Origin of the sequence: Cohnella sp. GbtcB17 (assembly GCF_019091135.1) — a bacterium.
In the GTDB taxonomy this organism is placed as follows: domain Bacteria; phylum Bacillota; class Bacilli; order Paenibacillales; family Paenibacillaceae; genus Cohnella.
Genome location: NZ_JAGXJW010000048.1, coordinates 1 through 57,671, shown reverse-complemented (window position 1 = coordinate 57,671; position 57,671 = coordinate 1). Strand labels below are relative to the sequence as shown.

General features: G+C 51.4%; 51 protein-coding genes and 3 pseudogenes (1 of these 54 running past the window's edge). 52 read left to right on the top strand and 2 right to left on the bottom strand.

The features are described 5' to 3' along the window. The 33 genes and pseudogenes from KVT38_RS35605 to KVT38_RS23755 form a co-directional block, all read left to right on the top strand. A protein-coding gene (locus KVT38_RS35605; protein WP_217596262.1) for a lipopolysaccharide biosynthesis protein crosses the window boundary here: on the top strand, nucleotides 1-187 show its 3' end. Its footprint begins 1,253 nt before the window's first position; the window shows 187 of its 1,440 coding nt (coding positions 1,254-1,440); its start codon lies off the left edge, out of view; it ends in the stop codon at nucleotides 185-187. Nucleotides 188-340: 153 nt separating this feature from the next. Next, nucleotides 341-499, top strand: a complete 159-nt coding sequence (locus tag KVT38_RS35600; RefSeq protein ID WP_217596261.1) for a hypothetical protein — start codon at nucleotides 341-343, stop codon at nucleotides 497-499. A 25-nt stretch (nucleotides 500-524) separates the two neighbouring features. Beyond that, nucleotides 525-686 (top strand): annotated as a pseudogene (locus KVT38_RS23900) (DapH/DapD/GlmU-related protein); the annotation flags it as partial. 174 nt (nucleotides 687-860) lie between these two features. After that, nucleotides 861-2,183, top strand: coding sequence for a nucleotide sugar dehydrogenase (locus tag KVT38_RS23895; RefSeq protein WP_217596259.1), 1,323 nt, complete (start codon nucleotides 861-863; stop codon nucleotides 2,181-2,183). A 671-nt stretch (nucleotides 2,184-2,854) separates the two neighbouring features. Continuing rightward, a pseudogene (locus KVT38_RS34950) lies at nucleotides 2,855-3,034 on the top strand (hypothetical protein); the annotation flags it as partial. Between the two features lie 32 nt (nucleotides 3,035-3,066). Beyond that, nucleotides 3,067-3,744: a hypothetical protein gene (locus KVT38_RS23890; protein ID WP_217596258.1), complete on the top strand. Its 678-nt coding sequence runs from the start codon at nucleotides 3,067-3,069 to the stop codon at nucleotides 3,742-3,744. 482 nt (nucleotides 3,745-4,226) lie between these two features. Then, entirely contained in the window at nucleotides 4,227-4,454 is a 228-nt protein-coding gene (locus KVT38_RS23885; RefSeq protein WP_217596257.1) for a hypothetical protein, read from the top strand. 21 nt (nucleotides 4,455-4,475) lie between these two features. Then, entirely contained in the window at nucleotides 4,476-5,444 is a 969-nt protein-coding gene (locus KVT38_RS23880; RefSeq protein WP_217596256.1) for a copper amine oxidase N-terminal domain-containing protein, read from the top strand. Nucleotides 5,445-5,556: 112 nt separating this feature from the next. Further along, on the top strand, nucleotides 5,557-6,045 hold the full coding sequence (locus KVT38_RS23875; RefSeq protein ID WP_217596255.1) for a VanZ family protein: 489 nt from the start codon (nucleotides 5,557-5,559) through the stop codon (nucleotides 6,043-6,045). 222 nt (nucleotides 6,046-6,267) lie between these two features. Further along, the gene (locus tag KVT38_RS23870) at nucleotides 6,268-8,973 is read left to right on the top strand and encodes a stalk domain-containing protein (RefSeq protein WP_217596254.1); all 2,706 of its coding nucleotides are present in this window, start codon (nucleotides 6,268-6,270) and stop codon (nucleotides 8,971-8,973) included. Nucleotides 8,974-9,121: 148 nt separating this feature from the next. Continuing rightward, nucleotides 9,122-10,300: a sensor histidine kinase gene (locus KVT38_RS23865; RefSeq protein WP_217596253.1), complete on the top strand. Its 1,179-nt coding sequence runs from the start codon at nucleotides 9,122-9,124 to the stop codon at nucleotides 10,298-10,300. After that, a complete protein-coding gene (locus KVT38_RS23860; RefSeq protein ID WP_217596252.1) occupies nucleotides 10,290-11,024 on the top strand; it encodes a response regulator in 735 nt (244 codons plus the stop codon). Before KVT38_RS23865 ends, KVT38_RS23860 begins: the two co-directional genes overlap by 11 nt. A gap of 319 nt (nucleotides 11,025-11,343) precedes the next feature. Further along, nucleotides 11,344-12,147 (top strand): hypothetical protein, encoded by an 804-nt coding sequence (locus tag KVT38_RS23855; RefSeq protein WP_217596251.1) that lies wholly within the window; start codon nucleotides 11,344-11,346, stop codon nucleotides 12,145-12,147. A gap of 54 nt (nucleotides 12,148-12,201) precedes the next feature. Next, on the top strand, nucleotides 12,202-15,804 hold the full coding sequence (locus KVT38_RS23850; RefSeq protein ID WP_217596250.1) for an S-layer homology domain-containing protein: 3,603 nt from the start codon (nucleotides 12,202-12,204) through the stop codon (nucleotides 15,802-15,804). A gap of 95 nt (nucleotides 15,805-15,899) precedes the next feature. Then, complete coding sequence (locus KVT38_RS23845) at nucleotides 15,900-16,628, top strand: TlpA family protein disulfide reductase (RefSeq protein ID WP_217596249.1); 729 nt, start codon at nucleotides 15,900-15,902, stop codon at nucleotides 16,626-16,628. 28 nt (nucleotides 16,629-16,656) lie between these two features. Then, nucleotides 16,657-18,021 carry a dicarboxylate/amino acid:cation symporter gene (locus tag KVT38_RS23840; protein ID WP_217596248.1) on the top strand — a complete coding sequence of 455 codons (1,365 nt, stop codon included), beginning with the start codon at nucleotides 16,657-16,659 and terminating at the stop codon, nucleotides 18,019-18,021. 321 nt (nucleotides 18,022-18,342) lie between these two features. Continuing rightward, a complete protein-coding gene (locus KVT38_RS23835) occupies nucleotides 18,343-18,858 on the top strand; it encodes a hypothetical protein (protein ID WP_217596247.1) in 516 nt (171 codons plus the stop codon). A 167-nt stretch (nucleotides 18,859-19,025) separates the two neighbouring features. Beyond that, on the top strand, nucleotides 19,026-21,296 hold the full coding sequence (locus tag KVT38_RS23830; protein ID WP_217596246.1) for a helicase-related protein: 2,271 nt from the start codon (nucleotides 19,026-19,028) through the stop codon (nucleotides 21,294-21,296). Next, entirely contained in the window at nucleotides 21,293-22,063 is a 771-nt protein-coding gene (locus KVT38_RS23825) for a ComFC family protein (RefSeq protein WP_217596245.1), read from the top strand. The genes KVT38_RS23830 and KVT38_RS23825 overlap by 4 nt, the downstream gene beginning before the upstream one ends. Before the next feature lie 113 nt (nucleotides 22,064-22,176). Continuing rightward, the gene (locus KVT38_RS23820) at nucleotides 22,177-22,593 is read left to right on the top strand and encodes a TIGR03826 family flagellar region protein (RefSeq protein ID WP_217596244.1); all 417 of its coding nucleotides are present in this window, start codon (nucleotides 22,177-22,179) and stop codon (nucleotides 22,591-22,593) included. Between the two features lie 111 nt (nucleotides 22,594-22,704). After that, on the top strand, nucleotides 22,705-22,986 hold the full coding sequence (gene flgM, locus KVT38_RS23815) for a flagellar biosynthesis anti-sigma factor FlgM (RefSeq protein WP_217596243.1): 282 nt from the start codon (nucleotides 22,705-22,707) through the stop codon (nucleotides 22,984-22,986). 11 nt (nucleotides 22,987-22,997) lie between these two features. Then, a complete protein-coding gene (locus KVT38_RS23810; protein ID WP_217596242.1) occupies nucleotides 22,998-23,504 on the top strand; it encodes a flagellar protein FlgN in 507 nt (168 codons plus the stop codon). A 27-nt stretch (nucleotides 23,505-23,531) separates the two neighbouring features. Next, a complete protein-coding gene (gene flgK, locus KVT38_RS23805; protein ID WP_217596241.1) occupies nucleotides 23,532-25,100 on the top strand; it encodes a flagellar hook-associated protein FlgK in 1,569 nt (522 codons plus the stop codon). A 47-nt stretch (nucleotides 25,101-25,147) separates the two neighbouring features. After that, a complete protein-coding gene (gene flgL / locus KVT38_RS23800) occupies nucleotides 25,148-26,044 on the top strand; it encodes a flagellar hook-associated protein FlgL (protein ID WP_217596240.1) in 897 nt (298 codons plus the stop codon). A gap of 30 nt (nucleotides 26,045-26,074) precedes the next feature. Continuing rightward, on the top strand, nucleotides 26,075-26,641 hold the full coding sequence (locus KVT38_RS23795; protein WP_217596239.1) for a DUF6470 family protein: 567 nt from the start codon (nucleotides 26,075-26,077) through the stop codon (nucleotides 26,639-26,641). A gap of 113 nt (nucleotides 26,642-26,754) precedes the next feature. Continuing rightward, nucleotides 26,755-27,183 (top strand): flagellar assembly protein FliW, encoded by a 429-nt coding sequence (gene fliW / locus KVT38_RS23790; protein ID WP_217596238.1) that lies wholly within the window; start codon nucleotides 26,755-26,757, stop codon nucleotides 27,181-27,183. After that, complete coding sequence (gene csrA / locus KVT38_RS23785; protein ID WP_217596237.1) at nucleotides 27,183-27,437, top strand: carbon storage regulator CsrA; 255 nt, start codon at nucleotides 27,183-27,185, stop codon at nucleotides 27,435-27,437. Before fliW ends, csrA begins: the two co-directional genes overlap by 1 nt. 103 nt (nucleotides 27,438-27,540) lie before the next feature. Next, a complete protein-coding gene (locus KVT38_RS23780) occupies nucleotides 27,541-28,350 on the top strand; it encodes a flagellin N-terminal helical domain-containing protein (protein WP_217596236.1) in 810 nt (269 codons plus the stop codon). 66 nt (nucleotides 28,351-28,416) lie between these two features. Next, nucleotides 28,417-29,460, top strand: a complete 1,044-nt coding sequence (locus KVT38_RS23775; RefSeq protein ID WP_217596235.1) for a glycosyltransferase — start codon at nucleotides 28,417-28,419, stop codon at nucleotides 29,458-29,460. Between the two features lie 75 nt (nucleotides 29,461-29,535). Next, the gene (gene fliD, locus KVT38_RS23770; protein ID WP_217596234.1) at nucleotides 29,536-31,350 is read left to right on the top strand and encodes a flagellar filament capping protein FliD; all 1,815 of its coding nucleotides are present in this window, start codon (nucleotides 29,536-29,538) and stop codon (nucleotides 31,348-31,350) included. A 28-nt stretch (nucleotides 31,351-31,378) separates the two neighbouring features. Beyond that, a complete protein-coding gene (locus KVT38_RS23765) occupies nucleotides 31,379-31,768 on the top strand; it encodes a flagellar protein FlaG (RefSeq protein WP_217596233.1) in 390 nt (129 codons plus the stop codon). Between the two features lie 8 nt (nucleotides 31,769-31,776). Next, a complete protein-coding gene (gene fliS / locus KVT38_RS23760; RefSeq protein WP_217596232.1) occupies nucleotides 31,777-32,172 on the top strand; it encodes a flagellar export chaperone FliS in 396 nt (131 codons plus the stop codon). Continuing rightward, on the top strand, nucleotides 32,169-32,537 hold the full coding sequence (locus tag KVT38_RS23755; RefSeq protein WP_217596231.1) for a hypothetical protein: 369 nt from the start codon (nucleotides 32,169-32,171) through the stop codon (nucleotides 32,535-32,537). The genes fliS and KVT38_RS23755 overlap by 4 nt, the downstream gene beginning before the upstream one ends. A gap of 12 nt (nucleotides 32,538-32,549) precedes the next feature. Here KVT38_RS23755 and KVT38_RS23750 read toward each other — a convergent pair whose 3' ends face one another. Together KVT38_RS23750 and KVT38_RS23745 are read right to left on the bottom strand one after the other, a co-directional pair. Continuing rightward, nucleotides 32,550-34,502 (bottom strand): glycosyltransferase, encoded by a 1,953-nt coding sequence (locus KVT38_RS23750; RefSeq protein WP_217596230.1) that lies wholly within the window; start codon nucleotides 34,500-34,502, stop codon nucleotides 32,550-32,552. Nucleotides 34,503-34,565: 63 nt separating this feature from the next. Next, a complete protein-coding gene (locus KVT38_RS23745; protein ID WP_217596229.1) occupies nucleotides 34,566-36,407 on the bottom strand; it encodes a glycosyltransferase family 2 protein in 1,842 nt (613 codons plus the stop codon). Nucleotides 36,408-36,750: 343 nt separating this feature from the next. Here KVT38_RS23745 and KVT38_RS23740 point away from each other — a divergent pair, with 343 nt between their 5' ends. The 19 genes and pseudogenes from KVT38_RS23740 to secA all read left to right on the top strand — a co-directional run. Further along, complete coding sequence (locus tag KVT38_RS23740; RefSeq protein WP_217596228.1) at nucleotides 36,751-37,587, top strand: LicD family protein; 837 nt, start codon at nucleotides 36,751-36,753, stop codon at nucleotides 37,585-37,587. A 2-nt stretch (nucleotides 37,588-37,589) separates the two neighbouring features. Continuing rightward, nucleotides 37,590-38,324: a phosphocholine cytidylyltransferase family protein gene (locus tag KVT38_RS23735; RefSeq protein WP_254639501.1), complete on the top strand. Its 735-nt coding sequence runs from the start codon at nucleotides 37,590-37,592 to the stop codon at nucleotides 38,322-38,324. Beyond that, the gene (locus KVT38_RS23730; protein WP_217596227.1) at nucleotides 38,308-39,063 is read left to right on the top strand and encodes a class I SAM-dependent methyltransferase; all 756 of its coding nucleotides are present in this window, start codon (nucleotides 38,308-38,310) and stop codon (nucleotides 39,061-39,063) included. Before KVT38_RS23735 ends, KVT38_RS23730 begins: the two co-directional genes overlap by 17 nt. An 8-nt stretch (nucleotides 39,064-39,071) precedes the next feature. Continuing rightward, nucleotides 39,072-40,118 (top strand): pyridoxal phosphate-dependent aminotransferase, encoded by a 1,047-nt coding sequence (locus KVT38_RS23725; protein ID WP_217596226.1) that lies wholly within the window; start codon nucleotides 39,072-39,074, stop codon nucleotides 40,116-40,118. A gap of 19 nt (nucleotides 40,119-40,137) precedes the next feature. Further along, nucleotides 40,138-41,316, top strand: coding sequence for a LicD family protein (locus KVT38_RS23720; protein WP_217596225.1), 1,179 nt, complete (start codon nucleotides 40,138-40,140; stop codon nucleotides 41,314-41,316). A 20-nt stretch (nucleotides 41,317-41,336) separates the two neighbouring features. Further along, nucleotides 41,337-43,865, top strand: coding sequence for an NHL repeat-containing protein (locus tag KVT38_RS23715; protein ID WP_217596224.1), 2,529 nt, complete (start codon nucleotides 41,337-41,339; stop codon nucleotides 43,863-43,865). A 45-nt stretch (nucleotides 43,866-43,910) separates the two neighbouring features. Beyond that, nucleotides 43,911-45,959 carry a rhamnan synthesis F family protein gene (locus KVT38_RS23710; RefSeq protein ID WP_217596223.1) on the top strand — a complete coding sequence of 683 codons (2,049 nt, stop codon included), beginning with the start codon at nucleotides 43,911-43,913 and terminating at the stop codon, nucleotides 45,957-45,959. 18 nt (nucleotides 45,960-45,977) lie between these two features. Further along, nucleotides 45,978-47,117 (top strand): class I SAM-dependent methyltransferase, encoded by a 1,140-nt coding sequence (locus tag KVT38_RS23705; RefSeq protein ID WP_217596222.1) that lies wholly within the window; start codon nucleotides 45,978-45,980, stop codon nucleotides 47,115-47,117. Between the two features lie 50 nt (nucleotides 47,118-47,167). Then, nucleotides 47,168-48,394 (top strand): glycosyltransferase family 2 protein, encoded by a 1,227-nt coding sequence (locus tag KVT38_RS23700; protein ID WP_217596221.1) that lies wholly within the window; start codon nucleotides 47,168-47,170, stop codon nucleotides 48,392-48,394. A 51-nt stretch (nucleotides 48,395-48,445) separates the two neighbouring features. Then, the gene (locus tag KVT38_RS23695; protein WP_217596220.1) at nucleotides 48,446-49,768 is read left to right on the top strand and encodes a glycosyltransferase; all 1,323 of its coding nucleotides are present in this window, start codon (nucleotides 48,446-48,448) and stop codon (nucleotides 49,766-49,768) included. 65 nt (nucleotides 49,769-49,833) lie between these two features. Continuing rightward, nucleotides 49,834-51,744, top strand: a complete 1,911-nt coding sequence (locus KVT38_RS23690) for a glycosyltransferase family protein (protein WP_217596219.1) — start codon at nucleotides 49,834-49,836, stop codon at nucleotides 51,742-51,744. Nucleotides 51,745-51,908: 164 nt separating this feature from the next. Then, complete coding sequence (gene rffA / locus KVT38_RS23685) at nucleotides 51,909-53,054, top strand: dTDP-4-amino-4,6-dideoxygalactose transaminase (RefSeq protein ID WP_254639500.1); 1,146 nt, start codon at nucleotides 51,909-51,911, stop codon at nucleotides 53,052-53,054. 12 nt (nucleotides 53,055-53,066) lie between these two features. Then, nucleotides 53,067-53,861, top strand: coding sequence for a phytanoyl-CoA dioxygenase family protein (locus KVT38_RS23680; protein WP_217596218.1), 795 nt, complete (start codon nucleotides 53,067-53,069; stop codon nucleotides 53,859-53,861). Between the two features lie 28 nt (nucleotides 53,862-53,889). Continuing rightward, the gene (locus KVT38_RS23675) at nucleotides 53,890-54,702 is read left to right on the top strand and encodes a class I SAM-dependent methyltransferase (protein ID WP_217596217.1); all 813 of its coding nucleotides are present in this window, start codon (nucleotides 53,890-53,892) and stop codon (nucleotides 54,700-54,702) included. Then, nucleotides 54,703-55,365, top strand: coding sequence for an acetyltransferase (locus KVT38_RS23670; RefSeq protein WP_217596216.1), 663 nt, complete (start codon nucleotides 54,703-54,705; stop codon nucleotides 55,363-55,365). It abuts the gene before it with no gap. Nucleotides 55,366-55,388: 23 nt separating this feature from the next. Continuing rightward, nucleotides 55,389-56,081, top strand: coding sequence for a WbqC family protein (locus KVT38_RS23665; RefSeq protein WP_217596215.1), 693 nt, complete (start codon nucleotides 55,389-55,391; stop codon nucleotides 56,079-56,081). A 186-nt stretch (nucleotides 56,082-56,267) separates the two neighbouring features. Then, complete coding sequence (locus tag KVT38_RS23660) at nucleotides 56,268-56,465, top strand: cold shock domain-containing protein (protein WP_217596269.1); 198 nt, start codon at nucleotides 56,268-56,270, stop codon at nucleotides 56,463-56,465. A gap of 222 nt (nucleotides 56,466-56,687) precedes the next feature. Next, nucleotides 56,688-57,248 (top strand): ribosome hibernation-promoting factor, HPF/YfiA family, encoded by a 561-nt coding sequence (gene hpf, locus KVT38_RS23655; protein WP_217596214.1) that lies wholly within the window; start codon nucleotides 56,688-56,690, stop codon nucleotides 57,246-57,248. Nucleotides 57,249-57,393: 145 nt separating this feature from the next. Next, a pseudogene (gene secA, locus KVT38_RS23650) lies at nucleotides 57,394-57,671 on the top strand (preprotein translocase subunit SecA); the annotation flags it as partial.

Genomic DNA, 57,671 nt, shown 5'->3' with positions numbered 1-57,671 from the left:
TATGATAGCTGGTATGGCGGTTTTGCTAATAGTTGCTATTACAAATGTGAAATTTAACATGAATGATTGGCTCTGTCTTGCGATTAACAGCTTTGCACTAATTGGACTCTCTGTTTTTTTTGATTTGAACTCTCTGTTAAAGAGTTGTTGGAAAGAAGTAAGGGGAGGAAGCAAAGATGAAGTTTAAAGCAAAAAAATGTTAGTTGCTTTACGGTTGTGTTGCGATCAATCTTCCGTCTAGAGGTTCAAAGTACAAATAGGCTAAAGAGTTATTAGATCCTTTCTAGTAAAGAGATTTATCCGACAGGCGGGGATAAATATTTATATTCAAAAAGGTGCTATGATACCCCCTTCTTTAGTGATAGGAGATAATTCCGGCGTTGGTGTCAACGCAATAATAAGGGGACCAACTACTATTGGTAGTAACGTAATGATTGGCCCTGAATGTATTATTTATACTCGAAATCATAGGAATGATAGCCGATATACCTATGTTTGAACAGGGGTATGAAACTGATGAGCCGATTATTATAGGAAATGATGTTTGGATAGGTAGTAGAGTCACCATATTACCGGGTGTAAGAATAGGAAATGGAAGTATTGTTGGAGCTAGTGCGGTGGTATCTAAAAATGTACCTGAATATTGTATTGTTGGGGGTGTGCCGGCCAAAGTTATAAAAAAACGTACATAAATAGTGCAATAACAAATGAAAGATTATAGCATCACTTAACCCAAATATGATAAACAGAACACGTTTTAGAAGCCTCGTTAATTAATCCGAGTAATTGATTTAGGAGTTTGTTGAAAAATTGAATGGTAAAAAAATAATGATTTGGTTTTTATTTAGGGGGAATATTTTATGACCTTATACCAAAAAATTTTAAATAGAGAAGAAAAAATAGCATTAATAGGTCTCGGATATGTAGGAATGCCTCTTGCAGTGGCTTTTGCCGAAAAAGCTGTTGATGTAATAGGATTCGATCTTAATATTCATAAGATAGAGCAATACAAAAGCGGTATAGACCCCACACTTGAACTGGGTGATAATGTTATTAAACATTCTACAGTTGAGTTCACTGCTGATGAAACAAGGCTTAAAGAAGCAAAGTTTCTCGTCGTTGCAGTACCTACGCCGATTAATGCAGATAAGACTCCTGATTTGTCGCCTGTTGAAGGAGCTAGTGTTATCATCGGTAGAAATCTTACTAAAGGATCTATTGTCGTATATGAATCAACTGTATATCCTGGCGTTACTGAGGATATATGCATTCCAATTCTTGAAAAGGAGTCCGGTTTGAGATGCGGTGTGGACTTTAAAGTCGGCTACTCACCTGAGCGTATTAATCCAGGAGACAAAGTGCATAGACTTGAGAACATCAAGAAGATCGTATCTGGCATTGATGTGGAAACGCTTGAAGAAATTTCAAATATATACGAACTTGTCGTTGAGGTAGGTGTTCATCGAACTAGCTCTATTAAAGTTGCTGAAGCTGCCAAAGTTGTAGAGAACAGCCAACGTGATATTAATATAGCTTTTATGAATGAACTTGCTATGGTTTTCGATCGCATGGGGATCGACACTCATGAAGTAATAGAGGCAATGAATACAAAGTGGAATGCACTTCGCTTTTATCCTGGATTAGTTGGAGGCCATTGTATCGGCGTGGATCCCTACTATTTTCTATATGAGGCAGAGAAGCTAGGATATCACTCACAAATAATAATCTCTGGTAGAAAAATAAATGATGGAATGGGACAGTTCGTGGCTGATGCAGTTATCAAAAATTTGATTTTAACAAATAAAGTTGTTAAACAAAGTAAGGTTGTCATTCTTGGAATTACATTTAAAGAAAATTGTCCAGATAGCCGTAATTCTAAAGTGGAAGATATTATTATTCGACTTAAGGAATACGGCATTGATCCGATTATTGTTGATCCACAGGCAAATGCAGTTGAAGCAAAGGAAGTGTACGGTGTCAATTTGGTTCCTTTGGATACAATAAAAGATGTCGACTGCCTAGTTTTTGCTGTTGCGCATGATGAAATAAAACAAATGACTCTCCAGCAAATAGATGGGTTGTTTAAAGAGTGCCGATACGAAGAAAAAGTAATTATAGATGTTAAAAGTATTCTGGATAAGACGGAAATTCAAAAGTTAGGATACTGTTATTGGAGACTTTGACTTTTACAATGTTGCGCCGGTGACAGCCCGCGGCAGTGGTCTTCGTTCCAAGCTGATAATCGAGGAGATGCTTGGCGATCTGTGCATGTCAGACCCGTAGTGGATCATCGCATTGCTTCGGTACTTTATACCTGTTGGCGTGCATCCATGGCACACCCTCCAATGACGCGCCTTTTAATCACCATGTGGAAATCAGGAAGCTAGACCAGAGACGTGTCTTAGACAACGATTATCCAACGCATTCGTTTAAGATGACCGTTCGCCAACTACGGTCCCGATAGAACTACTTCCATAGGTCGTCGGCATCTACCGCTTTACCATGAATATGAATTCGGACTATTTCTGAATGTCAGCCACTCAAGGTATGATAAAGCGGATTAAGGTCAAGGGAGTTGAGGTTATCGTATATGAGCCTGCGTTGTCGAAAAATTCTTTAACTGCAAAGTTTAGAAGAACTTAACGCTGTTCAAAGAAAAGCGGATATCATCGTCGTTAACCGAATATCAGAAATGCTTTTGGATGTTGCGGATAGAGTTTATACGAAGATTTGTTCAGCAAGGACGAACGATGGATTTCTCTTAGAACTTGTTTGTGATGGTGAAGATGGAGTTGGATTATCATTCTACTGGAATGGTTGGTTAGTCTTTTGAGAGGGCGCTTAGTCAGGCAACGGAAGAACGGTTTGCTTTGAGAAGATTTTTGAGCCGCTCAAGCCAGGCGATGTGCCAGCAACTTATGCTTCGACAGACAGGTTGTAGGAAGCCGTAGGATTCAAACCGAAGACGCCGATCGAAGTAGGATTGCAAAGATTCGCAGAGGCGTCGCGTACTACAACAATCGTAGCAGCATAACCGAATGCTGAATATGAGGAGAGCTATCTAAGATGAAAAAGAAAAACCGGTTAAAGAAATGGCTAATTGGTATTGGCTGCTTCCTAGTCCTCTTGCTTGCCGGCGCCTACTTCGGCATTAACTATGCGGCAGACAAAGTCATGGATAAACTGTCCGATTCTATTCTGGAGAGTGCTATAAGCTCGCCAATATCTACGAATGTTGATGCTGGGGAGCCTTCTTCTTCAGCTCCTGCGACATCCGCCTCATCCTCTGCGCCTGCCCAAGATACGCAACAAGTAAACGCAGATCAACCTGATTCCAACGGCACGGATAAAGCAGGGACAGGAAAAGCTAGTTCTTCCTCCGCTACAAAGACAAACAGTGACGATACATCTTCTGAAAGCTCTTCTAAAGAACCTGACTTTTCCTACAGTGCGGAAGTGTCGATCGATAAGGCAGTAGCAGTGAAGGAAGACATTACTTTTGCCGAAAAGACGAAGTTAATGACGATTATGCTCAAGAGGCTAAACGCGACTGATATTAAGGCCTTGTCGGATCTGGCCGGCGGCGGATTGAGTGTAGAAAAGAAGAAGGAAGCCAAAAAGCTTATTCTTGAAAAGCTGAGCGAAAATGAATATGACGAATTGATTAAGATTGCCCAGAAGTATGGCTTGAGCCAAGGTAAGAGCTACGAGGATTCCAAGCAGGAAAAAGGAATGCAACAATGAGAAGGCAAGCTTTGTCCCGCTTTTCTGGGGGCGTCGGGCTGATTGGGTTCTGTATGCTAGTTGCGATTGTCGGGTGCGCGAAGGATAACAGCGGAGAATTTGCAAGCCCGGCAGTGACAGCTTCAGTATCCGCGGTTCCGACAACCATAGGGACTGACAGTCCCGCACCGAGTGGAATACCTGAAGCCTTGCCCACAGACAACCCGATTGCAAGTGCAGAAGCGAGTACGACTCCGCCTGCCACAATACCAAATGCGAGCCCGGCACCAAGCAAGGGCAGTAACTCGGATGTTAGTTCGGCTCCACAGACGCGAGCGAATTCTCCTAAGCCTGAGCAGCCGGATCCGAGCAAGCGGCAGGAAATCGAGCGCAGCTACGAATCCAAATTCTCCTCTATCCGCTCCAGCTGCCAAGCAAAAGTTAGCAACTTAACCGGAGAAGTGACGTCTTATATTGCAGGGGCCAAGTCGGGGGACGGCGAAGTGTCGATTGCGGACCTGCAGAAGAAGTTCCTGGGCAAGGTTGCCGCAGCAGAGGCGAGCTGTGATAAGCAGTTTAACAGTACGCTGGCGCAAGCGGAGCAGGCATATAAGGACGCAGGAGTCGTAGATACCAAGCTCTCAACGTGGAAGAGTGAATACGATAGCGGAAAGTCGCAGGCGAGACTGTCGGCGATGTCGAAGATTCTGGCTGCTTGGCAGGCAGAGTAGAAAAAGGGAGAGATTAGTCACGTGAAGAGCAAAAGAAACGTAGTAGCCGCAGCGCTGCTGGGAGCGATGTTGCTAGCCGTGCCGGTCGCGGCGTCTGCGGCATCGGCGACGATCGCGGTGGAATCGAAGCCGATCGTCATGGAGTTTGACGGGAAGAAGCTGGCGCTGCCGTCCGGGCAGGTTGCTTTTATGTATCAGTCGAAGGTGTACATACCGCTAAGGTTTGCCTCCTATGCGCTTCAGAAACAAGTTGGATATGACGTTAAGTCGAAGATGGTGACGGTCACGGAGCCGACATCTTCGCAGCTAGTAGCGTTAAAGGAGTATCTGGCGAATGCGACAGCATCGTCAGGACAGGTGGCGACGACGGCTAAGGTCAAGCTGGTACCTACGGCTGTGAAGCTGGTGTTCGATGGCGTTGAGAAGAAATTGCCGGTGGGGCAGCAAGCTTTTAATGTGAACGGCTCCATCTATGTACCGGTTCGATTCTTCGCAGAAGCAGTCGGAACAACTGTGCTGTGGGACGCAAAGACAGGAACTGTCTTGGGCGAATCTAAGGCGTATAGGGAAGCGCAGTCAAACGGTGGCAGCACTAATGAAGGATCAGCGAGCGGCGGCGGTACGGAAGGCAAGGCTGGAAGCGGCAGCAACGGCAGTTCTAGTGGCGGAGAGACGGCCAAGCTGAGCTATGACTCGATTACCGCGAGCGCCAAGAGCCAGTTGGAGACATTGGAGACAAGCTGTGGCAGTGATTTGTTAAGCCTGGCCCTTCAATACTATGCCGCGCCTACTGCTGAACGACAAGCAGAACTCAAGGAAAAAGGCGTAAACAAGTTGAACGCTTGCAAAGCCCAGTTCGAGTCGATTTTGTCCGATACGGAAAACAAGCTGACGACAAATGGATATAGTACCGAAATACTGACTGAATATCGCAAAGCTTTTGAAGAGAAAATCGAGGCTGGAAAAGCGCAATTTAAACAGAGTCAATAGAAGGAGCAATATACAAGCTACTTCCACGCCGGCCTCCGCCGGCACAGCGGGAGTAGCTTGTTTCGCAAGGAGGTAGACTTTTATCGCTACGCTGAAAAAGCTGCTGTACGCCGTGCCACTCGTACTCTGGCTGCTGCTGATTTTTGATTTTTCGTCGCAGCCCTATTCGAAGCAGAGTATTATTCCGTTCATGAAGGCGCATATCGAGAAAAGCCAGCTGCAGCAGATCGTGCCCGATGTGACGGTCCGTTACAATCACAGTGTCATTCATGCGAAGGAGGATCCGTACCGCTTCGTCGAATTCCTTTTTCGCAAGGGCGCCCATCTGTTCATGTACTTCATGCTGGGCTTGTTGGCGCATCTATTGCTGGTTCCGTGGATTCGAACGCTGATGCTTCGCGTGCCTGGCGCGCTGTTGATCGTAGCGGTCTTCGCCAGCCTAGACGAGTGGAACCAATCGTTCACCGGGGACCGGACGCCGACGCCGCTGGATGTGATGGTTGATATAAGCGGAGCCGTGATCGGGCAGGTCCTTCTACTGGTCGTGATCGCGATCTATCGGCGCCTCAAGCGACCAAGGTTAAGAACAGCTTCACGTTGATCGCTCAAGCTACTTTCTCGACAAACTCGATCCCTCCGGACCGCCGGCAGGGATTATTTTTATTTTCCGTGCGCGCGAAATTTATATAATTCTCTTATCGCATGTAACTTTTTGTAGATTACGGAGTCTACTAATAGAGGGGAAGTATTGGGAGTTTGGAAGGAATCGGCTGCCGTGCCGCCCCGCGCAAATCTATGACAACATGGGAGCGTATTACCACTAATGTCTGAATCGAAATTTAACATTCTGAGAGCTGCTAGAGTCGTAAGTATACCAATGTTGGCGGGGACGCTTGTCGTCGCTTCGTTCGCGGGCACCGGGTGGGCGCCGCTCGCGCAGTGGCAGCCTGGCGTCGCTTCGGCGGCGACGGCGGTTACGTACAAGCTGGTGAAGTCCGACGAGGCGATTGTGACCTCAGGCGTGAAGCAGATCAACTATAGCTGGGTGCCGTCCGACGCCAAGAAGGGCACGGAGCTCGTCCATGTGCTGCAGATCGATTTGTCGAATCCGTATGTACAGATGAATGCGCTCAGCGGGAAAAACGGCAGCGTCACGACCGGCCAGTCGGTCGGCGCGATGACGAAGGCGACGGGCGCGGTAGCCGGGGTGAACGGGGACGTGTTTAACACGGGCTCGTCGAGCGAGGGCGCGCCGCTCGGGGCGGAGCTGCGTTCGGGACAGTTGCTGGTCGCGCCGACGAAGCTGCAGGGGATGTACGCTTTTGCGCTGACGAAGGACAAGACGCCGATCATCGATCGGTTCGCGTTCTCTGGCAGCGTGCAGGCGGCCGACGGGACGAAGTTCGCGCTGGCGGGACTGAACAACTCCTCTTATACGACGTATCCGGATAAGACACCCAGCCATGTCAACGCCTTGTACATGTACACGAACGCTTGGACGGCGGCCAACCGGCCGGCGAACAGCGGCACGACGCCGATGGAGGCGCTGGTTGTGGACGGCGTCGTGACGGAGATCGGCGACGGGGTGCAGATCCAGACGCCGATCCCGGCGAACGGCTACATTCTGCGCGGTCACAAGGGCAAAGAGTCGGGCAACTTCATCCTGAACAGCCTGCCGGTCGGCACGCAGGTGACGAGCGCGTACAGTCTCGTATCGCAGACGAACGGCAAGACGTACAGCGAGGGCGACTTTCAGATGATCGTGAGCGGGCATACGCTGCTCATGGACGGCGGCAAGGCGTCTTCGTTCAGCCGGGACGTCAGCGGCGTCAGCGGCTCCGCGGACCGGGCGCGCACGGCGGTCGCCTACTCGCAGGACGGCAAGACGGCTTACCTCGTGACCGTCGAAGAGTACGGTTCGCATGACGGCGTGACGCTGACGGAATTCCAGAAAATTCTGACGGCGCTCGGCGTGTGGAAGGCGGTCAACCTCGACGGCGGCGGTCCGACGACGATGATCACGCGTCCGCTCGGCGAGACGGCGACGACGCTGGCGCATCCGACCTATTTCGGCACGACGCAGCGGGCAGTGGCCAACGGCATCGGCGTGTTCACGACCGCGCCGGCAGGCGAGACGAAGGGGATCGCGGCGAGCGGGCCGAAAACGTTGTTCATCGGCCAGCAGGCGACGTATTCGCTTAAAGCGTACGACACGTATTACAACCCGATCGACGCTGCCGGGTTGACGCCTAGCTGGAGCGTGAGCGGCGGGCTTGGCGCCTTCGCGAACGGCGTGCTGACCGCGTCGAAGGCGGGAAGCGGGGAGCTGACGGTCAAGGCGGGCGCGGCAACCGACAAAGTCGGCATCGAAGTCGTCGGCGGCTCGCAGATTAATCAGCTGAAGGCGACGCCGAATACGACGGTGCTCGAGCCGGGCGCGAAGATCACGGTCAAGTTGTCGGCGACGCTCGCGGACGGACGCACCCTCGAAGTGCCTGCGGATTCTGTGAAATGGGAGTTCAAGGGCTTAACAGCTGCCGCGAGCGGCGGCGTCATCACGATCGGCACGGTCAGCGAGGGGACGAAGACCGGCTACGCGATCGCCAGGTACGACGGTTTCTCGACGGCGTTCGCGCTGAGCGCGGGAGCGGAGAAGAGCTTCGAGACGTTCGAGAACGCGACTTATCCGGTGACGTTCGACAAGCTCCCGGCCGAGACGACAGGCACGGCTGCGATCGTCACGGGCGTGCCTGGGCGCGAGTCGTCCAAGGCGCTTCAGCTGACCTACGACTTCACGGCCGGCACCGGCAACCGCTTCGCCTACGCCCTGCCAAACGGCAGCGCGGGGCTGCCGATCACGGGCAAGCCGAACGCGCTGACGCTGGACGTCTACGGCGACGAGTCCAACAACTGGCTGCGCGCCGAGTTCAAGGGCGCCGACGGCAAGCAGGCGCTCGTGGACATCGCCAAGATGGTCAACTGGAGCGGCTGGAAGCAGCTTCGCGTCGACCTGGCGGGCAGCGGTCTGACTTATCCGGCGACGCTGACCAAGCTGTATGTCGTCAACCTGGCCGAGGGGCAGGACGAACGAGCGCTGACGGGCTCGGTTGCTTTTGACAATCTGTCTCTGCAATACCCGGCGGCCGTCGAAGACGGCGCCCAGTCCAATATCGTGCTTCAATTGGGTCAAAAGTCCGCTACGGTAGACGGCAAGAGCGTAGCGCTCGACATCGCGCCGCTGCTGCTGAACGGCACGACCTACCTGCCGCTGCGGTTCGTGTCGGACGCGCTCGGCGCGGATATCGGCTGGGACCAAACAGCGCAAAAGGCGACCGTTACCGGCGGCGGCAAGCTCGTCGAGCTGTGGGTCGGCAAGCCCGACCTGCTCAATACGGGCGTCCGGGCGACGGCCGCGGCGTCGCCGATTCTACGCAGCGGCAGGGTGCTTGTGCCCGTGCGCGTCGTCTCCACGGAGCTCGGCCGCAAGGTCGGATGGGACCAAAAGACCAAGACGATTACAATTCGCTAATCTTGCGCTACTAGACCTAGCCGGCCCGTCCACGTCGCGTGCAAATATGGTATGATGGAGGCATCCCTTGTCTCCATTCAAGCCCGCCGGGGCTGGAAGCGCGCGACGCGAGGCGGTCCGGAACAGGGCGCGGAGGGGAGTTGCTCGATTGGACTACCGGGTAGAACAGATTGACCGGGTCATACAGAACGCGATGCGCGTCATGGAAGACAGCAAGATGCAAGTATTCGAGATCTGTGAAGCGGCGAGACGCGAGCTTGTATCGCTCAGCAAGGAACTGGAGAACGTCCTCAGAGAGACCTCCGAGACGATCGACAAGGTCGACGGCCTCGAACGGGATTACAAGCTATCGCGCATCCGGCTCACTGAGGTGAGCAGGGATTTCGTACGATTCACGGAGAGGGACATCAAGTCCGCCTACGAGAAGGCGACGCAACTGCAGCTGGATCTGACGGTGTACCGGGAAAAAGAGAATTATTTGAAGGCGCGCCGGGACGACCTGCAGAGCCGCGTCCGCAACGTGGAGCTGTCCATCGAGCGGGCGGAAATGATCGGTTCGCAGATGAACGTCGTGCTGGATTATTTCTCCGGCGATCTCAATCAGGTCACCCGTATCCTCGAATCCGCAAAAAATCGGCAGCTCATCGGTCTCAAGATCATACTCGCCCAGGAAGAAGAGCGCAGGCGCATGGCCCGAGAGATTCACGACGGTCCCGCCCAATCGCTCGCGAATCTGGTACTGCGGACCGAAATTGCCGAGAGAATGCTGGAAACGAAGGATTTGGAGCTGGTACGCAGCGAATTGGTCGATTTGAAATCGCAAATACGCTCGGGACTGGGGGAGATTCGCAAAATCATATTTAACCTTCGGCCGATGGCGCTCGACGATCTGGGTCTTGTCCCTACGCTTCGCAAATTCGTGCAGGACTTCGAGGAGCGCACCTCCATCCGTTCCGTCTTCGAGACGAGCGGGCGGGAGAAGCGAATCTCGACCGCGCTGGAAGCCGCGATGTTCAGGCTCGTGCAGGAGGCGTTCAACAATGCCTTCAAGCATGCCGAGGCGTCGTACATGTCGCTCGATATCGCCTATCTGGAGGATACGATCCGGATGGTCATCAAGGACAACGGCAAAGGTTTCCATACCGATCTGGCGGAAGCGCAGGCGAAGAAGAATGCCAAGTTCGGACTCATGGGCATGAAGGAACGCGTGGATCTGCTGATGGGGGATATCGTCTTCGATTCAGCCATTGGGCAGGGCACCACGATAACCATACAAGTACCGATCAAAGCCGAAGTGCGGAAGGAGTTGGACATTAATGGAGAGTAAGAATTCGAACATCGCCTCGGGCCGCAAGATTAAAGTCCTCCTTGCCGACGACCACCAACTGTTCCGCGAGGGTCTCAAGCGCATCCTGAACATGGAGCCCGACCTGGAGGTCATTGGCGAGTGCGGGGACGGCATCCAGGTGCTGGAGTTCTGCAACGGGCAAAAGCCGGACGTCGTCCTGCTGGACATTAACATGCCGACGGAGAACGGCGTCATTGCGACGGAGAAGCTGCGCGACATTTTCCCGGAGATCAAGGTTATCATCCTGTCCATCCACGACGACGAGAGCTATGTGTTCGAGACGTTGCGCAAGGGTGCCACCGGCTACCTGCTGAAGGACATGGAGGCCGAGTCGCTCGTCGAGGCGATCCGTACGGTCGCGAACGGCCATGCCTACATCCACCCGAAGGTCACCGGCAAGCTCATCAATCAGTTGCGCCGCATGACGTATCTGGATGAGATCGGCGCCGCTTCGGGCGCTGCGGCGAGCCGCGAGACGATCACCAAGTTCGTGCCGCGGGGCAACAATCCGCTCACGCGCCGCGAAGCCGAAGTGCTTCGCCTCATGGCGGAGGGCAAGAGCAACAAGAACATCGGCGAGAGCCTGTTCATCAGCGAGAAGACGGTCAAGAACCACGTCAGCAGCATTCTGCAGAAAATGGAAGTCGACGACCGCACGCAAGCCGTCATCAACTCGATCAAGTTCGGCTGGGTGACGCTGTAAATCGATATCGCAATCTTGCAACCTCGTAATCTCGCAATCTCGCAGCAGCAGGAATCATACATATGGCAAGCGGCTCAGGCGCCATCCGTTGATCGATCATACGGACGGCGTCTGTTTTTTTGATTGCATTTTTAATCTCTAGTTGACAGGTCGGGATTATGGATATAATATGAATTTAATGAAACGAAGGTTTGGCGAAATAGGAAAAGATCGAATCGACTGGACAGCCGGAGATTCAACCGAAGCGCTTGGGGGCGCTTAGGTTGGATCTTTTTTTGTTTCGAACAAAGCTCGAACATTAGGGGAGGATGATTGAGAAATGAAACAATTCGCGCTATCCAAGCTGGCGATCTCCGTGGTCGCAGCTACCGTCGTATTCGGCGGGCTGACCTATGCGGCCATTGCGGCCAATCAAAAGACGGAGGCTGCCGCATCCGCGCCGGAACAGCAGGCGGCGGCACCGCAAGCGACGGCTGCGCCCGAGCAGCAGGCTGCTGCGCCAGCAGCGGAAGCCGCAGCGCCGGCTGCCGAACCGCAAACGGCTGCGCCTGAAGCTTCGGCAGCGCCGGCAAGCGAGGCTGCTGCGCCGGTAGCGGAAGCCTCCGGCGAAGTCGTAGAAGCTGCGGCCGTATCCAATGACGGCGCAAACGTCAAAGCGGCCGACCTGAAGGCAAACGAACCTGCGCCGACCGCGGCGCCTGGCGAATCCAAAGCAGCTAAATCCGCGCCGGCCGAGTCGAACGATAAGGCGGCCGCCGCAGCTGTCGTGAAGACCGCGTCCGTGCAAACGCAAGCCGAGAAATCCGCTCAGCCGACGACGGCAGCGCCTAAAGCGACGCCGGCGCCCACGGCGAAGCCGTCTGTCGTGACGACCGCGCAGGCAACCAAGGCGCCTGAGCCGACCGCCGCTCCGCAAGCTTCCGCCGCAGCGGAAAAGCCTGCGGATGCCGCGCCTGTGAAGGAAACGCCTGCGAAGGCGACGACGTTTGTGAAAAAGGTTGAAGCGCCTAAAGCGTCCGCGACGACTGCCTCCGCCTCTTCCTCGAGCTCCGCTTCCGCCTCGTCTGGCTCGTCGTCTTCTTCCGACGAGATTTGCCCTCCGGAAGAAGAGATTTGCCCATAAGCCGCATCAACCCTACCAATTAACTTGAAAAGATACAGAAACGAGGCGTTCGGATTGAAATTGAAATGGAGAGCTCAACGAATTGTGGCTCTGCTGCTCGCCGTCTTCGTGGCGATCCCGGCACTGGCGGCGCACGCGGCCGAACAAGCGCCGGAAGGCGTCGTCGCGTCGAGCGGCAGCGGTGCCGGCCATTACGATTATTTTAACGACGTGTACCCGTCGCTGAAAAATGAATCGCATGTGTTCCAAACGACGACCTACGAGGATATCGCGCAAATCTTCAGAACGCCGGGCACCTATGCCGTCGTCTTCGGCGGCGTGGCCAACCCGTCCACCCAGGCGCAGATCGCTTACATCAATCAGGTCGCCAAGGAAAAGGGAATCTCGAAGGTGTACAACTTCGACACCCGCCTCGACGGCAAGGACGATCTGGACATCGCGGACAGCGCCAATCCTTTTGCCTACAAATATACCGATCTCATCAATTCCTTCCTGAGCACCGCGCCGGATGCGGCGAACGTGCAAAATCAAACTTACGTGTTCGTGTACAACAAGGACCGTGAGGGAAGCCCGGTCATCGCAGGCTTCAAGAGCGCGGCGGTCGCGGCGGACTTCAAGTCAAACGGCAGCGCGGACCCGGCCAAGATCGACGCTTACAAAGCGGAGATCCGCAGCGTGTTCGGTCAGGCGAGCGCCTACAGCACGATCAGCGCCTACCACTTGATCGCGCCGGGCTTCAACCACAACGCGCCATTTTATGCGCCGGTCGCAGGCCCGATTTTCGACGAATCCGACAAGGACCTCGTGCTGGAGCACGTGACCTACGACGAGCTGCTCGGCATTTTGCGGAGCGAAGGCGACTACGTGCTGCTGTTCGGCGGCTCCTGGTGCCCGAATACGCAGGCGGCCGTCAAGTACATTAACGAATATGCGAAAAAGTATGGCGTAAACAAGGTTTACTTTTTCGACCCGCGCCTAGACGCCGGTCTGAATCTGCAAAAGCCGGAAGCCAACTATCACGATAACGACAAGCTGATGATTCGCGACAGCGCGAACAAGTACGCTTATCTGTATGTGGATCTGGCCAAGCAATATTTGACCAACCTGCGCGCGGAATACGAGACAAGAGCGACCTCCAACATCTTTTATACGAACAGCAACGGCGTGAAGGTAGATGCCATTCGTCTGCAAGTGCCCTATTTCTTCACGTATAACAAGGACAACAAGGACGCGGACGGCAACGCCGCGCCGATCCTCGGCCACATTGAGCTCATGTACAACTGGAAGGACACGGTGTTTAAGGATCAGGATGCGACCAAGTCCTATCAGAACTACATCGAAGCGCTGAACAGCGTGCTGTCCCGCACCGAAGCGCTGCCGACCGGTCTCGTCGGCGTCGAGCCCTCGCAGTTCGGCGGCACGGACGGCCGCATCGACGGCGTCGAAGGGAAGGCGCTGGAGTACAAGAAGGCGTCCGACACGGAATACACGGCTGTCACGGGCTCGTCGATCTGGCGCCTCGCGCCGGGCGAGTACGACGTCCGCTACAGATCGATCTTCGGCGCGCAAAAGAAAAATTCGACGACGAAGAGCTACGACAAGATCGCGTATAAGCCGGGTCAGTCGGTTCGCCTCACGGTGCCGCAAAACACGACGCCGCTGCAGCTGGCCGCGCCGCAAGGCCTGAAGGGCATCGCGACGTCGGTATCGAGCGACGTGTACGGCGGTCAGATCAACGGTACGGCAGCTGGACAGGAATATAAGAAAGTAGGCGCAGATGCTTATACGGCAGCAACGGTGCCTTCGATCACGGGGCTCGTCTACGGCGACTATCTCGTGCGCAACAAAGCGAAGGACGGCATCAACGCTAGCCCGGACACGCTCGTGACCGTGCCGAAGTTCGGCGAGCAATCTGCGCCGGCGGGTCTCGCGGGCGTCGCGCCGAGCGGGCCGAACGTCAAGGACGGACAGATCACGGGCATTACGGAAGGCTTGGAATACAAGGATGCTTCCGTGGCTGACGCGGTGTACAGCAAGATCGAAGGCAATGGTGCAAGCGGCAAGCTGACCGGCCTCTCGCCGGGCACCTACACGCTGCGTTATGCGTCGACCGACAAGCTGGCCGTCGGACCTTCCGTCGACGTCGTCGTGCCGACCAAGCAGGCGCAGGACGCGCCGACCGGTCTGCAAGGCGTAGCGCCGACGAGCGCGGCGAACGACGACGGACAGATCACGGGCGTGACCGCCGATCTGGAATACAAGGCGCACGGCGCGACTGCCTATACGCCTGTAACCGGCTCCGCAATCACGGGCCTTGCGGCCGGCAAGTATCATGTGCGCGCCGCAGCCAAGCCGGGCTACTACGCCAGCGCGGACGTCGAAGTCGAGGTGCCGGCGTACGTGGCGCCTTATGTCCCGCCATACACGGCGACACCGACGCCAACGCCAACCGCTCCGCCGGAAGGATCCGGCGCGAATGACGGCAAGACCGTCGTCACAGCCAAGCTTGCCGCCAAGTACGACGCGACGAGCGGCCTGACCTCCGCGTCCGTCTCGGCGACCGAGATCGCAGGCCTGGTCGACGGCGCGAAAAAAGCCGAGACGGCAGGCAAGACGGCTGTCATCGAGCTCACAATCGAAGCCGGCGCGGACACGAAGTCGGGGCTGCTGACCTTGCCGCGCGATGCGCTGAAGGCGCTCGCCGGCGCGACCAAGGCAGAGATCAGGATCAACTTCGCGGGCTTCGGCGCGATCGCGTTCGACGCGAAGGCGTTTGCCGCCATCGGCTCGGCCGAAGGGACGGGCGACGTCGGCGTTCAAATCACGAAGTCCGAGCTGACCGAAGAAGGCAAGCAAGCGCTCGGCGACCGTCCGGTATACGATCTGGCGGTCACTGCGGGCGAAGCGAACGTATCCGCTTTCGACGGCGGCAAGGTGAACGTAAGCCTGCCGTACACGCTGAAGAGCGCAGAGTCCGCGAACGCGATCGTCGTCTACTACGTGAACGAGACGACGGGCGAGCTCGAGACGGTGCGCGGCAAGTTCGACGCGGCCGCGAGCGAAGTCAGATTTACGACCACACACTTCTCTCAATACATCGTCGGTTACAATCCGGTGAGCTTCGCGGACGTCGCGGCCTCGTCGTGGTATGGAGACGCAGTCGGATTTCTGGCGGCACGCAGCATTACGACCGGCACGGACGCCGAGCACTACAGCCCGGGCGCGACCGTGTCGAGAGGCCAATTCGTGACGCTGCTGCTCAAGGCCTACGGCATCGCGCCGGAAGCCGATGCGGCGGATAACTTTGCGGATGCGGGCGACGCGTATTACACCGGCTACCTCGCGGCGGCCAAGCGACTCGGCATCGCGACCGGCGCAGGCGGCAAGTTCGCGCCGAACAGCGAGATCTCGCGGCAAGAGCTGTTCACGCTGCTCTACCGCACGCTGAACGTGCTCGGCGAGCTGCCGGCGGCCAAGACGGGCGCGACCGTGACCGCATTCGCGGATGCCGGTGCGATCGCCGGCTATGCGCAGGACGCGTTCAAGGCGCTCGTTGAGAGCGGCGTCGTGGCGGGCAGCGGAGGCAAGCTCGATCCGACGGGCGCATCGACGCGCGCGCAGGTCGCGCAGGTGCTCTACAATTTGCTCGCCAAGTGATCGACCTGAATAAGCAAGGAACGGGATGGGCGGCCGATGGCCGTCCATTCCGCCCGTGTTGACGCAGGTGAGCGGGGAGAGGGGCGGCTTTTACGATGAAAAACAAATGGGCGATCCTCTTCGCCGCACTCGTCCTCTTGGGCGCGGCCTTGTACGTATCTAGCGACTTCGACGAGGGAGGCGGCGGCTACGCGCAGGTTCTGCAGGACCGGCAGGCGCGCCTTAACGGGCAAGGAAATGACGGGCGGCCGGGCACGCAGCAGTCGGATGCACAGCAGCCGGTGAATCAGCAGTCGGAGATGCAGCAGGCCGAGGCACAGCAGTCGAAGACGCAGCAGACGGAAGGGCGGCAGTCGGAGACGCAGCAGACCGAAGCGCGGGAAATCGAAGTGCGGCAATCGGAGGCAGACCTGTTGGAGGAAGCGCCCGATTTTACCCTGAAGGACCTGGACGGCAACTCCGTCTCGCTGCAAGATCTGCGCGGCAAGGCGGTCTACCTGAACTTCTGGACGACCTGGTGCAAATGGTGCAAGAAGGAGATGCCCGCCATGAAGCGGGTGCACGCCAGTTTCGAAGGCGAAGATCTGGCGATCGTGGCCGTCGATATCGGCGAGGACCGCGACAAGGTTGCTGCGTACATCGCCAAGGGCGAATACCCTTTTCCAGTGCTGCTCGATTCGGACAAAAGCGTGTCCAAAGCTTACCGCGTGACGTCCATCCCTGTCTCGGTATTCGTGGACCGGGAAGGGCGCATCGCCTACAGGAAGCTCGGCACGATGAAGGAAGACGAGATGCGTTCGGTTCTCGAAGCGCTCGTCGAATGACAATAATCGGGAAGAGATGATCAACCTTATGAACAGCGTAGACAACAATCTGCTCTCCGCGATCGAGACGAACTGGTACAGCTTCGTCGTTTCGATTTTCGTATTTTTCATCCTGTACTTTATGGCCCGCAAACGCATCGGCTTCGGCCTTCGCGTCATTACGGGACTCGTGCTCGGCCTGCTCGCAGGCATTCTGCTGCAAAATCTGGACCTGGACACCAAAGCGATCACCACGTTCGGGAGCATCTACGTCAGCCTCATTAAGATGCTGGTCATACCGCTCGTGTTCGTGCTTGTGCTGAACAGCATCGCTTCGCTCACCAGTCTCGAGTATTTGCGCAAAATCGGCTTCAAAACATTCGCCTGGTTCCTCGGCACGACCGGCGTGGCCTCGATCATCGGGCTGCTGATCGCGCTGCTGTTCAACCCGGGCAAGGGGATCCGGCAAGCGGTGCCGGAAGGCTTCGAGGCGAGAGAGATTCCGACGTTCTCCCAGGTCATCCTCGATCTCGTGCCCTCCAACCCCGTGCTTGAAGCGGCCAACGGCAAAGTCGTGCCGGTACTCATCTTCGCGCTGTTCATCGCCGTGGCCATCATCAAGGTCGGCTCGCGGAACGCGGAGGCCGTCCGTCCGGTACGCGAGCTGATCGCTTCGCTGACGCAGGTGCTGCACCAGGTCGTTAAGTTCATCATCCGCCTGACGCCCTACGGCGTATTCGCGCTGATCGCGGGCATCACGGCCAGGTACGGCTGGGAAACGCTGCAGGAGCTCGGAAGCGTCATTGTCACTTCCTACGTGGCGCTGATCGTTCATTTCGTGCTCGTGTTCGGCGGGCTCGTGCTGCTCGTGGCGCGGGTCAACCCGATTCGCTTCTTCAAAAAGATCTATCCGACGATCGCCGTCGCGTTCACGACACGCAGCAGCTTCGCGGTGCTCCCGGTCAATCTGGAGGTCATCACCAAGCGTCTGCATGTATCGGACAAAATCGCGAGCTTTGTCGCGCCGCTCGGCGCCTCGGTCAACTTCAACGGCTGTGGCGGCATCTGGCCCGCGATCGTGGCGGTGTTCACCGCGCAGGTGTACGGCATCGACCTGACGGGAACGGATTATATCGTGCTCGTGCTCGTCAGCATCATCTCTTCGATCGGCGTGGCGGGCGTGCCGGGACCGGCCGTCATCTCCACGACGGTCGTGCTGACCGCGCTCGGCCTGCCGCTCGAAGGCATCGGCATCGTCGCCGGCGACGAAGCGCTCATCGATATGGGCCGCACCGCCGTCAACGCGACGGGCACGACCGTCACCTCGCTGCTCGTGGCGAATGCCGAAGGGGAGTTCGACCGCGAAGCGTTTAACCGCGACGAGGACGAGGATCTGGTGCTGAATCCGGCGTGAGGCTGGCGTAATTAATTTTGCCTGACGTTTTATGGGGGCCTTCGCTTGCTGCGGTTGCGGCAGGGCGGAGGCTCTTTTATTGGGGGCGGGGCGAGTGTGCGCCGGAGCAGTCGTTTGGGGCGGCTGTTCGGGGCGGCCGTCCGGGGTAACGGTGCGGGTCAACCGTCCGGGGCCGGTACTCGGAGAGACAGACGAGGGAACCGCTGCGTGCCGGTCGGCATATAGTGTCGCATAGCGGCGCGGCCTTTTCACAAGAGGAAGGACTGTCTCGGGCGATACGGGGACGGGGGCCGCCGAGTTCATGCGAAGGAGGTGGCTCCTGTGATCGGATTGCTGCTGTGGATCGCAGGTTGCTATGCGGTCGCCGCGGCTTGCGCCTACCGGCTGCTGAGACATTGGCGCAGACCGGTCGCGAAGCGGCACTACGTCATCGTCGCGGGCAATCACGAGGATCAGATCGAGTGGGTGATTCGCTCGCTCCGTTATCAAGGCAGTCTGTCGGGGACCGATGTCGGCATTACCGTGCTGCTCGAGCCGGAGGCGGCGGACGGCACCGCGTCGATCGTGGAAAAGCTTGTGCGCACGGAAGCGGGCGTGAGCCTGATCCGCCAGCTGCCCGAGACCGGCGAAGATTACGCGACGGGGCGCAGGCGCTGGGAAGAGGCGAAGACGGCGTATGCAGAGGCGTGGAACGGGCCGGACACGGTGTGGATGGAGCTGCCGCGGAGCGGAAGCGTCGGTGGGAATTTTGACGGCGACGGCGACGGGGACCGTGAGAGCGAGAGCGTGGATGAGGGACGTTCGGAATTGACATCCGTTTCCGATCGGCTACAATAAAGGTGGGAAACGAGCGGTTCGGCGCGGAACGTGCGTATGGCGCCAGCCGGAAGCGACAGTTGTATCTAGGAAATGACAGCAAGCAACGGGTGAAGCACACTCGCTATAGGCCTAACGGGGCCGAGGCGGTGTGCTTTTTTGCGTTCGGAAAAAGGAGGAGGCGCGGCATGAAGGCGACGGTATACGCGGTACGGCTGCAAACGGGGTGGCAGGCGAGGTACACGGTGGATTGGGAGACGGATGAAGGGGTCTGGCTCGATCCGGACTATCGGCACGGAGTAGCCGAAGGATGGGGGGCGGCGGCCGCGGATCTTCCGCGGGCGACGGGGGCGATCGTGAAGCTGAAGCGGGCGCTGCCACTCGGTGAGGCGGAGGCTGCGTGCGGACAGCTGCAGGCGGCGCTTACGGGGAGGCGAGAGCAGGGCGAGGCGGAGGTGGGGGCGTTGTTGCAGCGCTTGTGCGGCGATGCGGCAGGGGCAGGCGGCAAATATGCGAAGCTTGGGGAGCTGTGGCTGGGGCTTGGACGCGGTCGGCGGGAAGGGAGCGAATGGCTCGGCGCATCGGCAGGAGCCGCCAAGGAAGGCTGCGAGCTGCTGTCGTCTTTGTCCGGCGGTAAGTACGGGAGAGGCGCAGCCGCCGGGAAACTAGAGGCAATGCGACTTCGGGTGCTCGTGCCGTTGATGGAAGGGCGTTCGCTGCTCCAGGCGGAAGCGTCGGCGCTGCTCGCCGATCGCGCGCCCGGCATCGCGCTAGGCACTGGCTTGCCGGGCTTGCTACAGTTGGGCGCGCTGTTCGGCGTCTTGCGGCTTGGCGCCGCGGTCGCGCTCGGCGCGCCGCCGCGGGCACGGCGCCTGCGCTGCCGGCGATGCGGCAGCGGCGAAGCCGCGCTGAGGCGCACTGCGTGCGCCTCCTGCGGGAGCGCCGCCTGCGCCGTCTGCGAGGCGTGCCTGGCGCTGGGCCGCAGCCGCGCGTGCGGGCTGCTCGTGCGCGGCCCGGCGCCGGCGGCTTCGCCGCTCGGGGCGGCCGCGGCAGCCGCCGGGCCGCTTGCGGCGGACGTATGCGCGCGCTGGGGCCTCAGCCTGGCGCAGCGGGCCGCCTCGGAGCAGGCGGTGCGCTTCCTGCTGGCGGAGAGCGGGCGGGCCCGAACAGCAGGCCGGGATGCGTCCGGATTTTGGCGTCTATCGATGGATCGCCTCCGCACTAGCCTCAACTTTCATGCTGGGTCGCTACAGAGGGGCAAATTCTCCGAGCGCTCTACAGCGCGGCTTGATGCGCCGTATGGCGATCCATTAGCCATACAGCCGCGTTCTTTTCTGTTATGGGCCGTTACGGGAGCCGGCAAGACCGAGATGATCTTTCCGCTTCTGGACGCGGTGCTCGGCGCCGGCGGCCGCGCCTTGCTCGCGACGCCGCGCCGGGACGTCGTGCTCGAGCTGGCGCCGCGGCTGGCGAAGGCGTTTCCCAGCCGAAGCATGGCGGTGTTGTACGGCGGCAGCGGGGACCGATGGCAGCAGGCCGACCTGACGCTGGCGACGACGCACCAGCTGATGCGCTTCGGGCAAGCCTTCGACCTCGTGCTGATCGACGAGCTCGATGCGTTTCCCTACCACGGGGACCCGATGCTTCACTATGCCGCCGCAGCCGCCCGCAAACCCGACGGCGCGACCGTACTGCTCAGCGCGACGCCGCCTGCAGCCATGCGCCGTGCCGTCAGCTTCGGTCGTCTGCCGTGCGCGAAGGTTCCCGTCCGTTACCACCGGCATCCGCTGCCCGTGCCGCATGTCTATATTATGGCGCCGATGAAGCGGTGGAGCAGCGGCGGCTTAACCGACGATGCGAAAAAAGCGCGCGACTTTAGCTCCCGCATAGCTGGCAGACAAGCGTCGGCGCTATACGCTCGCATCGGCGCGTCGCTTGCGCGCGGCGCCCAGGTCTTTATTTTCGTGCCGTACATCAAGCAGATCGAAGCGCTGGTCGCGCTCTTTCGCCGTCAAGCGCCGCGCTGGGGCATTTCGGCGGCCAGCATCGACGGCACCTCCTCGCAAGACGACGGGCGCCGGGATAAAGTGATGGCTTTTCGCGAGCGAGAACTGCGCTTGCTCGTGACGACGACGATTCTCGAGCGGGGCGTCACCGTTCCGCGCAGCGACGTCTTCATCCTCGACGCCCACGCCAAGCTGTTCGACGAGGCGGCGCTCGTTCAGATGGCCGGACGCGCCGGTCGCTCGGCGGACGACCCGGACGGCCGCGTCTGCTTCTGCGCCGCGCATCGAACCCGGGCGCTCGCCGGCGCGATCCGGCAGGTGACCGCGATGAACCGGCTCGCGCGCAGCGGCGGGTATTTGCTCGACCTGCCGCGCGACGAACGGCGCATCCGCTTAGGCAGCCGCCTTAACGGCGTATTCAAGCCGAGCCGTCGACAAGGCGGCCGCTCATGAAGGGCTTGCTTCATGCCGTTTACGGACTTCTTCATCCCGTGCTTCGGCAATGTCCGGTTTGTCTGCGCGAGGTGCGCGGCGAGCCGGCTCCTTCTCCCGTACCGGTGTGGCATCCGGAGGCGAGAATGCGTTTAGACCGGTTATGCGGCGCTTGCGCGACCCGCATCCCTTGGATTTGGGCGCCGATGTGTCCCGTTTGCGGCAGGCCCGGCCGATGCGGGGATTGCCTGCGCCGCAAGCTGACGCATTTCAATGGCGTACGGTGCGCCGTGCAATATCGGGACGAGATGAAGGGCTGGCTCGCCGACTTCAAATACAGGGGAGCGGAGCGGTATGCCGAGATTATGGCCGCTATGCTGTCGGGCGCCATGGAGCGGCTGCGGGCGGATTTCGGCGGCGCCTTCGACCTGATCACTGCCGTTCCGCTTGCGCCGGGCAGGCTAGAGGAACGGGGATTCAATCAGGCCGAGCGCATCGCTGCTGCGGTGTCCGCTTGGTACGGGATTCCGTACCGTGAATTGCTGAAGCGGACGCGGGATACGGACAAGCAGAGCGGCAAGGCGCGCCGCGGGCGCATTGAAGACATGCGCGGACTGTTCGCGCCTGTGGAAGGTTTTGCCGTCGAGCGGCAGCCGGAGCGTTCGCTCCGGATCCTGATCGCGGACGACATCTACACGACGGGGAGTACGATGAACGATTGCGCCCGCGCGATTCTCCAAGCCGCGCCCGGCGCCGAAGTCTACGGGATCGCCTGGTCTAGGACATGATGGACTTTGCGTGCCAATTTCAATAAAAAGTGTACATGACCTACCCGTATCCTTTACAATAAAAGGACGATATCGAATGCTGTCGATCCTCGGATCGGGGACGGAGGTTGCTCATGAATCTAGCGAATTGCCCCAGTTGCGGCAAGCTGTTCGCTCGCCATATTAGAGAGGTATGCAACGAATGCTTCGCCAAGGGCGAAAAGCAGTACGAGAGCTGCCTGGACTATCTGAAAAAAAACAAAGGCACCACGATCAACGAACTGTCGGAGGCGACAGGCGTCAGCATCAAGCAGATTACCAAGTATATCCGCGAAGGACGTATCTCGCTCAAAAACGCCGTCAACATGCACTACCCCTGCGAAATGTGCGGCGCCCCCATTCGCGAAGGCGGCATGTGCGCGAGCTGCCACAGCCGGCTGCAGGCGGAGATCCGAAGCGCCACCAGCGCCAGGAAGCAGAGCGAAGGCGCCGATTCGACAGGATCCGAGAACACGTATCGAATCAAAGACCGATTTAACGATCGGAATTAGGCACGACGTTCTATTAACTTCATACGGGATGTAGCCGATAATACCTGTAACGGTTTATCGGTCTTTTATTTATTCGGGCTGAAACTTCAAGTCGCCGAGGTGAGTCTTATTATGAAAATCAACGATACGCAGCGTATAGGCGCCTATAGAGCCTATCAGAATAACAACGAAGTGCGTCCGGGCAGCCAGACGGGGCCGAAGCGCAAGGACCAGGTGCAAATCTCCGAGGAAGCGAAGGAGCTGCTGGGCGCCCAAGGCGCGCAGAGCGCGGAGCGCGCGGAACGGATCGAGAGCTTGAAGAAGGAAGTATCCACGGGTACGTATCATGTCGACAGTTCGAAGCTGGCAGAGAGATTGCTGCCTTTCTTCCGCCCCATCCCACCCCAAGAATGAGGTGAACTCTTTTGAGTTTCCAACTGTTAAAGACGGCGCTGGAAGAACTGAGCTTCATGCTGGACGAGATGCTTCCGCTTGCTCGAGATAAGTCGGACGTCATCATCCGGAACAAGGTGGAGGAGCTCGTCTCGCTGACTTCGAGAGAACTTCGCATAACGGCAAGAATGGAAGAGCACTACCGGGAGATCGAGAGAGCGACGTCGGCATGTTGGACCGAGCTGGGCATGCGGATGAGACCGGACCGTACGTTGTCCGATCTCGTTCAAGCCATCCCCCGATTGGAAGATAAGAGAGCCTTAACGGAGCAGGCCAAGGCGTTGAAGGCGAAGCACGACGAGCTCAAGACGCTCAACGAGCGCAACCAACTGCTCGTGAAGCAATCGTTGGATTGGATCGATTACGAGCTGCATTTAATTGCCGGACCTCTCGAGCAGGAGATCACCTATTCTTCGGACGCAGCAACCCAGAGCTATTCGGGCGGGTCGTATCGAAGAGTGTTCGACGCGCGTGCATAGCATACGAAGCTGAGGAGATGAATAGCGTTGAGATCCACTTTTCATACATTGGAGACGGCCAAGCGGTCGCTCTTCACGCAGCAAGCGGCCCTGAGCACGACCGGGCACAATATCGCGAATGCCAACACCGCTGGGTACTCGCGCCAGACGGTCAATATGCAGGCCACTCGTCCGATCGAAGCGATCGGCATGACCCATTCTACGGCGCCCGGCCAACTGGGGACCGGCGTTGAGTTCGATTCGATTACCCGGATCCGCGAGCAATTTTTGGACAAGCAATATCGGAATCAGAGCATGGATGTGGGAAATTGGACGATTCAAGCCGATACGCTGTCCAAGCTCGAAAATGTCTTTAACGAGCCCAGCGACACCGGAATCCGTAGTTTGATCGACAAGCTCTGGACCTCTTGGTCCGACCTGGCTCAGGATCCTGAGAACGTGACAGGCCGTAAGATCGTCCGCGAGACGGCGATGGCGCTTACGAACGCGATCAATCTGACGAGCAAGCAATTGGGCGACATGAAGGCGGATCTCACGGCCAACATCGAGACCAAGGCGAACGAGATCAACTCTTATCTGACCAATATTTCGGATTTGAATCGGGAGATCAGCCGAATCACCGGGTATGGGGACGATGCGAACGACTTGATGGACCAAAGAGATTTGCTGACCGACAAGTTGTCCAAGATCATTAACATTAACGTGACGAACACGGACCAAGGTTACGAGATCTCGATGGGCGGCGTACAGCTCGTACAAGGGGCTACGTCTTTTCCGGTCGATTCGGCTTCCCTCGAGTCTGCATACGGCGGCGGCAGCGGCGGCGATCTGACCAGCGGAGAAGTCTACGGCGTGCTCAAGTCCCGCGACGGCTACGTTACCGATTACCAAAGCCAGCTGGATACGCTGGCCAATACGCTCGCCAACGGCGAGTTCAAAGTCACATTGCCGGCGGGAACGGTCCTCCCGAACGGGGTCACGCTCGACGGTACCACATACAGCGACAGCAACCGATTTTTATCCAGCCCGCTAGAGGTGGCCGTCAAAGGAATCAATGGCTTGCACAAGCTGGGTTATACGCTCCAGGATCCGCTGCAGACGGGCGGGGACTTCTTTGTTTCGTCCGACGGTGGACCGATCACGGCGGCGACGTTTGCGCTTAATCCGCTAATCCAGGATAAGCCGGACCTGATTGCGTCGTCGATGAAGACCTCGGGAACGCCCGAGAAGGTCGTACCGGGCAATAACACACTCGCATTGCTTATGAGCAATCTGAAAGACACGAAGTTCACTTTCACCAGCCCCGGCGGCACCGTGCCCGTCGTCGCACAAGGGAGATTGGACGACTTCTACCAATCGGTCATTGGCCAGTTGGGCGTGCAGTCGCAGAATGCCCAGAGGCAAGTGGACAACCAGGAGACGCTGCTTACCAACGTGGAATCTCGAAGACAGTCCGTGAGCGGTGTATCGCTCGACGAAGAGATGTCGAACATGATCAAGTTCCAGCACGCTTACAATGCCGCGGCTAGAGTGATGACCACATTCGACGAGATGTTGGACAAGGTTATCAACGGTATGGGCACCGTAGGCCGCTAACGTAAGTATAGAAGGTTAGCTTTTAACCAAGAGAGGGGGACCCTGCCATGGCCCTGCGCGTGACGCAAGGCATGATTCAGTCACAGGTCGTTCGCAATTTGAACCACAACCTGAACTCGATGACCAATTCACAGGAGCAGTTGACGACGGGACGCAAGATCAACAAGCCCTCGGACGATCCGGTCGGGATTACTTACGCACTCCGCTACCGGAGCGAGATCGCCATGAACGATCAGTTTCAGCGCAATCTCACGACCGCCACATCGGCCGTCGATCACGTCGATACTGTACTTGGACAGATTAACGATCTCGTTTCGCGTCTTAAAGAGTTGACCGTCAAAGGCGTCAGCGATACGAGTACGCCCGAGTCCCGTGTCGCCATCGCCAAAGAGATGGATGGCATCTATAGCAATCTGGTGACACTCGGCAACGAGCAGTTGAACGGCAAGTATATTTTTAACGGTCAACAGACGCTGACCAAGCCGTATACCGAAGCGACGGCAGGTACGGTGGATACGGACGACGGCGAGATCACCTTGTCTTTGGCTCCGGGCGTCGAGATTCCGACGAACATGTCCGGCAACAAGGTTTTCGGTTCTTCCACGGATGCCGACAATCTGTTTACCGTCGTGCGCACGCTGCGCGATGCCTTCGATTCGAATGACTCAGCGACGGCGCGCAATACGATGAGCAAACTGGATACGAGACTGAATACGTTTCTGGGGATTCGGTCCGAGGTCGGCGCCAGGGCCAATCGGATCGAGATGCTGGACAGCCGCAACAAAGATCTTGACGTTACGCTGAACAGTCTGAGCGGGACGGTAGAGGATGCCGATATGGCGGCTACCATCACGGAGCTTCAGACCCAGCAGAATGTGTATCAGGCCTCTCTCTCCGTAGGGGCGAAGATTATTCAGCCTAGCTTGGTGGATTACCTGAAATAATAGAAAGCCATAGTCGTGGGGGTGCCCGGAGTGGAATTTTTGCGTTTATCCATTCAGACGACGCCTGCCCTCCTTGGCATCGAGTCGCCGCGTGGAAAACTGGATATTCAATCACCGCGGGGGCAGTTGGAGATCTCCTCTCCTAAGGCGGACGTGCAGATCAGTCAGCCGCGCGGGGAGCTCACGATTGACAGCTCGGCTGCCTACTCGGCCTATGGGAAAGGCGGCGTGCTTGAGACCGCGGACCGAATCGCGAATCAGATGAAGCAACGGGTTGTTGAAAATATCGGGAAGATCGCGCAAGAGGGCGGCCGGATGGCGCAAATATCGAATCCGGCGAGCGCCGTCGCGGAGATCGCGGCCAATGCCCTTAGCCCTAAAGAGACGCTTCAAGCGGCCGGTCCGGCGGGATTATTCAACGTAAAAGTGAATTATACGCCGCATGACGCGGAGATCAACACAACGGCCAACCCCGCCCAGATTACGTACCATGTCAACAAACCGGAGATTCAGTACACGCCGCAGAAGGCGGAGATCTATGTCCGGCAGATGAATTCCATTCATATCTCGGTGAGCCAGTACGATTGGTTCGCTTGAATTCAAAGTCTATTGTCTGTAATCTAAGGGCTGTGAGCGCGGTAGCCATCGCGTGAACAGCTCGTTTTTTCATCTGAAGGAAATGTTGGATTCGATATTAAGGGGAGATATGAGTGTTCAGACATTTATATGACAAGCCCATTTCGATGAGAGGTTCCATTCTTGGCTTTCCCGAGCTGAACGAATTCGTAATGCTGCCTATCGATGATTCGGCGACGATTACTCCTTTTGCATATCTGCAGAGCAGCACGGAAGAAGAAGTCGGCTTTTTGGTCGCGGACCCCTTTCAGTTTTGCGCGGATTACGAATTTAAAATCGAAGAGCAGGACATACAGGATATAGAAGCAACTACGCCGGAGGAAGTGGTCGTGATGGCGATCGTGAGGATCGGGGATCCGTTTGATACCTCGACGATTAATTTAATGGCCCCATTGGTCATCAATGTAGATAAGCTGCTTGGCCGACAAGTGGTTTTATCCTCGGACAAGCCGTATACGACTAAAATGCCCATCGGATCTCCGGTCAAAGAAGGTGATCGCTGATGCTCGTTCTTTCGCGGAAAAAAGGGCAATCGATCTTGATCGGGGATGGCATTGAGATCGTCGTCGTGGCCGTCGAAGGGGATCAAGTGAAAATCGGCATCAATGCGCCTCCACAGATCAAAGTTTACCGGCAAGAGATTCTTGAGGCGATCAGGGAGAGCAATAAAGACGCGGTCGCTTCGCCGGGCGCGCTGCAAAAGCTGAAGAATTTGAACGCAGCATCGCTCGATAAATTTCGTAATCCGGAATCGTAAAAAAAATTGCCGACAGCTATAAAAAGCGGTCGATATCTGCCGATATATATTTTGAGAGCTCACACGGAAGTGAGCGGTCACCATCCAAGGAGGAGAACAAGCAATGATCATCAACCACAATCTTAATGCGATGAACGCTCATCGCAACCTGCAATCCAACAACCTCGCTCAAGGCAAGTCGAGCGAAAAGCTGTCTTCCGGCTTCAAGATCAACCGTGCAGCTGACGATGCAGCCGGCCTCTCGATCTCGGAAAAAATGCGTACGCAAATCCGCGCGCTGAACCAAGCTCAATCCAACGCGCAAGACGGCATCTCCCTCGTACAAACCGCTGAAGGCGCGATGAGCGAAGTTTCCGACATGCTTTCCCGCATGAAGGAACTGGCTGTCAAAGCTTCCAACGGCACGTACAACGCTTCCGACCTTGTTGCGATCAACGCTGAATTCAAGGCGCTCAGCACGGCGATCAACAACATCGCGAACCAAACGAACTTCAACGGCATCAAGGTACTGAACCAAACGACCGGCGTAACGATCCAGATCGGCGACGTAGGTGGCAACACGGTTACGGTATCGCTGCAAAACGTACAACTGTCCAACCTGCAAATCGCTGGCGCAGACCTGTCCAGCCTTGCTAACGCAAGCGCGGCTCTGGCTAAGATCGACACGGACATCGGTGCGGTCAACAAGGCTCGTTCGCAGTTCGGTGCTGTTCAGAACCAACTGGAGCACACCTTCAACAACCTGGGCGCTACGACCGAGAACCTGCAAGCTGCAGAATCCCGCGTACGCGATACCGACATGGCGAAGGAAATGATGGCTTACTCGAAGCTGAACATTCTGCAATCCGCTGCTACGTCCATGTTGGCTCAAGCCAACCAAGCGCCGCAAAGCGTACTGCAACTGCTCCGCTAATCATTACGCGAATCAAGAAAAGAGCTCATTACTACGTAATGAGCTCTTTTCCTTTAGAGGTGGAAAATGAAAATCAGCGTCTGCTTGATCGTGCGCAATGAGGAAGAAAATCTGGCGCGTGCGTTAAATAGTGTTCCTGCTTCCTATGAAATCATCGTAGCTGATACGGGGTCGACCGACCGAACGATGGAGATCGCGCGAACGTTAGGTGCTAAGGTGGTATCCATTCCGTGGTCGGATGACTTTGCTTCTGCCAGAAACGCCTCTGCCGCTGCGGCAACGGGGGATTACATTTTGGCGCTGGATGCGGACGAGCAATTGCCCGCGGATACGGAAGAACAAATTCGAATATTCGTAGCAGCCTATCCGAAGTCTGCAGGCTGCGTTCAAATTATAAACGTAATGGGCGAAGAGGTCAGCAAGCATCGCATGGTCCGGTTTTATCCGAACGATGGGAGCTTTGCTTTCCAGGGCTTCGTTCACGAGCATGTGTATTACGACGGCGCCCCGGCAAGTTTTGAAGACTTGCCTCTTATTATTGCTCATTATGGTTACGAGGCCGGGGAGTACGAGAAGAAGGACAAGGCTTCGCGATACATTCCTTTGTACGAAAAGCACTTGGCCGCGCACCCGGATGACGGTTATATGTTATATCAAACGGGCAAGCTCTATTACGGCATTAAAGATTGGGGCAAGGCAGAGCATTATTTGAGAGCCAGCGTTCAGTGCGGCCAAGTCGATCGCCTTTACTATCCTGTCATGCTTGTTATGCTTGGTTATTTGTTAAAGGAGCAAGGAAGATCCGGTGAGGCGGCAGCGTTGCTGAAGCCCGTACAACAGTCGTATCCCAGCTTTCCCGATTTGTTTTTCCTCCTGGGGCTGTTGGCGATGGACACCGGAGATTTCCAGGGGATTCCCGCCTATTTCTCAAAAGCATTGGAAATTGGCGAGACCGTCCAGTATACGTCGGTCGATGGCGTCGGATCGTACAAAGCTGCTTACAATCTAGGCGTATTCTACGAAGTGACCGGGCAAAGAGACCTTGCGAATCGCTACTATCGTTATGCAGGCGATTTAGGATACGCGCCGGCACTGGCTCGCCTGAATTAATCTTGGAAAGCTCTTCAAATTTAATTGATATGTAACGATAAATAAAGTATATAGTCACTCCGGGAGGTAGCGCGAATGGTTACCAGATTATCGGGCCTCAACTCGGGGCTGGATGTCGAGTCGCTCGTAACGGGCTTGATGAAGGCGGAGAAAATGCCGCTTGATTCCTTGAATCAAAAGAAGACGACCTTAACGTGGCAGACGGATTTATATCGGGAGATTAATACGAAGCTATCCGCATTAAGGAATAGCTTGGATAACATGCGGCTGTCGGGCGACTGGAAAATGAATTCGGCTACTTCCTCGAACGAAGCGGCAGTAACGGTTAAAGCGGACGGTACATCCAGCAAGATCAATCATTCGATTATCGTTAACGACCTGGCTTCGGGAGCGAGCGTTCAGAGCAGCGACAAAGTGACTTCCGATACGATGACGGGAACGGCATTAACGACGCCGCTCAAGATCACTGCGGGTTCCAACGACCAACTGAACGTCACCTTGGGGGGCGTAACGCGGACGCTTACGTTGACCGCCGGGGATTATGCCGATGCCGGCGCCGTGGCGACAGAACTGCAAAATCAAATAGATAACATGTTCGGGAAGTATAATGGCGGAACGAGAAAAATCGAAGTCAACGCTGTCGCGGGGTCTTTGCAGTTTAAGACGAATGCCGATCCGGATTTGACGAGTTCAACGGCGCCGACAGTGACGGTTTCGTCGGTTAACGGGCATGATGCAATAAAGGACTTAGGCTTTAAAAGCGGCCAGTCCAACCGTATAAATACGACGTCAGCGATCAGCACGCTTGGCGGGCTCGGGTTTTCCTCAAGCGGATCGTTTCTAGTCAACGGTCAGAAAATCTCTTATACCGGCGCCGACTCCATCAAGACGATCATGGACAAGGTCAACAACTCGAATGCCGGCGTGAACATGACTTACGATAGCGCGGCGGATAAGTTTACTTTTACGACCAAAGACACGGGAAGTGCCGCGATCGTTAATTTGCAGGAGTCCGTTCCTCCGGACGGGAACTTTTTGTCCACTGCGAAGCTGTCTACAGGCACGGTATCCGGCAAGGATGCCAGCGTGACGATCGACGGCGTTCAATCGTATCGAAGCAGCAATACATTCACGAGCGACGGCGTCACGTATACGATCAAGCAAAAGACGACCACGCCAGTCACGGCGAATGTCAATCAAGACGTCGATGCGATGGTCAATAAGATCAAAGACTTCGTTAAGATCTACAATGAATCGATTGATCTCATGAATACGCGAGTGAAGGAAGTCAAAAATCGCAGCTATAAGCCTTTGACCGACGATCAGAAGAAGGCAATGAGCGATACAGATATTGCCGCGTGGGAAAAGACGGCGAAGGTAGGCTTGCTGCACAACGACGGGATCGTCAAATCTACGATTTCCGGATTGCGTTCCTTTCTGACGTCATCCGTCGGTTCCGTATCCAACGCAAGTTATAATGCGCTATACAAGATTGGCATTACGACGATGCCCTATAGCAATTCGATGCCGCAAGATGCAGGAAAAATACAGTTGGACGAGGACGCATTAAAGAAGGCGATCTCGGAGGATCCTTCGGCCGTTACCGGGATTTTCTCCAATCAGCCGGATGGCATCGCGCAAAAAATGTACGATGAAGTGAACGGCCGCATTAAGGAGCTGTCGACCAAGGCGGGAGGCAGTACCACTGCAATCGACAATGTGACAACCGATCTGGGCGATAAAATTCACGATTTGAATCAAAAAATCGCGACGATGACGCTCAAGCTAGCCGACAAAGAGGATTACTACTACAAGATGTTCGCAGCTATGGACTCCGCCGTCGGGAAAAACAATTCTACGCTAACCTGGCTAAGCCAATTTTCAGGTTAATATCACCCGACAATAGGAGCGAACCGAGATGGACATTAAAAATTTGAGCGGCGCTGTTAATATCTCTTCATTTGAACTGACCGGGACGACAGGAACGGCCTCGGATTCTGCTAACGCAACGTCTGTCGCTGCTGCTGCTTCTGCAACGCCGAGCCGGGATTTGTTGCACAAGGAGAAGTACGAACTCAGCCTATCCGATCAAGCGATTAAAAAGGCGATCGAGAAGGCCAACAAGGCGATGGACGGCTATGAACGGCGATTCGAATACAGCGTCCACCAGAAGACAGGCGACCTGCTCATCAAGGTCGTTAACACGGAGACCAACGAAGTAATGCGGGAAATTCCAAACGAAAAACTGCTCGATCTCATGGATAAGCTTCAAGAACTAGCAGGCATAAACATCGATGAAAAGAGGTAAATACTTGCATGAATCAACAAGCGCAGGACACTTATCTTAGGATGCAAGTGAACACTGCCGCGCCTTGGGAATTGACGGCCATGCTGTACAATGGTTGCATTAAGTTTATGAAGCAAGCAAAGCAAGGCATTCAATCAAAAAATTACGAAAGTAAAAATATTAACATTCAAAAATCGATTGATATTTTGGATGAATTACTGTCCACTTTAAAGATGGAGTATGACGTGTCCAAGCAATTATTTTCGTTATACGAATATATGAAGAATCGACTCTTTCAGGCCAACATCCAGCTCAATGAAAGCTATATCCAAGAATGCATCGAACTGATGACCGATCTAAAGGACACCTGGATTCAATCGATGAAGCAGCTTCATACGCAATCCAAGGTTCAGGCGCAGTCATGAGTTCGAGCTACGCCGTCACCGAACAAGGCCTGCTGGCGCTTGTAAAAGTGAGCGAATCTATTTTAAGTTTGGATTTGGAGCAGGAGGGAGGCGTCGAGCGGCTTGCAGAACTGCAGGAGATGCAAGTTCAATTGCGGGCCCAGCTGGACGCTCCCTTGTCTTCCGGATTGAGCAAGGAACCGAGAATCCAGGAATTGATCGGCTCCTGTATGGCCCTTGCGAAGGAAGTCGATCGGAAGTTAAACATATTTAGAAACTATATTTCCGACCAGATGAACAGGATGCAGGATGGAGAAAAGTCGCGAACGACATATAGTCATGGTTATACGCAGGCGGAAGGCTATTTTATCGACTTTCGCAAATAAAGGATCAGGCGATTACGCCTGATCCTTTATTATGGTCTGAATGAGGGGAATCGACGCATACTGGGTATGCTTTTGCCGATAGAGGTCTCGCACTTTTTTGCGAAGCTCTTGATCCTGGCAGGCTTTGAAAAATGTAGGGTATGAGGTGGCGTCTTCGGGCGTCATCTCGATGGATTGAGCTAGAAATGCCGCGCCCTCTTCTTGATTCCCTTGATAGATGTAGAGAAAGCCGACGTTACGATAGCCGTTGTCTCCAAGCTGGTTTTGATCCAGAAGCAGGGAGTAATAATCCAAGGCCAACTCCACCTGGAACTGGCTGAAGAAATGATCGCCCATCCGGTTGGCGAGCGCATCGTTAAAAGCCGAATATCGCTGAATGAGCCAGTCGTAGCCCTCAAACCGGTTCATTTTAAACAAATCGACGAGTAGCTTAGTGACAAAGTCTTCATCAAACGGAATATTGTCCGTCGTTGCTTGCTCAGGCGCGAACAAGTACGCATGCATGTCGATAAGCGAGTTGTCGGACGACGCTTGAATATAAGTGCCATACTTAGCATCCTGCCAGACGATCGAAGCAAGGAACGACAGCTTGTGATCCATTGCGGGAATCTCAGGATCCTCTAATGACGCAAGAATGAGGTCGAATTCGGATGGTTGATCGGTGATCAGGGCATAGTAGAGCCGATGTTGAGCCGGGAGCGGGATATTCAACTTGTGACATTCGGCATGGTAGTGAACCGACAACTCCTTGTTCCCCAAAAGAAAGCTGACTTGCAGAAGCTGGAGAGATTGCTCCGGCGTTTTTTCATTATAAATCTTATCCAGAAACGCGATCACTTCGGATACCGGCTCTCTCTGCGTGAGCAGCCCAAGCAAGTGATAGAGAACAAGATAATCCGACTTGTGAAATTGAATCAACTTGGTCAGATAGTATACGGTCTGTTGGATATCGAGCCGCCGCGCATACAGGGCATGGAGATTCGAGTACGGGATCAAGTTCCCATAGTTCGCTGACATAAGCCAATACCTGCCGTCCTTTTGGGAAGGATGGCTCGCGATATCGATGCATTTCTCGAACAGCTGAATGGCTTCGTCGTAGAGACCGAGCTGCTGGCAGACCATCGCTTTAAAGCAGTAGTAGTCGACGAATTGCGGCCAGTTCTTCAGTCCTTGCTCGATATACTCCAGCGCTTCCTTCAGCCAATCGAGTTGGATGAGGCACGCGACCGCTTGGTGGTAGCAAAAGGGATAAAAGCTCTGCGTCTGTGCGCGCTTGGTCAGAGCCTTTTTGTAGTGCTGCAGGGCTTTCTTCGGATCGCCTTGCGCATTGTATTCGTTGCCCAGCGTGAAGTAGTCGTACTCTTCGAATTGCTTTTGCGCCTTCAGTTTTTCGAAGAGCTGGAGATTGCGATCTCCCTTTTTCTTCTCCGACCAGGTCTGCTGTGTGTATCCGGTATGGAAGATGATAAAAGGGTAGTTGGTGCCGGCCATCGGCTCCGAGCCGCTCATCACCTGTTCATGAATAGGGCGTTCGAAGCGCACCAGCGGATGATTCGCGAACAGGCGAACAGCCGTGGATTCGACGAATCTCCCTAATTCAACGTTGTGCGTAAAGTTGTAGACCGGAAGGGTAAATCCAATCGGTTTCGTGTGATCCTGGGTCGAAAGAAAGCGGCGAAGCTCTGCGCTTTTTTCCTTGTCCACATACTCGTCGGCGTCCAACACAAAGATCCATTTACCGTTCGCGCGACGTATGGCTTCGTTCTTAGCGGCCGAGAAATCATCGATCCAGACGAAGTCATGAACTTCATCCGTAAAGGAACGGGCGATCGCTTTGGTGCCGTCATCCGATCCGGTATCGATGACGATAATCTCGTCAGCAAGTCCCTTCACGCTTTCCAGACATCGGCGAAGCACCTTTTCTTCGTTTTTAACGATCATACACAAAGATATCAATTGATCCATAAAAGCCTCCTGGGCTTAGCCATGCGTTGTCTTCTATCATATCGGCTTGATGGAAGCGTATCGTTACAGGGTAAGAGCGGGAAAATCAACCAGGCCGGGGAAGTCGCCGGCAAGCTTATTGATAATGATTCCTCGGCGTTCGGGATCTTGAGTATGGCGCAGTCTGAGGATGCGCAAATCCACGCGTTCAGGCATCGCGTTCGACGCTTGCTCGATAAATGCCAAGCCCTCTTCGAGCTCATCCTGAGCCAAATACAGCCGGCCGACATTTTCATAGCCGCTTGGAGACAATGCGTCTCGCTGCAGCAGTAACGAGTAATAGTCCAGGGCCAGCTCGAATTGGCGATCTTCGAACAGCGCGTCTCCGAGGCGGTTGGCCAGACTCTCGAATAGGTCCGGATAAGCGTTGATCAAGGAATCGTAAAGGTCGAATTGCCCCTCTCGGAAATACTGCAGGCAAACCGCGGCGACAAGCTCGTCCGATTGTTCCGCCGGCATCGGGTACTGATCCCCGATCTGTTCCTTCCATTGAAACGAAGCTCTAAGCATCGAGATGGCCCAGGCGCGATCCTGTTCGTGCGAAGCGGATTGAAGGATAGCCGCTCCGAGTTCAAGTTGGTTCGTTAATAGTGCGTAGCGCAATCGAATGGATGGCGTCAGCGGGTCTTTTGCTTGAACGGATGTATGCCAATACTTTTCGGTCAACTCTTTAAGTCCAAGCGTGAGAAGCACGTCGAGAATCATGACCCGTTGATAGGGCTGCGGCTTCGGGTACAGCGACCGTAAAAAGGAATCAATGCGATCTACCGGTTCGGAAGCGGAAATAAACAGCTTCAGAAGCTGAAGGAGCACCGACAGCTGATCCGGGCTTGCATAACAAAGCTTTGTGAGACAGGAGACGGCTTGCGTGAGCTCGAAACGGCGCAGGTGCAGCGCTGCGGCCTGCTGAAGCGGCAGCGTCGTCCCAAAGTTCGGACTGATGAGATAGGCCTTTGATTTGTCCATACAGAGAGCTAGGGCCGACAGCGCTTCTTCATCCCAACCCAGAAGGGCTAGTGCGTATCCTTCCAGCCAGTAGAAGTCGCAGTGCTTCGGCCAAAGCGTCTGTCCGCGCTTAATTTGCTTCCAGGCATCCGTATATCGTTGCAGCTTAAGCAAGCAGGACACGCGATTGCCAATACAGAGAAGGAGCCATGGCTGTCTTGCCTCAGAGGGGCGATCCGCCTCTTCGTAATTACGCAAAGCCTCTTCATAACGATCCTGCGCAAAGTATTCATTTCCCAAAGTAAAGGCATCATAGCGCGTCCAACGGCCTTCGCTGCGAAGCCGAGAAAAAATAGCCTCGTTGCGAGCGGATTTATCTTTGTACGCAATGGTCTCCGTCGTATAACCGGTGTGATAGATCGGGAAATCGAACTCGACCAGACGAAGTTCGCCATCGCGCGACCGCAACTGCTCGTGAATCGCTCCTTCAAAACCCAAGCTGGGGTGACACGGGAATAGTCGTACCGCGCTGGACTGCGAGATCTTGCCCGAGCCTTCGCGATCGACATAGTTGTAAATAGGCAGAACAATACCAATTGGATTGGATGAATCGGCCTGTCTCAGAAAATCGAGCAGGGCTGGGACCGAAGCTGGCTCCACGTATTCGTCTGCGTCCAGCACGAGAATCCATTGTCCCGCAGCCTTGGAAAGCGAAAAGTTGCGTGCTTCGGCAAAGTCGTCCGTCCATGCGAATTCATAGATGCTGGCGTTGCGGGCTTCGGCGATGCGTTTGGTGTTGTCGGTAGATCCGGTATCCACGACGATGAGTTCGTCGATCCATCCGGACACGCTCGCAAGGCAGCGTTCCAGCACGAGGGCCTCGTTCCGGACGATCATGCACAATGTGATGAGTGGCTTCATGTTAACCCTCGACTATTCATGGGATGTATTGGTTAAAGGAAATTAGCGGCATACGGAGATAGGTATTAAAACGAACGCTTTCTAAGTATAACAAATAAAGCTGTATATATTGATATTCGTGTCGATAAATGTTGAATGATGAAGAGCTTGACTATTAAAATGAAAGTTAGATAAATATCGACTTGTTCTGGTTAAAGTTTACACTTGAGATTTATCTAAATTATGCAAGAGTTAAGCCGATATACTGTATAAGAACCTTTTGCAAACCACATTAGCCAAGCTCACTGAATATTGATATATAAGAATTGCCATGCAAGTACGCTGAAGGGCGATGATCTGCCACATGCAAAAGTATAGCCAACAGGAGATGTCTCAGGCAGAACTGCGGCAAATGCAATTGATTCAAGTCGAGCTGCTTGCCGAATTCGATGCATTGTGCAGGAAGCACGGATTGCGATACATTATTGCGTCAGGAACGCTATTGGGTGCGGTAAGACATGGCGCGTTTATCCCATGGGACGATGACATCGATGTGGAGATGCTGCGCAGCGATTACGACAAGCTCTGCCGAATCGACAAGCGAGAATTTGGAGCGAATACGTTTTTGCAAACCTACAAGACGGACAAGCATTACCCGTGGTTGTACGGCAAGCTGAGGCGCACAGGTACACAAGCCGTCCGTCTCGGACAAGAGCATATGAAAATGCATAGCGGCGTGTTCATTGACATTTTCCCGCGCGATGGCGTTCCGAATAACGGCGCGCTACGGGCAGCACGAGGGCTGGTTGCAACCGTGTGCCGGAAAATACTTTATTCTCGAGCGGCTTACAGATCTTCGACTACATTTATGGGGCGATTAGGCTGGAGCGTCGTTCGATTCATTCCGAAGCAGGTGGCGTTCGGAATGGCCAAGATTCTGTCGGTCGTATTTGCTGAACAACGTGCTGACCGTGTAGGCTGCATTGGCTATCACGGCAAAGCGGAGACGAATGGCTTTCGCAAAGATTGGTTTACTGAGCTTGTGACCTTGCCTTTCGAAGGCGGCATGTACTTCGCGCCAGCAGATTGGGATGGATATCTCAGATATGTGTATGGCGAAGGATACCAGACGCCTCCACCCCCAAATCGCCGAAGTGTCACCTCCCCGCTTTCTTTTTATAGTCTAGGACACAGAGGGTGAAGATGATGAAAGCAATCTTACTTGCGGCAGGACGCGGCACGCGTATATCACGGATGATTGAGGACGTGCCCAAATCGACGCTGCCCATTGCCGGGGTTCCATTGATCCGCCGAACGGCGCAGATGCTGCTCGGTTATGGATTCGAGCTCGTTGTATGCGTGGGATACCAGGCTAACAAAATATACAAGGCGCTTGAAGGGTTGCCTGTTCAATACTATACAAATCCGTTCTACGATGTGACCAATAGTATTGCCAGTCTCTGGTTTGCACGGGATCAGTTGCAGGGAGATGCCGTTGTACTGAATGCGGATGTTTATTTCTCCAAAGATATCTTGGATCTTGTGCTTAACGATAAGCGGGCGGTCAGCATGGCGATCGACAAGACACGCACGGAAGTAGGCGACTACTTCTTCTCGACGACGGACAACGGATGTATTGAAAAGTATGGGAAAGAGTTGCCGCTCGCTTCCAGAAGCTGTGAATATGTGGGCCTTGCAAAGATCGATAGCGGTTTCATGCCTGTTTTCACTGAACGACTGAAGGCGCTTGTAGAGAGTCATAGACACTCCCTGTGGTGGGAGAATGTACTGTATTCTTTTGCCGATACGAAGGAACAGAACATATATACCGTGGATGTGGAAGGGAAATTCTGGGCCGAGATCGATTACTTTGATGACTATGAACGAATTCTGAAGCACATTGAAAAGGAGGAACAAGTTCGTGTCACATCGGCATAGGGTTTACGGGGATCATATCAACATCAAGACTGAAAATACACGCAGTTTTTATAACGAAAGAGCAAAAGCGATTGAAAGCATGGCGAATCCGTATGTTGCGGTATTGCTGGGCGACCAGAATCCCACGCATGCGGAACAATGGAATCGCTTCGAGAAGGATTTTGTTCTGCCGCAGCTGCGAATCACGCCAACGAGTAGCGTGCTCGACATCGGTTGTGGCATCGGCAGATGGGCGGAATCGATCATTCCGGCTGCCGGCTATTATTGCGGAACCGACTTCTCCTCAGAGATGGTAGAAGCCGCCCGAAAACGCAACAGCTACGCGGATTGCGACTATGATTTTCATTGCTTGTCCTTTCAGGAGACGGTGTGCAAGCCTGCGGAATTTTATAAAAAGGGATTCAACCGACTTATCGTAGGCGGCGTCTGCATGTATATTAACGATGAGGAGTTGCCGGGCTGCTACGATGGTGTATTAAAGCTATTAGACGAACATTGCATCGTTTATTTCACCGAAACGGTCGCGGTTGAGAAGCGGTTAACGCTGGACGAGTGTCCGTCCGAAGCGCTGAAAACGAACTACGATGTGATTTATCGAACACCGAAGGAATACAAGGAATATTACAAAGTGTTTACTGATGCGGGATTTGTAATAAAAGAGCAGAAATATTTGCCGCATCTTAATAGTGAGAAGCAATTTATTGAAACAGACCGATGGTACACGATTATGGAAAGGTAAACAATACTATGTATGTTAACGAGTACATCAAAGACCTCTATCGTGTGAAATTCCATGAGGACCGCGGGAACGTATTGCGCTTGGATATGAACGAAAGCCCAGAAGGCCTGCCGCTTGACTTCGTGGAGGATGTGAAACGGCAGATTACGCCGGAATTTTTGGCTACCTACCCGCAGAAGGATCGGCTTGTTCGGAAAGTGTCCGAGCATATTGGCTTGCAGTCGGATCAGATTACGATCACGAACGGCTCGGATGAAGCCATGCGATTGGCGTTCCAGTGCTTCGGCGAACACGGGAAGAAGGTCATCACGGTTACGCCAACATTCGAGATGTATGGCGTATACGCGGCAATGTTCGGGATGGAGCATGTGACGGTCGCTTACAACGTTGACTTCACAATTCCGGTAGAGCAATTGCTCTCGGAAATTAATGAAGCGACGGGGATCGTCGTTATACTCAATCCGAACAGTCCGATCGGCATGACCTATACAGAATCTGAGGCTCGAGCCATTATAGAGAAGGCGGGCACTGTCGGTGCGCTTGTCGTGATCGACGAAGCGTATCATTATTTTTACGGGTATACGTTCATGCCATTGATCGAACAGTACAACAATGTTATCATGCTGCGGACATTTTCTAAGCTATGCGCGATTGCAGGACTGCGAGTAGGCTACGCGGCAGGAAATGCACAGCTGATCGATTATATGGAGAAGGCCGAGTCTACTTTTAATGTGAGTAACGTGGGGCTGCTGTTCGCAGAAGAAATTCTGAAGCGTCCGGATCTGATGGAGGCACAGCGCGAAGCAGAGGCAGAAGGACGCATTTGGCTCTCCGAACAGTTGAGGAAAGCGGGATACCACGTGCTGGCGCTTGAGGGAAACTTTATTCTGTTCAAGCCGAGAGGCATCGCACGCGATGTAGTGGCGGCGCTGAAAGAAAAGGGCGTCTGGATTCGAGACTATAGCTCGGGAATACTCGCAGGCTATTTGCGCATCTCTACGGGGCATGTCGATAGCATGCGAACGTTCTGGGATGCTTTTACCGCGGTGGAGTGATTGAACGGGAGGCAGACGCATGGCCCAGCTACGCAGTCGGAACGTATTATCCAGCATTATCCAGGATGTGTCTGAACAAATCGTCCCCTTCAAGGACAAGGGGCTCACCATCGTCTGGTTCGGCTATCTGGCGTTGGTCGATGTGGTTCAGAATGCATTGACGGCGAAGGGGCAGCGGATTGATTATGTAGTCGATAACGATCGGATGAAGTGGGGACGGGTTACCTATGGCGGCGTTATGGTGTCTCCTCCCGATCATGTGCTGACAACGGTAAGAAAGCATGCCGTTGTTTTCGTTTTTTCTAATTACACGGATGCGATAGTGCAACAGGTTAGAAGTCTGGGATACAGAGATGATCAAATTATACGCTTCCCCGCACCAGCGGCGTATGCGGAGGAGACGGAAGCGCTTCTCGGCGGTGAACTCGATGCAACAGGGCGAATGACCCTGCGGGAGCTTCAACTGGTAGAACTGGATATACTCAAAGCCCTGCGTGATTTTTGCGCGGAGCATCAATTGAAATATTACTTGGCAGGCGGCACACTGTTCGGTGCGGTTAATTATAAAGGGTTCGTTCCGTGGGACGATGATATAGATGTCTATATGCCGTATGACGATTATGTGAAGCTCATTAAAGATTTCCCCGTCGGCGGTAGATATGAGATCTTGCATTGGGAAGCTTACGACGAGTTTTTCTGGCCCTATATTCAGATGGTGGACAACACCACCGTTATTATGTACGGAAGCACGCCGATCAGCCTAGCGCAAGGCGTATTTATCGATATTATACCGCTGACGGGTTATCCCGAAAAGCAGGATGAGATCGACTATCGCGTGAATATGAATCGCTATCTTGAATCGCAATGGCGATGGTTCTATAATGCACGCGGTGTTGTTGAGATTTCTCCGGAGAGACCGGCGGATTGCCGGGCAGATATTATAAAGCGAAGGTACGATCTTTCCTTTTACGACAGCCCAAACGTGGCGACTGCGGTCGAACTGTGGGGCGGAGAAGAGCAATGGATTGTGCCGCGGGAAGTATTCGATTATGGCAGAACGATGGAGTTTGAAGGCGAGCAATTCTCCGTAGCGAGAGGTTACGAAGAATATCTGAAGCTAAGGGCGCGGAAGTACGCGAATGCACCGGCTTCAGCGGTTCAAGTCTCGCATCCTATCAATGCCTATTGGAAAAAATAAACGGAACGGATGAGCGCATCATGCGGAAGCACCAGCAGCAACGGATTTTTGAGCTCCTTCTTACATTAAAGGAAGCGCATGACGAATTAGAGCGACAGAAGGAGCCCAATATCATCGTAGGCTTGCTTGGCGATTGCCAAGAGTTCGCTGTCAACATTGGGGAATACATCGAGGGGATTGAAGGTGAAGGTACAGCGACTGTATCCCTTCTTGAAGCATATTGCGAATTGCTATATGAGGTAAGCTTAAGTCTTGACTTGGCGAATGGGATTCCAAAGCTTAACGGGCAGTTGACCGTCATAGCGAATCGCGCGAAGAATGAACTAAAGCCAAACAAGATCGAGGTTGCCTTCTTCCCTTATAAAGCTTCCATGTTTGATGCCCTTGAATCGATCTGGTTAGCTGCCAAGGATGATCCGAATTGCGATGTGTATGTCGTTCCGATCCCGTATTATGACAAGCTGCCCGATGGGGAACTGGGTGAGATGCACTACGAAGGCGATCAATATCCGGACTACGTTCCGATTACGAACTGGCTCGAATATGATGTGGAAGCAAGACGTCCCGATATTATCTACATCCACAATCCTTATGATGTTGGTAACCGTGTGACGAGCGTACACCCTATGTATTACAGTAAGCGTTTAAGAGATCTGACTGACTTACTCGTGTATGTGCCGTATTTTGTTTCAAATGGCGACGTCAGTGAGGCTATGTGTAGTACAATGGCCTGTATTTATGCAGATAAGGTGTTCGTACAGTCGGAGAAAGTGCGGCAGACGTATATCAGGGTGTACAAGCGACTTGCACAGGAGCATGGCTTCGGGGATACATTCGGCAAGGCTGAAGAGAAGTTTATAGCCCTTGGCTCGCCCAAGTTCGATAAAGTCGTGAATTCGAGACGAGAAGATTATCCGCTGCCAGAGGAATGGGCTGCGAAGATAGTCCGATCGGACGGCACAAGGAAGAAGGTTGTGCTGTACAACACGACGATCACCTCGTTGCTAGAAGGTAATGATACGGTGTTGCGCAAGCTGCGATACGTGTTCGGCGTGTTCCGCGAGCGGGATGATGTACTGCTCTGGTGGCGCCCGCACCCGCTCAATGGCACAACTTATGCGTCGATGCGACCAGAACTGCTAGAAGAGTACGAGGCGATCGTGCAGGAGTACAAGCTCGCTGGCTTCGGCATCTATGACGATTCCGCAGACTCGCAGCGTGCGATTTCAATGTCGGATGCGTATTACGGCGATGGCGGGTCGCTGATGGGGCTCTATTCGCTCACGGGGAAGCCGATGATGTGGCAGAATGTTGAGTTAGATTCGGATACACCGACCCATAATCCGTATGTCTTTACCCATGCGGCGGATGATGGGGAATGTCTGTGGTGGAGCGCGTTTTCCGGCAATGCGCTTATGCGAATGGACAAGCAGACGAAGGTTGCAACTTATGTAGGGACGTTCCCAGAGGAGAGATACTCCGGATGGTGGTTGCTGTATACGGGCGTGATACTCACCGAAGGCAAGCTGTTCTTTGCACCAGGTGCTGCGGATAAGATTGCTGTCTATGATATTGAGGCGGGTACATGGGACAAGGTTGCATTTGAGTCGTCGTCTGTTCGAGAGACAGAGCGAATGCATCATCCTGAAAGTAAGTTCGCGGATGTAATACGATATAATCAATATTTGTTCTTTATTCCAACGTACTATCCTGCGATTATTCGATATGATCTTCTCACAGGCAAAGTAGAACACTTTAATAAGTGGATCGAGCAATTAGAGACTCATATCTTGGATATTGAAGATGTTTGGTTCGTACACAGTGCACAGGAAGGCTCTGAGCTGCTGTTGCCGGCGTGTAATGCTAACGCAATTATTATATTTGATATGGAGACGTGTACATCTATTGTACAGCCCGTAGAGAACGTAAAACATGGTTTCTCGGGGATTTGTTATGATGGCGAGCGATACTGGATAACTCCACGGAAGAACGGTGGCATTACACAATGGAATCGCAAGGATAATTCCTTCGCTATACTAACAGAATTTCCTCAAGGTTATAACGAAGAAGCATTTCCCTTTACATTGCCTATTTATGCGAATGGGAATGTTTGGCTGCTTCCGAATCATGCAAATCTGATTATTCGAATGGACACGAAAGACAAGAAGATGATGAGCGTAGAGGAGTTTCCGACGCATGCAAGCCCTTTTTACTATACGCAATGGATAGAGGACAAATTAGTTGCGGTGTCCTATCGAGAGAATCTCCTGATTGAATGGGATATTCTCGAAGCTTCGATTCAGGAACATGCAATTGTTGTACCCGGCGAATGTGAGATGCGTATGGGAGGGAGAGGATTGTTTGAAGATTACAATTATGAATCAAGTGCTACAAATCTGGGCAAATACTGCGATTTTATTCTGACACAAGATTGCCAGGCTGTAAATGTAGAACGGCAAATGAAAAGAATAGTTCGAGAGATTGCGAACTTTGAAGGCTACGCAGGCTCTGCTATTTATATGCAAAGTGTGGAGGCCGTACAAATATAATAAAAGGTCAGGTGGGGAATATAAACGATCGAGAGGAGAGCAATCATGATTGAGCGGTTGGGTATATTTGTTGTTTATGATCGTGATGGCATCATCGACGATTATATTCCATATTTTTTAAATGCATTATCATCAAATCTGTCACATCTTATTATTGTTTGTAATGGCAAGCTCATGGATGAAGGCCGGCAGAAATTGGTGCCGTTCACAACAGATATTTTTGTGCGCCCTAACGAAGGGTACGATGCGGGGGCAATCAAGGACGTACTTGAACAATGGTTCGGATGGGACAAGGTCTTAAAGTATGATGAGCTTTTGATCTGCAACGATACTTGCTACGGTCCTATGTTTCCATTAGCCCCGTGTTTTGAGGAAATGGAAAAACGCGACGTAGATTTCTGGGGTATGACGGAGCAAGGAGAATTGCAGCACCTCAATTTCTGGTCGCGCTATCAAGTTAATCAGGCACCGTTGCCACGACATATACAATCGTACTTTATGAATGTGAAGAAACGATTGCTTCACAGTGTACATTTTCGCGAATTCTGGGAACGCCTCAATGTGTCTAATGCGATTCATGAGACGATATTTAACTATGAAATAGCGTTCTCAAATACATTTATACAACTAGGTTATTCCTGCTCGTCTTATGTGGACGTGGGAAAGGTGATCGGCGCCGAGGCGCTAAATAATTATAATTATTCTGTGCTAGATCCTGTAGATATGGTTGTGAAATACAATTGCCCGCTTATCAAGCGCAAGGCATTCGCAAATAGAGAAGATAAAGATATTGGCATAATGGGCAATGAGAAGAAGAATGAACTAGTGAAGATCATTGAGCAGACGACAGAGTACAATGTTAATCTAATATGGGATAACTTATTGCGGACATGTGATATTGGGGATATTAGAACAACGTTACATTTGGATTATATATTTTCAACGCATGTCAAAAATATGAATGAAAGCTTCTTCAAAAACAACACTGCAGTTGTTGTTGCCAACATCACGGATGCAAAGGAATTGCCCTCCTGGTTAGATTACTTGAAGCATATACCAGCGTGGATCTCTCTAGTAGTGACAACCGCAAGTGTTGAGATTGCAGCAGCCATTCGCACGAATGTGAACCACGCAGTGGTTCGTATGGTAGAGGACCGTCTGCATCCTCTTGATGTGTTTCTCTATAACTGTGCTGATTTCATTACGAAGTATGAATACCTTTGTTTTTTACACGATCAAGTGCCAGAAGATCTGCGAGAAAGCGAAAGAGAGGGTCGCTCTTTTCGCTCCTTGATATGGGAAAATACGATTGCGAGCGCTGAGTATATCGTGAATGTAATAAATGAATTAAATACGAATAAACGCTTAAGTTTTTTAACCGTTCAACAACCATATCATGGAAGTTTTTTCTCGGCGTTTGGAAACGGTTGGGGAGGGAGATTCGGCTACGCGAAGAAGTTGGAGGAGGGTTTAGGGATCCGTTTAAATCTTTCAGAGAGCAGCCCTCCATTTGCGACAACGCATGCTTTTTGGTGCCGCACTTCGGCTATTCGAACTGCTTTTGAGTTTCAGTGGGAGAAAAAAGAGATTCCAGTAGAAGTGTTAGGATATGTTATGCCTCACATCTGTCAGTATAATGGCTACTTCAGTGCAACCATGGCATCTGATCGCTACAGGGCTGTTCGTAGTGTGGATTTGGAGCGCATCCTAAGTAGAATTCTTGAACGGGTTCGTAATCACTTGCCATTTTCAAGTTATAATGAATTTTTTAATGAAGCGTTGCTGTTTGATCGCAATGTTCTTCGAGAGTGTACCAAATATAAAAAGCTTTATATTTACGGTGCTGGAGAATATGCAGGGTACGTATCCGACATTTTAAGAGATCAAAAAATTGATTATATCGGATTTATTATAACCGATGGCAGACAAAAGCCGGCTAGTTACCGATCGCATCCTGTTTATTATCTATCTGAAATAGAAGCAACGAAACCGGATGTTGGTGTCATACTCGGAGTTGATCGCAGGAACAGAAACGAGGTCGAGCCACTTCTAAGTGCAAAGGGAATGACGAATATATTGGCTTTTGACATATAGATCAGGAGTGAGCTTAAAATGAACAGGGCACCCTTGCAAGCGTTTGTGCCGATAGGTGCTCCCGTATTGGAGATTGGGCCATTAGATAAGCCATTCCTACGACGAGATTCGTATGATGCTTATTATGCAGATGTCCGAGAGACGGGAGCGATTATCGATTTCTTTCGCAACGATCCAAATGTGAATATAGACAAGGTCGTTCCAATCGACTACGTCATCCGCGAGTCGTACAGTAAAGCGGTCGGGAAGAAGAAATTTGCGGCTATCTTTCACTCTCATGTCATTGAGCATGTTCCGAACATCATTGGCTTCTTGCTGGAATTAAGTGAGATCCTTATGGATGATGGAAAAGTCATTATGGCGATTCCAGACAAACGGGGCACTTTCGATTGGTTCCGAGACGTAACCCCTTTTCGTGACGCTTATGATGTCTATCGCGGAGGGAGCCCTGCGCGGCTTGCATTCGATAGTTTGCTGAACGGACTCTCAACGCCCTTATTGGCTTCGTCTAACTATATAGGTGATGTCTCTTTCCGTTCGAATGTATTAGAAGATGAGGCGCGTTTTAAAAACGCGGAGAAGTTATACGACGATCCCTTCTTTATAGAGAATGCATCTCCTCATTACTGGGTGTTTACCGGAAAGTCTTTTTTGCAATTTTTACGTGACGGAATACGCTGTAAGTTATTTCCGTTTCGATTAGAACATTTTGAAGACAAGGGGCTGCTCGCGCACGAGTTTCATATTGTGTTGACCAAAGATGAATGCATCACTCGCGATGCGTTTAAACGTAGGGAAGAGATACTAAAGCTTAACGAACTGATTGAATGCAACGAAGACCGCTCAGGTAAGATGCTGCAGGAGTTGCGAGCGTATTGTAAAGAGGTTGAAAGTGTTTATATTTACGGTTGTGGGTATTATGGCACAGAAGTAAGCAAGATTATTCGATATCTCGGAGGGGAAATTAACGGCTTTATTGTGACAGACGGTTTCAGGTTAGTAGAACATGTGATGGGCATTCGAGTATATGAACTTTCGGAAATACAGAATCGTGATGTCCCGATTGTCGTTGCACTGGACTCAGTTAATCAAGCGGAAGTTCTTCCTTTATTGAAAGAGCGTGGATTTGAGCAAGTCTTTTCAAAGATTGAAGTGTGAAGAAAGAGATTAGTAAAGGTTTTTTCTAATAATCCCAATAGGGTGAATGTATGATGGCCAAAGTTAGTATAATTATTGCTTGTTACAACAAAGCTCCATATATAGGAAATACATTCCATTCGATTATCAATCAGTTGTGGGATAACATCGAAGTAGTTCTTGTTGACGATGGTTCTACCGATGAGACTGAGGAAATAATTCACGAATGGGAAGCGCGCTTCTTGGATAGAGGGTATGAACTGGTTGTTATGAGGCAACACAATGCGGGGGTAGCAGCCGCAATAAAGAGTGGACTGGCTTGTTCGAATGGACAATATATCTGTTTTCCCGATGCGGATGATGAATTAGACGAGGAATACGTTTCATCACTTGTCCAAGCGCTGGAGGCGGATGAAGATGCTGAATTTGCAGTCTGCGGGCTGGCGAGAAGAAGTACACCAAACGCGATGCCGGCACAGATGATCTTTACAGATGAAATAATGCCGAATACGACGATTGAACAGGTTTTATTACAGAGGGTCCATAGTTCTGTGTGCGTTTATCTTGTAAAACGCGAATATGCCGAACGATGCGGTATGATGGGCATGGTCACGGAAGACGCTACATCACAAGAACCGCAAATAACGACTTTGATTTATGCAGGAGGCGGGAAATCGGTTAAAGTTGATAAGCCTCTCTATATTTATAATACCTACGCAAGCGAGCTTGCGGGAGGAAGAGGGAAGCAGTTCCTATCGGAACACTACAGAAATCGCCTAAGGTTATATGAAAAAACCATAGAACAATTATCGCGAAGTTCCGAGGAAAAGGCCTGGTTTAAAGGGCTGGCTGCAATCGGCTGCCGTTATATGGTTTCCTCTATAATGTCAGAAGGCGATGTCGATAATGAGATATTTTTCCGTTCACTAACGAATGGAATTCTTAATCGCCGACAGGAGTTTCCGCAATTAACGGGATGTATTATTGCATATGGTTCTCTCGGTCATATGGCAAAGCGCTTACTGCCTCTTCTGCAAGGCACACTACTTCAACCTCAACTTTATTGGGATGCAGCAGCAGATTCTGGTGCCGTTGCATATGGCGGTTCTGCAGTAACGAAACCAAACGAGGCGCAGTTGGGACCAGAAAGTACGTTGATCTGTTTCCCGAAATCTCAGATGATCCTTGCAGAAGTAAAGAATCTAGCATCGAGTAAAAGAGCAAAAGTGCTTTCTTGGCACGACGTTATCGACTATCTGGCTTATCAATATTATCCTACATTTGGTCGTGTCGAATAACGCCACTTTTACACCGCTTTAATTAACTCACTTCAGATAAAGGAGGCACTTATGGATACACCACTAGTTTCGATAGTTATCCCAGTATATAACGGGGCGAATTATATGCGCGAGGCAATCGATAGCGCGCTTGCGCAGACCTACCCGAATGTAGAAATAATTGTTGTAAATGATGGTTCGATAGATAAAGGGGAGACAGAGCGAATCGCGCTGTCTTATGGCGATAGGATTAGGTATCTATCTAAAAAGAACGGTGGAGTTGCAACAGCCCTGAATTACGCCTTAGAGGAGATGAAGGGCGAATATTTTTCTTGGTTATCGCACGATGATTTGTACTACCCCCAGAAGTTAGAGAGACAATTACAAGCCCTACAGGCGAGTGGAAATATGACTGCGATTGTGCTAAGTGATCTGGATGTAATGGATACGAATGTTGTAGTGTCACGCTTGAAGATTAATAGCAGATTCACGACTACGCAGTTGCAAAATTCGGTATTTGCAATTTTAGAGGGATTAATTAATGGATGTGCGCTGTTGATACATAAGTCTCATTTTGATAGAGTCGGTCGATTCGACGAAAGTTTGATCACGACTCAAGATTACGATTTGTGGTTCCGAATGTTTCGACATCAAAGATTGCTCTATGTGCCGGAAGCGTTAGTCATTTCTCGATTGCACAGTGCTCAGGGAAGTCGCACGATCCAACAACATGAAAGAGAACGCAATGATCTCTACATTCGTTTTCTTAAAGAATTGACTGTCGAGGAAATCGTATCTATGTATGGAACGGAATATCAATTTTATTGCAGAATGAATGAACTTTTCCGGAACTTCAAGCTTAACGCAGCCTATCGATATTCTAACGAACAATTGCAGTCTAAGGAAGTGCCATACTTCGTTTACGATGAAATTCGGGGCCTGAGCTACAATCTGAATCGGATGTCCGAGGGGCGCGCGGATCGCGTGTGCATATTCGGCGCCGGTGCATACGGGACACGGTTATGCGAGTCACTTGTTAGTCGTATGATCCAGGTCGACAACTTCTGCGACAACAATCCCGAAAAATGGGGGACGGTTGTAAATGGCGTTCCATGCATTTCGCCCTCTCAGCTTGTTGAGATGAAAGAACGAACGCTGGTCATCGTTGCTGTGGCTACACCGGAGCCAATTGTTCAACAACTAGAAACAATGGGGGTTTCTTTTGTAACAACTAAGCAAGAGCTGGATCCGATGCTCGACAAGACTGCACTTCTAAAGTGGGTGTCCGCTCTTGAAACCGTTGAAGGCATAGACTATACAACTGACAACATATCAGTATTAATAAATCAATATAAAAAAATAGTTGTCGATATGGGAAATCGTCTGCTCTCTTAATCCCCTATTTCGGCAGTACCAGAGAAGTAAAGCTGAATTGAGATACACACAAAAGGGTGAGTTGTATGTCGCAATATATTTTTCCTTACCGTTCAATAGAAGCGGGGAGCAAGATTGTTCTATATGCGGCAGGTGATGTAGGACAGCATTACTACCGACAGTTACAAGCGACAGGTTACTGTGAAGTTGTGCTCTGGTTAGATAGAGAACCCAACGCAACTAATGTTCGTCTTCCCGAGTCCATTACTTGTCTTTCAAGTGAAAATTACGATTTTGTTGTAATTGCTATTCAAAATATTGAACTAATCGATAGTATTAAAAACTTTCTCGTTACATTAGGGGTTCCTCTCAGTAAGATAGTGGACACCCCGCCTGTTGTAGCACCGTTAATTAGCCGTTACTCTCGAATGACACTTCATGACTGGTTAGAAGATACTCGCAGAGTGAAGGACGAATTGTTAGGCTACTTCGCCAGATCTAAAGGGGATATTAATTATTTCGATTCATTAATCAAAGAGATGAAGGGAAGTTGTGACGGTGATAGAATGCTTAAGGTGGTCGTTCAGAAACGAGCGATCCATCTTGTTGAAGATGAATTAAATTCAGCTGAAATGCGCTTAGTACTACTGCGAGTAATGGTCGAGGCTGACTGTTTCGACAAGCAAATGATGCGATTATTCATGAAGAACATAGGTGAGTTGCGCAATAACTCTGCCCAGAAGTATTGGCTTTTAAATGATGTGTCATCGATTTGGATGCATTATGCGGGCATATTATATGAAGACTATTGGATAGATAAGCAGAATGTGATGAAAGAATACGCTGATGAACTTAACTTACATTGGAATCCTTCTCCGTATCGCCGGGAAAATAATCAAACAATATGTTTTCTTACGTCTGGATTTGATTTCGAATCGCCCATGAAAGCTACATCCCCTATAGTGAAGGAATTAATAAGAAGAAACTACCGAATTCACGTTATTGATTTACTTCCTTATCGTAACGATTCTGGTGCTAATTTTTTGCAGCCGAAATACCCTCTATCATTGTTTGGAGTTAGCGAAGGTCAGAAAGAAAAAATCCGCATGCACTTCCCTGAACCGATTTATCTACATTATCCGAAAGCAGTGACAATGAGAGAAAGACAACAAGAAATTTTGGATTTGATTAGCGAGATAAATCCATACGGTATTTTTGATATAACAGACGAGCTTGGGTTTATCTCATCCTATTACTACCGTGATTATCCCACAGTTCATATACCGGCCCGTAAAATACGAGAGTCTAGCTCATTTTTTCATCGGTTTGTAGTCTCAAAAAATCTTCCTGTTGATGTGCTTGCACCAATTCGAGAAGATCAAATTTTGGCTGTTCCACTATTTGTTGAGTATGTTCTACCTAAGCGTGAATTTAAACGTAATGAATATGGATTTAAAAGCGATGATATACTTGTTGTAACGGTTGGGTACCGTTTGAATGTGGATATTAGTCCTGAACTAGTAGACATGTTTTGCACGGAGATATCTACAAATCCTAAGGTCAAATGGATCTGTGTTGCTCCATCTGAGCATCACTATATAGTTGAAAATTACCGCCACCTCTGTGGAACGCAAATTTTCTTTTGGGGACATGAGGACGACTTACCTGGGCTTTATGGAATGTGTGATATTTATCTCAATCCGAAACGATTTGGTGGCGGGTTGAGCATCGCTTGGGCGATGCAGCACGGGCTTGCCCTCGCAGCGCCGATTGGTGCCGACGCCTCGATGATGTACGCAGGAGTAGAATTAGTGGTGCGAGACGAAAAAGAGTTAGTTTCATACGTAATGAAAATGGCGAATAGTCCGGATCTATTAGTACAAAATCAAGTGGTGATGCAACGAATTGCATCCGAGTGGAGCATTGAGAGATATGTGAATGCGTTGATTCAAGGTATAAATGAGGTAGCAAAAGATTTTCAGGCAATGGGTACCTAAAATTAAAGTGATTCGTGGCTCTAATTCAGACATTATTTTAAATTCAGGGTCATTGACACGACTTAACTTTAATCGATTAGCGACTGTGTTTCTTATGTTGAAAAGAAAGTTTCTTTGCAGCTCCAAACGACAGTCTTGAATTATCGTTACATTTGGAGGCAAGTATGACAATGCGCATTGCTTTTAATAAAGCTCCTGTTATCGAGACCACTATACACTATCTAACACGAGTTCTAAACGGACGGCTCGCCGGTGATGGTGCTTTTACGGCACAGTGCTCATCATGGATGGAAACACGATTCGATGCTGCACGTGTGCTTTTGACAACTTCAGGCAGTCACGCCTTAGATATGACTGCACATCTTTGTGGGGTGCAACCAGGGGATGAGGTTATCATGGCCTCATATACGTTTTCTTCTACGGCTAACGCCTTTGCGGGGCTTGGTGCGAAGATTGTGTTCGTGGACATTCGTCCAGATACGATGAATATCGATGAATCGCTAATAGAAGAAGCGATAACTGCACGCACAAAGGTCATTGTACCCATGCATTATGCAGGAGTAGCCTGTGAGATGGATACAATTACAGAGATCGCACGGCGTCATGGATTGCTCGTTGTCGAAGATGCGGCACAAGGCGTGATGTCAACATATAAAGGACGTGCCTTGGGGACAATTGGAGATTACGGGTGTTATAGCTTTCATGAAACTAAAAATTATAGCATGGGCGAGGGAGGAGCCCTGCTCATCCGTGACCCGTCTGCTATTCCGAAAGCGGAGGTTATTCGTGAGAAAGGAACGAATCGCAGTCGGTTCTTCCGGGGAGAAATTGATAAATATTCATGGGTCGATTGGGGCTCGTCGTACTTGCCCAGTGAGATAAATGCGGCTTATCTATGGTCACAATTAGAAGTAGCCGATGAAATCAATCATATTCGATTAGCAAGATGGCAGCAGTATTATGAGGCTCTTCTACCGTTAGAGCGTGATGGGCTGATCGCACTTCCATCCATTCCCAAGGACTGTATACACAATGCTCATATGTTTTATCTGAAAGTGGCAAATGAGAACGTCCAGTCAGCCTTGATTAATCATCTAAAGAAGGCGGGGATCGCCGCGGTGTTCCACTACGTGCCGCTGCATAGCTCAGAAGCGGGCCGTAAGTTTGGAAGGTTTCATGGTGAAGACAGATATACGACAACCGAAAGCTCGAGGTTGATCCGAATGCCAATGTTTTATTCTTTATCAAGTCAAGAAGTAATGGAAGTCGTAGCAAGTATTTATGATTACTTTGAAAACGAACGCAATTAAGGAGTGATGATTGTGAACGTAAACCATGAAGTTGAAAGCCAATACCCAGGATTTCACCTAGATATGTTGACTAAAGGTTACACTGTCATTCCTCAATTTATTGACGATCACACTTGTAATGTACTTAAAGCAAAATTAGAGTTAGCTATTGAGAATTATCAAGTTAGGGGTTCTGCTCGGAGCAAGGCTGACAAATATTTAATACACGATTTATTATGTCAAGATATTTGTTTTGGAAGGTTGCTAGAGGATACTAGATTGCAGATGCTTCTATCTCCCCTACTTGGTGAAAGTTGGATTCTCTACGCATATACATCTTCATCTCTACCTCCTGGGGAGGGAAATTTTGGTAGCAGACTACACGTGGATTCACCAAGATTAATTCCAAACTACCCTACTAATATAGGGGTCATGTGGGCACTTGATGATTTTACTTTGGAAAATGGTGCCACTAAAATGCTGCCAGGTTCCCACCACACAGATCTTGTCCCCGTAGAAGAGTATTTTGAGAATTCGTGCGTTCAACTCACCTGTAAAAGAGGGGCCTTGATTATTTTTAATGCTCGTGTTTGGCACAGGGCAGGTATCAATATGTCGACTAGTTGGAGGCATTCACTGACCATGAACGCCTGTAGATCTTACATGAAGCAAAGAATGGATTGGGTTAGATTTATTCCCAGTTCTATTAGTGATCAATTAAATGAACAAGGTAGGAGAATTATCGGGTTTGACACAAGATTACCCACAAATCTAGATGAACTCTTTTTGCCGGAGTCTGAAAGGTTATATAAACCAAATCAAGGATAAGAAAATTTAATCTTAGAGGTGTTTAGATATGAATTCTGAGATAATTGCTGCAAACATCCATGTCCACTCTATTATGGCTGATCACTATAATAAAGAACCCCACTTTCTTCCGGAAAATCAAAGCAAGGTTAAATCGAACTTGATTGAACTCAGTAGCATGGGAAACGAAAGGCTGTTGGATCTAGGTTGCGGAACTGGATTTATTATAAACCTTGCCGTAGATTTATTTGATGAAATACATGGTGTAGATGTGACTAAAGCTATGCTTGATAAGATTGATCTCAGTACTGGAAATATCAAGCTCCATAACATCCCGGCAGAATCATTGCCATTTGAGAATGATTATTTTGACTTAGTTACAGCGTATTCCTTTATCCACCATTTGGAGGATTATAATCCGGTTTTGAAAGAAGCGTATAGAGTATTAAAACCTGGTGGACAATTTTATATTGATTTAGAACCGAATAAACTATTTTGGAATGCAATCAAAGCACTTCCAGAAGACGGTGTATTGACTCCAATTGTAGAAAGAGAAGTTAAATCCGTTTTGCACACAGATAGCAGTGTTCAAGAACACTTTGGAATTGATACCGAAGTATTTAATAAGGCTGAATATATAAAAAATATACTGGGAGGCATAGATCCATTTGCATTTCAAAAAGACTGTCTGACTGCAGGTTTTACCGCATGCCAGATTAATTTTGAGTGGTTTTTGGGGCAAGGGAGTGTTACACGGCAAATGGGGAACAGTGCAGCGGATGAGATAATACAATACCTGCGCGAGCTTGGGCCATTAGGAAACAATTTATTTAAATATCTAAGGTTTAATATGGTGAAATAAATGCGGAACCTAGTTGTCTTCGGTATTGGAGAATTTGCGGAATTAGTTAGCTATTATTTTTCAACTGATTCAAAATATAAACAAGTTGCCTTTACTATTGAAAAGGAATATATACGGTCTTCGGAGTTTCTGGGTTTTCCCTTAATAGACTTCGAAAAACTTCATTTGTTATATCCACCGGAAGAGAATGATATTTTCATTGCAGTTGGCTATTCTCGCACAAACAGTCTGCGTGCAAAGTTTTACGAGATGGCATACAAAAAGGGTTATCAATTCGCTAGTTTTATTAGTGAAAGTGCCCTTGTTTCTAACAACTCAATTATCGGAAATAACTGCATGGTGTTGGAAGGTGCAATTGTTCAACCGTTTGTTGAAATAGGAAACGGAGTTGTCATATGGAGTGGTGCTCATATAGGGCATCATTCCAAGGTTCAAAACTTTTGCTTCATTGCCCCCAATGCCGCTATCTCAGGAAAAGTAAACCTTTCTGAACGCTGCTTTGTGGGAATAAATGCAACAATTAGAGATGGAATAAATATAGGTTGTTCAAGCATTATCGGAGCAGGAACAGTAATTTTAAATGATGTTGAGGATGGAAGTGTATATAGAGGGTTAGAGAGTACTCATCTTCCCATAAGCAGTGATCACATTAGAAGGCTTTAATATTCTTTTAAAGGAAATGACAAATGAAGAGAGTAGCTATTCTACAGTCGAATTATCTTCCGTGGAAAGGTTATTTCGATATCATCAACGATGTCGACTTATTTATCTTTTACGATGATGTTCAGTACACAAAAAATGATTGGAGAAATAGAAATAAAATTAAAACGAGTGACGGGACACAGTGGATTACAATTCCAATTGGGGCCCAAAACGATTTGCTGATAAACGAAGTAGAAGTAAAAGGGGATGTTTGGAAGAGGAAGCACTTTAATTCAATAAAGGCAAATTACTCGAGAGCGCCGTTTTATAAAAACTACAAGGATTTTTTGGAGACTTTTTACTTCGGGCACGAATGGACAAATCTTTCAGAGATTAACCAATACCTAATTGTAGAATTATCGCGCATATTAGGAATTAAAACACTATTTGCAAGATCACAGGACTTCTCCTCAACGGGAAATAAAACCAATCGTTTGATTTCGCTTTTAAAAGAAGTCGAAGCCACGCACTACATCTCTGGTCCTGCTGCAAAGTCTTATCTTAATACTGAGGCCTTTTATGAAAATAATATAGAATTAATTTATAAAGGTTATGAGGGATATCCTATATATCCCCAGTCTGGTGCCACATTTGAACATAGCGTTTCGATAATAGACTTACTATTTCACACAGGTGCTAAAGCTCCATATTATATATGGGGATGGAGAGACGAGTGATTATCGAACGTTTTGGTAACGAAAGAATCAAAAAATAATTTATCTAGGTTCTGTTACCGCTTTCAAAATCCCCATTGACACAAAACTTTCCATGATGGTATATTCTCGTTGTGGGCCAGGCCAAATCGCCTATGTTAGTGGAATTATTGATGCCATTGAATTGAAGATGAAGGGAATGTTATGCACATGCAAGGTAAAGTGAAATGGTTCAACGCAGAAAAAGGATATGGCTTCATCGAAGCAGAAGAAGGCGGCGGCGTTTTCGTTCACTTCTCCGCGATTCAAATGGACGGCTACAAGGCGCTCGAAGAAGGCCAGCCGGTTGAGTTTGACATCGTGCAAGGTGCACGCGGCCCGCAAGCAGCAAACGTTATCAAAATTTAAACTGAAGAGCGTGCAGAACGCTCGTCACGTATAGATAGAACATCGGTCCTGAATACGATTGATGGCCACCCCGCCTCGGAGCAATCCGAGGTTTTTCTCTTTCTTTAACCGTTTTCATCGCTGTTTTCAAAGTTAACAGAAAATTCAAAACAATCATCGGAATGTTTTGAAAATAGCCTCTGTGGTATGTTAAAATGAAGGCAGCAAAGGAGGCAACAGCATATGAAATATACGATTCGCGGTCAGCGCATGGAAGTCACGGCAGCCCTGAGGGAATATGTCGAAAAGAAGCTAACCAGGCTCGAACGGTATTTTGAAGCGCCTCCCGAAACCGATGTTCAAGTAACGCTTAGCGTAACCAAAGGCAGCAGCGCAGTTGAGGTAACGCTTCCGCTCCCGAACATGTTTCTCCGTGCGGAAGAGAAGAGCAATGACATGTATGCTTCCATCGACCTCGTAGTGGACAAACTTGAACGCCAGATTCGCAAGCACAAGACGAAGTTGAATCGCAGGATGAAGCAGGACAACCAGGCCCGCATCTTTAAGGAACAAGTGCCGGGCGCGACATCTTCCTCCACAGCCGTCTTGCTGGACGAAGAAGAGGACTTTGAGCTTGTGCGGACGAAGCGGTTCAAGTTCAGACCGATGGAGGTCGAGGATGCGATCCTGCAGATGAATCTGGTCGGTCACAACTTTTATGTGTTCGCCAATTCCGCAACCAAGGAAATGAACGTTGTTTACCGTCGGAATGACGGGACGTATGGCTTGATTGAAGCCGAATAACTACTAAACTGAAATGAACAGGCCTCGGAATCCTGCCGAGGTCTTTAATGTGTATGTCCGCAAACGCCGCTTTCCTTGCCCCCCTCCCGCCAAACTGCTAAAATAAGTAGATACGGTCATCCCGCATAAGGGGAAGGGGTATCATATGCTCGGAATAGTGAAGAAGATATTCGGAGACGCCAACGAGCGCGAAGTGAAGCGGCTGTCCAAGACGGTCGACGAGATCAACGAGCTGGAGTCTTCGGTTAAAGGGCTTAGCGACGAACAGCTTCGTGCCAAGACGGACGAGTTCCGCAATCGCCTGAATAATGAGAATTTTGAATTGGACGATATTTTGCCGGAGGCGTTCGCGGTCGTACGCGAGGCTGCGATGCGGGTGCTGGGGCAGCGCCACTACGACGTCCAGTTGATGGGCGGCATGGT

Excerpts from the sequence above, each read along its gene's own strand:
- KVT38_RS35600 (WP_217596261.1), top strand. The coding sequence starts at position 341 with ATGATACCCCCTTCTTTAGTGATAGGAGATAATTCCGGCGTTGGTGTC.
- KVT38_RS23895 (WP_217596259.1), top strand. The coding sequence starts at position 861 with ATGACCTTATACCAAAAAATTTTAAATAGAGAAGAAAAAATAGCATTA.
- KVT38_RS23890 (WP_217596258.1), top strand. The coding sequence starts at position 3,067 with ATGAAAAAGAAAAACCGGTTAAAGAAATGGCTAATTGGTATTGGCTGC.
- KVT38_RS23870 (WP_217596254.1), top strand. The coding sequence starts at position 6,268 with ATGTCTGAATCGAAATTTAACATTCTGAGAGCTGCTAGAGTCGTAAGT.
- KVT38_RS23860 (WP_217596252.1), top strand. The coding sequence starts at position 10,290 with ATGGAGAGTAAGAATTCGAACATCGCCTCGGGCCGCAAGATTAAAGTC.
- KVT38_RS23855 (WP_217596251.1), top strand. The coding sequence starts at position 11,344 with ATGAAACAATTCGCGCTATCCAAGCTGGCGATCTCCGTGGTCGCAGCT.
- KVT38_RS23845 (WP_217596249.1), top strand. The coding sequence starts at position 15,900 with ATGAAAAACAAATGGGCGATCCTCTTCGCCGCACTCGTCCTCTTGGGC.
- KVT38_RS23840 (WP_217596248.1), top strand. The coding sequence starts at position 16,657 with ATGAACAGCGTAGACAACAATCTGCTCTCCGCGATCGAGACGAACTGG.
- KVT38_RS23830 (WP_217596246.1), top strand. The coding sequence starts at position 19,026 with ATGAAGGCGACGGTATACGCGGTACGGCTGCAAACGGGGTGGCAGGCG.
- KVT38_RS23825 (WP_217596245.1), top strand. The coding sequence starts at position 21,293 with ATGAAGGGCTTGCTTCATGCCGTTTACGGACTTCTTCATCCCGTGCTT.
- KVT38_RS23820 (WP_217596244.1), top strand. The coding sequence starts at position 22,177 with ATGAATCTAGCGAATTGCCCCAGTTGCGGCAAGCTGTTCGCTCGCCAT.
- flgM (WP_217596243.1), top strand. The coding sequence starts at position 22,705 with ATGAAAATCAACGATACGCAGCGTATAGGCGCCTATAGAGCCTATCAG.
- flgL (WP_217596240.1), top strand. The coding sequence starts at position 25,148 with ATGGCCCTGCGCGTGACGCAAGGCATGATTCAGTCACAGGTCGTTCGC.
- csrA (WP_217596237.1), top strand. The coding sequence starts at position 27,183 with ATGCTCGTTCTTTCGCGGAAAAAAGGGCAATCGATCTTGATCGGGGAT.
- KVT38_RS23780 (WP_217596236.1), top strand. The coding sequence starts at position 27,541 with ATGATCATCAACCACAATCTTAATGCGATGAACGCTCATCGCAACCTG.
- KVT38_RS23775 (WP_217596235.1), top strand. The coding sequence starts at position 28,417 with ATGAAAATCAGCGTCTGCTTGATCGTGCGCAATGAGGAAGAAAATCTG.
- fliD (WP_217596234.1), top strand. The coding sequence starts at position 29,536 with ATGGTTACCAGATTATCGGGCCTCAACTCGGGGCTGGATGTCGAGTCG.
- KVT38_RS23765 (WP_217596233.1), top strand. The coding sequence starts at position 31,379 with ATGGACATTAAAAATTTGAGCGGCGCTGTTAATATCTCTTCATTTGAA.
- fliS (WP_217596232.1), top strand. The coding sequence starts at position 31,777 with ATGAATCAACAAGCGCAGGACACTTATCTTAGGATGCAAGTGAACACT.
- KVT38_RS23755 (WP_217596231.1), top strand. The coding sequence starts at position 32,169 with ATGAGTTCGAGCTACGCCGTCACCGAACAAGGCCTGCTGGCGCTTGTA.
- KVT38_RS23750 (WP_217596230.1), bottom strand. The coding sequence starts at position 34,502 with ATGGATCAATTGATATCTTTGTGTATGATCGTTAAAAACGAAGAAAAG.
- KVT38_RS23745 (WP_217596229.1), bottom strand. The coding sequence starts at position 36,407 with ATGAAGCCACTCATCACATTGTGCATGATCGTCCGGAACGAGGCCCTC.
- KVT38_RS23740 (WP_217596228.1), top strand. The coding sequence starts at position 36,751 with ATGCAAAAGTATAGCCAACAGGAGATGTCTCAGGCAGAACTGCGGCAA.
- KVT38_RS23735 (WP_254639501.1), top strand. The coding sequence starts at position 37,590 with ATGATGAAAGCAATCTTACTTGCGGCAGGACGCGGCACGCGTATATCA.
- KVT38_RS23725 (WP_217596226.1), top strand. The coding sequence starts at position 39,072 with ATGTATGTTAACGAGTACATCAAAGACCTCTATCGTGTGAAATTCCAT.
- KVT38_RS23720 (WP_217596225.1), top strand. The coding sequence starts at position 40,138 with ATGGCCCAGCTACGCAGTCGGAACGTATTATCCAGCATTATCCAGGAT.
- KVT38_RS23715 (WP_217596224.1), top strand. The coding sequence starts at position 41,337 with ATGCGGAAGCACCAGCAGCAACGGATTTTTGAGCTCCTTCTTACATTA.
- KVT38_RS23710 (WP_217596223.1), top strand. The coding sequence starts at position 43,911 with ATGATTGAGCGGTTGGGTATATTTGTTGTTTATGATCGTGATGGCATC.
- KVT38_RS23705 (WP_217596222.1), top strand. The coding sequence starts at position 45,978 with ATGAACAGGGCACCCTTGCAAGCGTTTGTGCCGATAGGTGCTCCCGTA.
- KVT38_RS23700 (WP_217596221.1), top strand. The coding sequence starts at position 47,168 with ATGATGGCCAAAGTTAGTATAATTATTGCTTGTTACAACAAAGCTCCA.
- KVT38_RS23695 (WP_217596220.1), top strand. The coding sequence starts at position 48,446 with ATGGATACACCACTAGTTTCGATAGTTATCCCAGTATATAACGGGGCG.
- KVT38_RS23690 (WP_217596219.1), top strand. The coding sequence starts at position 49,834 with ATGTCGCAATATATTTTTCCTTACCGTTCAATAGAAGCGGGGAGCAAG.
- rffA (WP_254639500.1), top strand. The coding sequence starts at position 51,909 with ATGACAATGCGCATTGCTTTTAATAAAGCTCCTGTTATCGAGACCACT.
- KVT38_RS23675 (WP_217596217.1), top strand. The coding sequence starts at position 53,890 with ATGAATTCTGAGATAATTGCTGCAAACATCCATGTCCACTCTATTATG.
- KVT38_RS23670 (WP_217596216.1), top strand. The coding sequence starts at position 54,703 with ATGCGGAACCTAGTTGTCTTCGGTATTGGAGAATTTGCGGAATTAGTT.
- KVT38_RS23665 (WP_217596215.1), top strand. The coding sequence starts at position 55,389 with ATGAAGAGAGTAGCTATTCTACAGTCGAATTATCTTCCGTGGAAAGGT.
- KVT38_RS23660 (WP_217596269.1), top strand. The coding sequence starts at position 56,268 with ATGCAAGGTAAAGTGAAATGGTTCAACGCAGAAAAAGGATATGGCTTC.
- hpf (WP_217596214.1), top strand. The coding sequence starts at position 56,688 with ATGAAATATACGATTCGCGGTCAGCGCATGGAAGTCACGGCAGCCCTG.